This window comes from Flagellimonas rhodophyticola (genome assembly GCF_049332665.1).
GTDB lineage: Bacteria > Bacteroidota > Bacteroidia > Flavobacteriales > Flavobacteriaceae > Flagellimonas.
Map to the genome: position 1 here is coordinate 1,789,536 of NZ_CP186326.1, position 57,671 is coordinate 1,847,206.

The following is a 57,671-nucleotide window of genomic DNA, read 5'->3' on the forward strand; positions in this document are numbered from 1 at the left end:
TTTGGAGTTGCAAAGCCATATCTCATCCACGATTTTATCCAAATATCAAGAGCTGTTTCAGCATTTCAATCCCTCATTCATCAATTGTGAAAAGGACTTTAAGCACTTACCTTCCTTTTTGGTCAACAACTTTCTTGAGCGACTCTATGTAGAACGATTAGAGCAAAAATCCATATTCATTTTTAATCTACTTAAGGATTTCAACAATGATTGGGAGCGAGTGCTTTTTGTAATGTTGATGAAAAACTTCGGTTCCAAGGTAAACGGTGACTTTTTTGCAGAAAGAGCTATGCTCATGGACTTTTCCAAATTCAGGAAAACAACTGTGGAGATACTGCAAATAGAAGGTCTTCTTTTCGGTTACCTAGGATTACTTGCACATGAGGATTGCACGGACAATTATTATAAAAAGCTTCAAGCGGAATATAAGTACTTGGCAAAGAAGTTTAATCTGGATGCTCCATTAAGAAAACCAGACTTTTTTGGTTTGCGTCCCTCAAATTTCCCCACCATTCGAATATCACAATTCACTCAGTTGTACCACCGACATCGGAATTTGTTCTCAAAAATGATTAAAGTAAATCAGCTTGACGAGATATACGACATCTTTAAAACTGAGGCAAGTCCATATTGGGAAAACCATTTTACCTTTGGCAAAGTTTCGAAAGCGAGCAAAAAGAAACTGTCCAAAAACTTTATTGACCTTTTGATAATAAACACCATAATTCCTATTCGGTTTTGTTATTCCAAAAAGGTGAATGTGAACTGGACCGATGATTTGTTATCGTTGATTTCACAATTAAAACCAGAAAAAAATACCATTCTAACAGGATTCAAAAATTTAGGGTCAACCTCCGAAAATGCTTTACAGAGCCAAGCCAAAATACAATTATACAGTAGCTATTGCACAAAAAATAAATGCCTTCATTGCAATTTAGGAGCCCATTTATTGAATAGAATTACATAATTTTAAATTATGAGTTTATTTTACAATACCCTCTATTACTTTCAAAAGAGGGGCTTTGAAGTCTGTAGGCGTATAGCTGAAAGACTTGGTATTAGGGCGCGGGTGGTACGAACCACCTTTATCTATTTGACCTTCGCCACCTTGGGTTTTGGCTTCGCCCTCTATCTTTTTATAGCATTTTGGCTGCGCATTAAAGATTTGGTCTATACCAAAAGAACCTCAGTTTTTGACCTTTGATATGATAAGATTATTGCGTTCTAAAATAGTTTGGGCCCTAAGTTTAATGTTACTCGTCTTAACAATTGGGGTAGTTGGGTACAAACTTCTCTCTGATTTTACTTGGGTAGAGGCCATATATATGACCATTATCACGGTGACCACGGTGGGTTTCTCAGAGGTCAAGCCGTTAGACCCCAGCGCAAAGATTTTTACCGTATTTTTAATTGTTACCAGTGTTTTTATTTTTGGTTTTGCCATTTCGGTAATCACAGAATATTTACTGGGACGCAATTCACTCCAGATTTTAAAAAAGAAGAAAGTGAAGAAAAAAATTGACAGTTTGTCCAACCATGTAGTAGTATGCGGATATGGTAGAAATGGAATGCAGGCAGCAGAAAAATTAAAGGCGTATAAAAAACCCTTCGTGGTCATTGAAAAAGATAGGGAGATTATCGAACGCTATGAAAATGAGGTGCTCTTTGTCGAAGGCGATGCCAATGAAGATGATATATTGATGTCAGCAGGAATTGAAAGAGCGCAATACCTTATTACTGCAGTCCCAGATGATGCCGCTAATCTGTTTATTGTGCTATCTGCACGTCAGTTGAATAAAAAGCTTTTCATTATTACAAGAGCGTCACAAGTAACTTCCCAGTCCAAATTACAATTGGCCGGAGCAGATAAGGTAATTATGCCGGATAAAATAGGAGGAGACTACATGGCTTCCTTGGTAGTAATGCCGGATTTGGTAACGTTTATCAATAAATTGTCTGTTGAAGGAGAAAACACCACCAACCTCGAAGAAGTGGAGATTGAAGATTTTACAGACCAAATAGAATGTAACTCGCTTCGTGATTTAGATCTTCGCAAAAGAACCGGTTGCACCATAATAGGTTACATAGAACCCGGCGGAAATTATATTATAAATCCAGAAGCAGATTTAGTCTTGGAGCCAAAAGGAAAAGTGATTGTTTTGGGTAGGCCAGAACAGATAAAAAAGCTCAACCAAATGTTTCAGATAGGATAGTTTTATAACTTTTAAATTTGATTCCGTTGAATTTTTTTAGGATATTGCTCGCTATACATCAAATTAACATAACCAAATAATACATTATGAAGTATCGACTTCTTGCGTTAATTACATTTTTAGTTCCGTTCATATCAAGTGCTCAAGAAAAAGGCTTGGATGAAAGAGTGAACGATGCCTTTATGCCCTTTGCAACGTGGTGGGAAGGTTTCGTTTTAACCCCTATTTCAATCGGCGGGTATAACCTACCCGTAGTTTTAATTCTTTTAATAATCGGAGCTACTTTTTTTACCATACGATTCAAGTTTCCGAATATCACCAAATTCGGCCTGGCCATTAATACGGTACGAGGAAAATACGATGAACTTGATCACCATAGCGTTGAAAAAACGGAATTGAGCGCACCCGATGGAGATCTCCCAGGAACAATCAAGGATGAAAGTAAAGAAGGAGAAGTTAGCCATTTCCAGGCTCTTGCAACTGCCGTTTCTGGTACCGTTGGACTTGGAAACATTGCCGGTGTAGCCGTTGCAATTGCATTAGGTGGTCCTGGAGCAACCTTTTGGATGATTGTTTGTGGATTGATTGGAATGTCCACCAAATTTGTCGAATGTACTTTAGGTGTTAAATATAGAGATGTTGGTCCAGATGGAACAGTTTACGGTGGACCGATGTACTACTTATCAAAAGGATTGAAAGAAAGAGGACTGAAAGGCCTCGGAAAAGTATTGGCCGTCATTTTTGCAATCCTATGTGTTGGAGCTTCCTTTGGAGGTGGAAATGCATTTCAATCCAATCAGGCTGCTGTTCAACTTACAACTATGTTGAGCCTTGAAGGTGGCGCTACTGGAGTTATTATTGGAGTGATTTTAGCCGCTTTGGTTGGAATTGTGATTATCGGAGGAATCAAGAAGATTGCCAGCGTAACTGAAAAAATAGTTCCTTTTATGGCTGGAGTTTATGTTTTGGCCTCTTTGGTAATCATCTTCGCAAATATCGAATACATTGGTGATGCTTTCGGAATGATTATCGGTGGTGCTTTTACGCCAGCAGCAGGTCTTGGTGGAATTGTTGGGGTAATCATTGTAGGTTTTCAAAGAGCAGCTTTCTCCAATGAAGCAGGAGCAGGTTCTGCTGCCATTGCCCACTCCGCTGTAAAGACTAAATATCCTGCCAGTGAAGGTGTTGTTGCACTTTTGGAGCCATTTATCGATACCGTGGTAATTTGTACCATGACTGCCCTGGTAATCATCTTTTTTAATATGGATGTAGGCGCCTTTGATTATGGTAATGCCGTTGGTAGCACCGTATTACTTAACGAATCCGGAACTTATGTTGGAGGAGTCGATTTAACTTCAATGGCCTACGATTCGGTAATACCTGGATTTAGATATGTATTGACCATTGCGATAATTCTGTTCGCCTTTTCAACTATGATTTCGTGGTCCTATTATGGATTACAATCGTGGAAGTATCTTTTTGGAAGAGGAAAGACTGCAGACATTGTTTACAAAGTAATGTTCCTCTTGTTCGTGGTAATCGGAGCTGGCGCCACTTTGGATGCTGTAATCAAATTCTCGGATGCTATGATTTTGGCATTGGTATTCCCTAATATGATTGGACTTTTGTTCCTATTCCCAAGAGTGAGGGAAGAAATGGACAAATATTTGACGGACATAAAGAATTTTGTGAAAAGCAAATAATACTGAGCATTGAATAATTTCAAATCCCACTTTAAGTTCAATAAGCAAGAACGAAGTGGGATTTTCTTTTTATTGGTGCTCATAATTATTCTTCAAGGAGTATTTTTTTACATCAAAACCAAACCCTTTCAAAAGGAAACTTTGTTTATTGCGAATGTTGTGGAGCAGTCCCAGTTGGACAGTCTGCGATTATTGGCACTGCAAAAAGATTCGATAAAGATTTTTCCCTTTAACCCAAATTATATTTCAGATTATAAAGGTTATTCATTGGGAATGTCAGTTGATGAACTTGATAGGTTGTTTGCCTTCCGTAAAACGGGTAGCTATATTAATTCGGTAGAGGAGTTTCAAAAAGTAACGCAGATTTCAGATTCTTTGTTAGCGATGATCTCCACGTCTTTTAAATTTCCGGAATGGACTAAAAGGAAGAAAGTAAAGACCTACCCTACTGTTAAATCTAAAAATGCTATTGAAGCAAAGGACCTAAATCTTGCTACTGCTGAAGAATTAAAGTCCATCTATGGAATAGGTGAAACCCTCTCTAACCGAATCATAAAATTTAGAGATAGACTCGGAGGATTTTTAATCAATGAACAATTGAACGATGTTTATGGGCTTGAGCCTGAAGTGGTTCAGCGCACCTTAGAAAAATTTGTAGTGCTGAGTCCTCCCTCGATAGAGAAAATCAACATAAATTTGGCAACAGCGGAAGAAATTTCTCGTTTAATCTATATAAATCGTAAAGTTGCTAATGAAATCGTGACTTTACGAAATGAAAAGGGAAACATTGAGTCATTTGAAAAATTGTTTAACATTAATGGATTTCCGATAAACAAAATAGATAGAATTAAACTATATTTGACCTTATAAAATTGAGCTAATGGTTACGGATACATTGTCCACAATGAATTTTGATTATTCAGAAACCCAAAAAATGGTTGCTGAGTCAGCCAAAGAATTTGCACAGCAATATATTGCCCCTCATGTATTGGAATGGGATGAAGCCCAACACTTTCCTGTCGAGGTCTTTAAAAAGGCAGGTGAAATGGGGTTTATGGGAATTTTGGTCCCAGAGGAGCTTGGAGGTTCAGGACTTGGGTATCATGAGTACATTGCAATTTTAGAAGAAATTTCCAAAGTTGATCCGGCTATAGGACTTTCCGTCGCTGCACATAACTCCCTATGCACAAACCATATTTTATCTTTTGGTAACGAAGAACAAAAGCAGCGTTGGATTCCCAAATTAGCTACAGCGGAATGGCTGGGAGCTTGGGGACTTACCGAACATAACACAGGTTCTGATGCTGGTGGAATGAATACCACCGCTGTCAAAGATGGAGATTCATGGGTTTTAAACGGAGCGAAAAATTTCATAACCCATGGCAAGAGCGGAGATATTGCTGTTGTTATTGCAAGAACAGGCGAGAAAGGTGATAGCCATGGAATGACCGCCTTTGCAATTGAAAAAGGCACACCAGGTTTTTCTAGTGGTAAAAAAGAAGATAAGTTGGGTATGCGGGCTAGTGAAACCGCTGAACTTATTTTCTCGGATTGTAGAATTCCAGATGAGAACCGTTTAGGTGAAGTGGGAGATGGATTTATTCAATCGATGAAAGTTTTGGATGGTGGGCGTATTTCAATCGGGGCCTTATCACTAGGTGTATCAAAAGGCGCTTATGAAGCTGCCCTTAAATATTCAAAAGAACGTGTCCAATTTGGAAAACCTATAAGTCAGTTCCAGGGCATCTCATTTAAATTAGCTGATATGGCAACTGAAATTGAGGCGTCTGAACTCTTGTTGCACAAAGCAGCCTTTCTTAAAAATGCAGGCAAGCCGATGACAACGCATGGCGCAATGTCTAAAATGTATGCATCGGAAGTTTGCGTTCGTGTAGCCAATGAAGCCGTGCAGATTCATGGCGGTTACGGATATACCAAAGACTTTCCGGTAGAAAAGTTTTACAGGGATGCTAAGCTGTGTACCATAGGAGAAGGAACCACAGAAATTCAAAAAGTGGTGATTTCAAGAAATATTCTTAAATAACCCTTGTACGATTAGAATTATTACCAGTATATTTGCACGCCCAATAGCGATTGGGAAATTCTAAAAGAGAGGAGGTTGTAGCCTATGTTAATAATACCAGTAAAAGAAGGAGAGAACATCGATAGAGCTTTAAAGCGTTTCAAGCGTAAGTTTGATAAGACAGGCACCATGCGTCAGTTGAGAAAAAGACAGCAGTTCACAAAGCCTTCTGTAAAACGCAGAGCAGAAGTTCAAAAAGCTCAATATATACAAGGACTTAGAGATCAAGAAGAAATTTAGGTCTTTGCCACGTAAAAATAAGAATCCCGTTCCATTAGGTTCGGGATTTTTTTATTGGAATACTCTTAGTTAATTGGGTAACTTTGAATACATGGCCTTGGATGCGTTCATATCATATTTAAAGTTTGAGAAAAATTACTCACTGCATACCATCAAAGCCTATGAAAAGGATATAAGTGCATTTTCAATATATGCTTTTGAGGTTTTTGAACTTCCTACTATAGATGATATTGAGTATACCGTAATACGAAGTTGGATCATTTCTTTGGTAGAGGAAGGTATATCCAATAGAACCGTCAACAGAAAAGTTTCTTCACTTAGGGCTTACTATCGTTTTTTACAAAAAATTCAACAGATAACTGTTTCGCCCCTCGCAAAGCATAAGGCTTTAAAAACAGAGCACAAGTTAGAGGTGCCATTTTCTGAACAAGAGATGCAAACCATACTTTCTGAAATCCCTTTTGAAGATAACTTTGAAGGAACTCGTGACAAACTTATTATTGAAATGCTGTATACTACGGGGATGCGAAGGGCAGAATTGGTCAACCTTAAGTTATCGGACTATAATGATGCTAACAAAACACTCAAGGTATTGGGTAAAAGAAACAAGGAAAGAATAATTCCTCTGTTGATAACTACAGCTGAAGCCCTTGAACAATATTTCAAACAAAGAACCGCGCTCGAAAAAATCGTCGACGAATCTTATCTATTTTTAACAAAAGGAGGACTTAAAATTTATGAAACACTTGTTTATCGAACTATAAATAAGTATTTTAGTTTGGTGTCCCCTAAGGTAAAAAAGAGTCCTCATATACTTAGACACACCTTTGCAACACATCTGCTTAATAGGGGAGCTGATTTAAACGCTGTGAAAGAGCTATTGGGTCATTCAAGTTTGGCATCCACGCAAGTGTATACCCATAATAGCATTGCCGAACTGAAAAAGGTTCACTCTAAGGCCCATCCAAGAAGTAAGGAATAGCCAGTTCCTTAAATGTATAACTCGTCTGCCGCTAGGTAGCCCTAAAAACTGAAATCTTATGAAGGTAAATGCACAATCGGTAAATTTTGTAGCTGATGGTAAGCTAATGGATTTTATCCAAAGGAGAATGGATAAATTGGAGGTGTTCTATGACAAGGTCATTGGTTCTGATGTATATTTAAAGGTCGATAATACAAGTGCAAAAGAAAATAAGATAGTAGAAATCAAAGTTCTTGTTCCACGAGATAAGTTCATCGTAAAAAAACAATGTAAAACTTTTGAGGAAGCAGTGGATTCCGCATGCAGTTCTTTGGAAAGACAATTGGTAAAAAAGAAGGAAAAATTAAGGGCAAAAGCTTGATGAAAATTTTTGAAATTTTATTTTGATTAAAAAAATAAATATATACATTTGCAGTCCGTTAGAAATAGCGGACTTTTTTTATGGAATAAAGGCCATAAAATGCCGATGTAGCTCAGCTGGCTAGAGCAGCTGATTTGTAATCAGCAGGTCGTGGGTTCGAGTCCCTCCATCGGCTCGTAACATACTGAAAATAAGGCGGGGAGATACTCAAGCGGCCAACGAGGGCAGACTGTAAATCTGCTGACTATGTCTTCGCAGGTTCGAATCCTGCTCTCCCCACAAGCAGTTGTTCTTGCGAGAACAAAGTGGAGAAGTTTTTTTGAAATATTGAAATTGTTTGGGCAATGCCCAAAAAAATGCGGGAGTAGCTCAGTTGGTAGAGCGTCAGCCTTCCAAGCTGAATGTCGCCGGTTCGAACCCGGTCTCCCGCTCTAAAGTCATCCTTGCGAAAGCAAGAATCTCTTCCAAATATATGGGAGAACTATTTTGAAATAGTTGATTCAGCACTTTACGCCGGTGTAGCTCAGGGGTAGAGCGTTTCCTTGGTAAGGAAGAGGTCACGAGTTCAAATCTCGTCATTGGCTCAAAACGATTTGTACACTAATATAAACTAAGATTAAAATTATTTAAAATGGCAAAGGAAACTTTTGATCGTTCCAAACCGCACTTAAATATTGGTACTATTGGACACGTGGATCATGGTAAAACCACATTGACTGCTGCTATTACTACCGTATTGGCAAATGCAGGGTTGTCAGAGCTTAGAAGCTTTGATTCTATCGATAATGCTCCTGAAGAAAAAGAAAGGGGTATTACCATTAACACATCTCACGTAGAGTATCAGACTGAGAACCGTCACTACGCACACGTTGACTGTCCTGGTCACGCGGATTACGTAAAGAACATGGTAACTGGTGCTGCTCAGATGGATGGAGCCATCTTGGTTGTTGCTGCAACTGATGGACCTATGCCACAAACTCGTGAGCATATCCTACTTGGACGTCAGGTTGGTATTCCAAGAATCGTTGTTTTCTTGAACAAAGTTGACATGGTTGATGACGAGGAGCTTTTAGAGCTTGTTGAAATGGAAGTAAGAGAATTGCTTTCTTTCTACGAGTACGATGGTGATAACGGACCTGTTATTTCTGGTTCTGCACTTGGAGCACTTAACGGTGAGCAAAAGTGGGTTGATACTGTAATGGAATTGATGGCTGCTGTTGATGAGTGGATCGAGCTTCCAAAAAGAGATGTTGATAAAGATTTCTTGATGCCTGTTGAAGACGTATTCACCATTACTGGTCGTGGTACTGTTGCAACTGGTCGTATCGAAACTGGTGTTGCCAACACAGGTGACGCTGTTGATATCATTGGTATGGGTGCTGAGAAATTAGCTTCTACAATTACTGGTGTTGAGATGTTCCGTAAGATTTTGGATAGAGGTGAAGCTGGAGATAACGTTGGTATCCTTTTGAGAGGTATTGAAAAAACCGATATCAAAAGAGGTATGGTAATCTGTAAGCCAGGTTCCGTTAAGCCACACGCTAAATTCAAAGCTGAGGTCTATATCCTTAAAAAAGAAGAAGGTGGTCGTCACACACCATTCCACAACAACTACCGTCCACAGTTCTACGTAAGAACTACTGACGTAACAGGAAACATTGGTCTTCCTGATGGAGTTGAAATGGTTATGCCTGGTGATAACTTGACTATCAACGTTGATTTGATTCAGCCAATCGCATTGAGCGTAGGTCTACGTTTCGCTATCCGTGAAGGTGGTAGAACAGTAGGTGCAGGTCAGGTTACCGAGATTTTAGATTAATCATTTATAATAAAGTATTGCACTAAAGGGTGTTCCGTTTTATGCGGAATACCTTTCAGTGTAAATATAAACGGGTGTAGCTCAGTTGGTAGAGCACTGGTCTCCAAAACCAGGTGTCGGGAGTTCGAGTCTCTCCTCCCGTGCTAGAAAAATACAATAACACTATGTTCACATATGTAAAGGAATCCTTTGAAGAATTAAAGAACAATGTTACCTGGTTGAACAGGGAAAACGCTTCTAATCTTATGGTTGTGGTTGCCGTTTTTTCTATTCTTTTCGCTTTAGCGACCTGGGGTGTTGACTCACTTTTCAGCAAATTGATTCGATTGTATTTTGATAACGTAATAGGGTAGTAGGATATGTCTGAGGTTCTGGAGAAAAAATGGTATGTAGTTAGGGCTGTTAGCGGTCAAGAGAACAAAATCAAAGGCTACATTGAAAGTGAAGTGGAGCGCAATGGTTTTGGCGATTACCTTGAAGAAGTTCTTGTCCCTACCGAAAAAGTAGTACAAATACGTAATGGAAAGAAAATCAATAAAGAAAGGGTTTACTTTCCAGGATATATAATGATCAAGGCCAATTTAGGCGGAGAGATGGTTCATATCATTCGTTCCATAACCAATGTTATTGGCTTTTTAGGTGAGGTTAAAGGAGGTGATCCTGTTCCATTGAGGAAATCAGAGGTGAACCGTATGCTAGGTAAGGTAGATGAGTTGGCTGTGAATACAGACAACGTTGCAATTCCTTTTGTGTTGGGTGAAACCGTAAAAGTTATTGATGGTCCTTTCAATGGGTTCAATGGAACCGTCGAGAAAATCAATGAAGAAAAGCGTAAGCTAGAAGTAATGGTGAAAATTTTCGGTAGAAAAACACCATTAGAACTTAGCTATATGCAAGTAGAAAAAGTTTAAAAAGAGCTGTTACATATATAAAGTTGTGTTGCTTCCAATTGACACACTTTCATTTTAATTAAAAACAATGGCAAAAGAAGTAGATAAGGTAGTTAAATTACAAGTTAGGGGAGGTGCTGCGAATCCATCGCCACCGGTTGGACCCGCCTTAGGTGCTGCAGGTGTTAACATCATGGAGTTCTGTAAGCAGTTTAATGCTCGTACACAGGACAAACCGGGTAAAGTTTTACCTGTTGTTATCACCGTTTACAAAGACAAATCTTTCGAGTTTGTTGTAAAGACACCACCAGCGGCAGTTCAATTGATGGAAGCAGCTAAGATTAAAAAAGGATCTGGCGAACCTAACAGAGTTAAAAATGGTTCTGTATCCTGGGATCAAGTAAAGCAAATCGCTGAAGACAAAATGGTCGATTTGAATGCTTTTACAGTAGAGTCTGCAATGAGTATGGTTGCGGGTACGGCTAGATCCATGGGTTTAAAAGTAGCAGGCAAAAGACCTTTTTAAAATCTTAAAGCAATTTATAATGGCAAGATTGACAAAAAAGCAAAAAGACGCTTACTCCAAAATAGACAAGAATAAATTGTACTCTTTGGAAGAAGCATCTGCTTTGGTAAAAGAAATAACTAATGTAAAATTTGATGCTTCCATTGACCTTGCAATTCGTTTGGGTGTAGATCCAAGAAAAGCAAATCAAATGGTACGTGGCGTAGTTACACTTCCACACGGAACAGGTAAAGACGTAAAAGTTTTAGCATTGGTGACCCCAGATAAAGAGGCAGAAGCTAAAGAGGCTGGTGCTGATTTTGTTGGGTTAGACGAATATTTGGAAAAAATAAAAGGCGGTTGGACCGATGTTGATGTTATCATCACTATGCCAAGCGTTATGGGTAAACTTGGTCCACTCGGTAGAGTTTTAGGACCTAGAGGTTTAATGCCCAATCCAAAGACTGGTACAGTAACTATGGATGTTGCAAAAGCAGTTTCTGAAGTGAAAGCTGGTAAGATTGATTTTAAAGTGGACAAAACTGGAATTGTACACGCGGCAATAGGAAAAGCTTCTTTTTCTGCAGATAAAATTGCAGGTAATGCCAAAGAGTTGTTAGATACTTTGGTTAGAATGAAGCCAGCTGCGGCAAAAGGTGTTTATATGAAGAGTATCTATTTGTCAAGTACCATGAGTCCTAGTGTTCAACTAGATCCAAAAGCAGTTTCGTAACTGGTAGTTCAATATTTTAATTATGACAAGAGAAGAAAAAGCAATCGTAATAGAAGATTTGACTGCACAGTTGGCTGATAACGCTAACATTTATTTGGCGGATATATCAGGATTGGATGCTACAACCACTTCTAACCTTAGAAGAGCTTGTTTCAAAGCCAATATTAAACTTGCAGTTGTTAAGAACACCTTGCTTGCAAAAGCAATGGAAGCTTCTGATAAGGAATTCGGTGAACTACCTGATGTTTTAAAAGGAAATACATCTTTGATGTTTTCTGAAACAGGAAATGCACCAGCGAAACTTATCAAAAACTTTAGAAAGAAATCAGATAAACCAGTACTAAAAGGAGCTTTTATCGCAGAAGCTATCTATTTAGGAGATGAAAACCTTGACGCACTTGTAAATATCAAGTCCAAAGAGGAAGTTATTGGGGATATCATCGGATTGTTACAATCACCAGCCAAGAATGTTATTTCTGGACTTAAATCTGGTGGCGGTAAACTGGCCGGAATCCTTAAGACATTATCTGAGAAAGAATAATTCGCGCACAATAAACTAAGTATATTTTAAAAATTTGATTAAACGATAGAAAAATGGCAGATTTAAAAGATTTTGCAGAACAGTTGGTAAACCTTACAGTAAAAGAGGTAAATGAGTTGGCCGACATATTAAAAGAAGAATACGGTATTGAGCCTGCTGCTGCTGCAGTAGCTGTTGCTGGCGGTGCTGCTGGTGGTGGTGAAGCTGAAGCTGCTGAGGAAAAATCAGAATTTGATGTAATCCTTACAGCTGCTGGTGGTTCTAAATTGGCAGTAGTAAAACTAGTTAAAGAACTGACTGGTCTTGGATTGAAAGATGCTAAGGACATCGTTGACAGCGCACCAAAAGCTGTTAAAGAAGGAGTTGCCAAAGATGAGGCAGAAGGTATCAAAAAATCATTGGAAGAAGCAGGAGCAGAAGTTGAGCTTAAATAATAGCTTTTACCATACAAATTTGGTTAAGGTCTTTCCATAATAATGGTTAGGCCTTAGCCTATTTAATAGGAGTGTATAAAGTCATACACAACGCATTGTAATATTTCACGATCAAAACTTGTCCATTGATGTTCACAAACACTACTGAAAGAGTAAATTTCGCATCCGCTAAGAACATACCGGAATACCCGGATTTCTTGGACATTCAGATTAAGTCGTTTCAAGACTTTTTTCAGCTTGAAACTAAATCTGACGAAAGAGGAAATGAAGGTCTCTACAATACCTTCATGGAAAATTTTCCCATTACAGACACTAGAAACCAGTTTGTACTTGAATTTCTAGACTATTTTATAGATCCACCGCGTTATTCCATCCAGGAATGTATTGAGCGTGGACTTACCTATAGCGTTCCGTTAAAGGCACGTTTAAAATTATATTGTACCGATCCCGAGCACGAAGATTTTGAGACCATAGTACAAGATGTGTACCTAGGTACCATTCCGTACATGACTCCAAGTGGAACCTTCGTTATCAACGGTGCAGAAAGGGTTGTTGTTTCTCAGTTGCATAGATCGCCAGGGGTTTTCTTTGGTCAGTCTTTCCACGCAAACGGAACCAAATTGTATTCCGCCAGGGTTATTCCTTTCAAAGGATCTTGGATTGAATTTGCAACCGATATCAATGGCGTTATGTACGCTTATATTGATAGAAAGAAAAAATTACCGGTAACCACACTTTTCCGAGCTATCGGATTTGAAAGAGATAAGGATATTTTGGAAATCTTTGACCTTTCAGAAGAAGTAAAGGTTTCTAAAGCCGGATTGAAAAAAGTATTGGGACGCAAGCTTGCGGCAAGGGTGTTGAACACTTGGCATGAGGATTTTGTGGATGAAGATACAGGTGAGGTGGTTTCCATCGAGCGTAACGAGATTATCCTAGATCGTGATACCGTTCTTGAAAAAGAGCACGTGGATGAAATCATTGATGCCGATGTGAAGACAATTCTACTTCACAAAGAGAATAACGCACAGTCTGATTACGCAATTATCCATAATACATTGCAAAAAGACCCTACCAACTCTGAAAAAGAAGCGGTGGAGCATATTTATAGACAATTGCGTAATGCCGAGCCGCCAGATGAAGAAACGGCGCGTGGTATCATCGATAAATTGTTCTTCTCTGATCAACGATACAACTTAGGTGAAGTAGGTCGTTACAGAATGAACAAGAAGTTGCAATTGGATATTGGAATGGACAAACAGGTTTTGACCAAAGAAGATATCATTACAATTATAAAATACCTAATTGAGCTGATCAACTCCAAAGCGGAGATTGATGATATCGATCACTTGTCCAACCGTCGTGTAAGAACCGTTGGTGAGCAGTTGTCCTCTCAGTTTGGTGTTGGTTTGGCCCGTATGGCGCGTACCATTCGTGAGCGTATGAACGTTCGTGACAATGAGGTATTTACGCCAATTGATTTGATTAACGCTAAGACGTTGTCTTCCGTGATCAACTCATTCTTTGGTACTAACCAGCTATCTCAGTTTATGGATCAAACCAATCCGTTGGCAGAGATTACACACAAAAGAAGATTGTCCGCACTAGGACCTGGTGGTCTTTCCCGTGAAAGAGCAGGTTTCGAGGTACGTGACGTTCACTATACGCACTACGGAAGACTTTGTCCTATTGAAACTCCTGAAGGACCAAACATTGGTTTGATTTCTTCACTTTCAGTATTTGCCAAGGTTAACCCAATGGGCTTCTTGGAAACTCCTTACCGCAAGGTTGATAATGGTGTTGTAAATACCAAAGAGTTCACTTATTTGAGTGCTGAGGAGGAAGAAGGAATGAAAATTTCCCAGGCGAATATCCCAATGGATGCCAAGGGGAAAATTGAAGATGATAAGGTAATTGCCCGTGAAGAAGGTGATTTCCCGGTTGTGGATCCTTCCGAGGTAAATTATACCGATGTTGCTCCTAACCAGATTGCTTCCATTTCTGCTTCGTTGATTCCTTTCTTGGAGCATGACGATGCGAACCGTGCCTTGATGGGATCAAACATGATGCGTCAGGCCGTTCCATTACTTCGACCAGAATCTCCAATTGTAGGTACTGGTTTGGAAAGACAAGTAGCTACCGATTCTAGGGTGTTGATCAATGCTGAAGGAGATGGTGTAGTTGAATATGTTGATGCACAAAAGATTACCATCAAGTATTCTAGATCAGAAGAAGAACGTTTGGTAAGCTTCGAAGAAGATTCCAAAACGTACGAGTTGGTTAAATTTAGAAAGACCAACCAAGGAACCAGTATCAACCTAAAACCTATTGTCCAAAAAGGAGATAAGGTTAAAAGAGGTCAGGTACTTTGTGAAGGCTATGCTACTCAAAAAGGGGAGTTGGCTTTAGGTAGAAACATGAAAGTGGCATTTATGCCATGGAAAGGATACAACTTTGAAGATGCGATCGTGATTTCTGAAAAAGTTGTTCGTGAAGATATCTTTACCTCTATCCATATCGATGAGTACGCCTTAGAAGTTAGGGATACCAAATTGGGTGCTGAAGAGTTGACCAACGATATTCCTAACGTTTCTGAAGAAGCTACTAAAGATTTGGATGAATACGGTATGATTCGTATTGGGGCCGAGGTAAAACCTGGTGATATTTTGATTGGTAAGATTACACCAAAAGGTGAGTCTGACCCAACTCCAGAAGAAAAATTACTTCGTGCCATCTTTGGTGATAAAGCTGGAGATGTAAAAGATGCATCACTTAAAGCTTCACCTTCATTAAGAGGTGTTGTTATTGATAAAAAATTGTTCTCTCGATCTATAAAAGATAAGCGTAAGCGCTCTGAGGACAAAGAAGCCATCACCAGATTGGAGATGGATTATGAAGTGAAATTCCAACAATTGAAAGATGTTCTCGTTGAGAAACTCTTTGGATTGATAAACGGAAAAACATCACAAGGTGTAATCAACGATTTGGGTGAAGAAGTACTTCCAAAAGGAAAGAAATACACCATTAAAATGTTGAATTCCGTTGATGATTTTGCTCACTTGATTGGCGGAAGCTGGACAACAGACGAAGACACCAATACTTTGGTTGCCGATTTGTTGCACAACTACAAAATCAAGTTGAACGACATTCAAGGAAACCTAAGAAGAGACAAGTTTACCATCTCTGTTGGTGATGAACTTCCTGCTGGAATCATGAAATTGGCCAAGGTATATATCGCCAAAAAGCGAAAGCTTAAAGTGGGTGATAAAATGGCTGGACGTCACGGTAACAAGGGTATTGTTGCAAGAATCGTTCGTCAAGAAGATATGCCATTCTTGGAAGATGGAACACCAGTGGACATCGTATTGAATCCACTTGGGGTACCTTCTCGTATGAACATTGGTCAGATTTACGAAACTGTTCTTGGTTGGGCAGGTTTGAAACTGGGCAAAAAATACGGAACTCCAATTTTCGATGGAGCAACCTTGGATCAAATCAACGAGTATACCGACGAAGCTGGTGTTCCAAGATTTGGACACACACACTTGTATGATGGTGGAACAGGTAAACGTTTTGATCAGGCAGCAACCGTAGGTGTAATCTACATGTTGAAATTAGGTCATATGGTTGACGACAAGATGCACGCTAGATCTATTGGACCTTACTCATTGATCACACAACAACCATTGGGTGGTAAAGCCCAGTTTGGTGGTCAGCGTTTTGGTGAGATGGAGGTATGGGCATTGGAAGCTTACGGAGCTTCATCTACCCTGCGCGAAATCTTGACCGTTAAATCCGATGATGTTATCGGAAGGGCCAAGACGTATGAGTCCATTGTAAAAGGTGAGACCATGCCAGAACCTGGATTGCCAGAATCTTTCAATGTATTGATGCACGAACTTAAGGGATTAGGTTTGGATATCAGATTGGAAGAATAGAACAAAATTTAAGCATTTTTAATCATATCATCTCCATAGTATTATGGCTAGAATAAAAGATAATAACGCACCAAAAAGGTTTGATAAAATTTCCATCGGATTGGCTTCTCCAGAGTCTATCTTGGCAGAATCCAGAGGGGAAGTTTTAAAACCGGAGACCATTAACTACAGAACCCACAAGCCTGAGCGAGATGGGTTGTTCTGTGAGCGTATATTCGGTCCTGTAAAGGATTATGAGTGTGCCTGTGGAAAATACAAGCGTATCCGTTACCGCGGAATTGTTTGTGACCGTTGTGGTGTAGAGGTGACTGAGAAAAAAGTACGTAGAGACCGTGTAGGACACATCAACCTTGTTGTTCCTGTTGCGCACATCTGGTATTTCCGTTCACTTCCAAATAAAATAGGATACCTTTTGGGATTACCTTCCAAGAAATTGGATATGATCATCTATTATGAAAGATATGTGGTCATTCAAGCTGGTGAGGCCAAAGGTCCTGAAGGAGAGGAAATCAACAAAATGGATTTCTTAACGGAAGAAGAGTATTTGAACATCTTGGAAACGCTTCCGCAAGAAAACCAGTATTTGGAAGATTCAGACCCAAACAAGTTCATCGCTAAGATGGGTGCTGAGTGTTTGATTGACCTGTTGGCTCGAATCGACTTGGAAGAACTTTCCTATAGTCTTAGACACAAAGCAAATACCGAAACCTCTAAGCAACGTAAGACCGAAGCACTAAAAAGACTTCAAGTTGTTGAGGCACTTCGTGAATCTCAAGACAATAGGGAGAACAGACCGGAATGGATGATCATGAAGGTGGTTCCTGTAATTCCACCAGAATTGCGTCCGTTGGTACCATTGGATGGTGGTCGTTTCGCTACTTCAGATTTGAACGATTTGTATCGTAGGGTAATTATCCGAAACAATCGTTTAAAGCGATTGATGGAAATCAAAGCTCCTGAGGTAATCTTGAGAAACGAGAAGCGTATGCTTCAAGAAGCAGTGGATTCACTTTTCGATAACACGAGAAAAGCTTCTGCTGTAAAAACAGAATCGAACAGACCATTAAAATCCCTTTCTGATTCCTTGAAAGGTAAGCAAGGTCGTTTCCGTCAGAACCTACTGGGTAAACGTGTGGATTATTCTGCTCGTTCCGTAATTGTGGTTGGACCAGAAATGAAGTTGTATGAATGTGGTCTGCCAAAAGATATGGCTGCTGAACTGTACAAGCCTTTCGTAATCAGAAAATTGATTGAAAGAGGTATTGTAAAGACGGTGAAATCGGCCAAGAAGATTATAGACAAGAAAGAGCCTGTAGTTTGGGATATCTTGGAGAATGTCCTTAAAGGACATCCGGTACTATTGAACCGTGCCCCTACACTTCACAGGTTGGGTATCCAAGCTTTCCAGCCAAAACTGATTGAAGGTAAGGCAATTCGTCTGCACCCATTGGCATGTACCGCATTTAACGCGGATTTCGATGGTGACCAGATGGCTGTTCACTTACCACTAGGTCCAGAGGCTATTTTGGAAGCGCAACTTTTGATGTTGGCTTCTCAAAACATCTTGAACCCAGCAAATGGTTCTCCTATTACCGTTCCTTCTCAGGATATGGTTTTGGGTCTGTACTACATGACCAAGGAGAAGAAATCTACGAAAGAAGAACCCGTATTGGGTGAAGGATTGACGTTCTATTCTGCGGAAGAAGTGGAGATTGCTTTCAACGAAGGTAAAGTTGAGCTTAACGCTGGTATCAAGGTTAGAGCTAAAGACTTTAATGAAGAAGGTGAGCTAGTAAACCAAATTATTGAGACAACCACAGGACGTGTTTTGTTCAATACCGTTGTACCAGAGCAAGCTGGATATATTAATACAGTTTTGAACAAGAAGTCCCTAAGAAATATTATTGGGGATATTCTAGCCGTTACCGATGTACCTACAACAGCTGAATTCTTGGACAAGATAAAATCCATGGGTTATGATTTTGCCTTTAAAGGAGGTTTGTCCTTCAGTTTAGGTGATATTATTATTCCACCAGAGAAGCATGATATGATCAACGATGCCAATGAGCAAGTTGATGGTATTATGATGAACTACAACATGGGATTGATCACCAATAACGAAAGATACAATCAGGTTATTGATGTTTGGACTTCTACCAACGCAATGTTGACCGAATTGGCCATGAAGCGAATTCGCGAAGACAAGCAAGGATTCAACTCGGTATATATGATGTTGGATTCTGGTGCAAGGGGATCTAAAGAACAGATTCGTCAGTTGACAGGTATGCGTGGTCTGATGGCCAAGCCGAAAAAGTCGACTGCCGGTGGTGGTGAAATTATTGAAAACCCGATTCTTTCCAACTTTAAGGAAGGACTATCGATTTTGGAATACTTTATTTCCACTCACGGTGCTCGTAAGGGTCTAGCAGATACGGCTTTGAAAACTGCGGATGCTGGTTACTTGACAAGACGTTTGGTGGATGTTTCACAAGATGTGATCATCAACATTGATGACTGTGGTACGTTAAGAGGTATCGAAGTATCAGCGTTGAAGAAAAACGAAGAAATAGTTGAAACACTAGGAGAAAGAATTCTTGGTAGAGTTTCACTACATGATGTATACAATCCGTTGAATGAGGAGTTATTGTTGTCCGCAGGTCAGCAAATCTCTGAAGCTGATGTTAAGAAAGTCAACGCTGCGCCAATTGAAAAGATTGAAGTACGTTCAGCATTGACATGTGAGGCTCCAAAAGGAATCTGTGCAAAATGTTATGGTAGAAACTTGGCGACCAATAAAATGGTTCAACGAGGTGAAGCTGTAGGTGTTGTTGCTGCACAATCCATTGGTGAACCTGGAACCCAATTGACCTTGCGTACTTTCCACGTGGGTGGTATTGCAGGTAACATTTCAGAGGATAACAAGCTTGAGGCTAAGTTTGAAGGTGTTGCTGAAATCGAAGATCTTAGAACAGTTGTTGGTGAAAACAGTGAAGGCGAAAAGGCCAATATTGTAATCTCTAGAACTTCTGAGATCAAGGTTGTAGATGCGAATACTGGTATTACACTTAGTACCAACAACATTCCTTACGGTTCGCAATTGTTTGTGAAAAACGGAGCTAAGATTAAAGCTGGTACTGTAATTTGTCAATGGGATCCATATAACGGTGTTATTGTCTCTGAATTTACTGGGCAGATTGCCTATGAGAATATTGAGCAAGGTGTCACCTATCAAGTGGAAATTGATGAACAAACAGGTTTCCAAGAGAAAGTAATTTCTGAATCTAGAAACAAGAAACTTATCCCGACCTTATTGATTAAGGATGGTAAAGGAGAAACCTTACGTTCCTATAACTTACCTGTTGGTTCACACATTATGGTGGACGATGGCGATAAGATTAAAGAAGGTAAGATTTTGGTTAAAATCCCACGTAAATCCGCGAAAGCAGGGGATATTACAGGTGGTCTTCCAAGGGTAACCGAGCTTTTCGAAGCACGTAACCCTTCCAATCCAGCTGTTGTTTCTGAGATTGATGGTGTAGTTTCCTTCGGAAAAATCAAGCGTGGTAACCGTGAGATTATCATCGAATCAAAAACAAATGAAATCAAGAAGTACCTGGTGAAATTGTCCAACCAGATTTTGGTACAGGAGAACGATTACGTTCGAGCAGGTATGCCATTGTCCGATGGGTCAATTACTCCAGAAGATATCTTGGCCATTAAAGGACCCTCTGCTGTACAGCAATATTTAGTGAACGAAGTTCAAGAAGTATACCGACTGCAGGGTGTGAAAATTAATGACAAGCACTTTGAGGTTGTTGTGCGCCAGATGATGCGTAAAGTACGTATCGAAGATTCTGGAGACACTACTTTCTTGGAGAACCAATTGGTACACAAAGATGACTTCATCCGTGAGAATGATGAGATTTTCGGACAAAAGGTTGTTGAAGAAGCAGGAGATTCCGAAAACCTTAAACCTGGACAGATTATTTCTGCCAGAGCACTTAGAGATGAAAATTCTATTTTGCGTAGAGAAGATAAAACTTTGGTTACAGCAAGAGATGCGGTTGCTGCAACAGCAACACCAATCTTGCAAGGTATTACTAGAGCTTCGCTTCAGACAAAATCATTCATCTCTGCAGCATCGTTCCAGGAAACTACTAAAGTATTGAACGAAGCCGCGGTTAGTGGTAAAGTGGATACTTTGGAAGGATTGAAGGAGAATGTTATTGTTGGACATAAGATTCCTGCCGGTACCGGTATGAGGGATTATGATAGTATCATCGTAGGTTCAAAAGAAGAATACGATGAAATCATGGCTCGAAAAGAGGAATTCAAATTCTAATAAACAAACCCTGGCAATTGTCAGGGTTTTCTTTTTTATTTAAATCAAAACAGATAATGGCTGAAAACGATAAAAATCAGAAGCAGATAAATATAGAGCTGGATGAAAAAACCGCGGAAGGGATTTATTCCAATTTGGCAATTATAAATCACTCTGTATCGGAATTCGTTGTTGATTTCATTAGCATGATGCCGGGTGCACCAAAAGCCAAGGTTAAGAGCAGGATTGTTCTTACTCCGCAGCATGCCAAGAAATTTTTAAAAGCTTTAAATGATAATGTCTCAAAGTTTGAGCAAGCGCATGGGACAATCAAAGATTACGAACAACCTCCAATTCCACTGAATTTTGGGCCTACTGGAGAAGCATAAAACAAAAAAACCTGACTCTACAGTCAGGTTTTTTTTATTTCAAATATTTTCAAGGGCTAGGTCAACCATCCTTTTTCAATACCCTTTTTTGCCAATAAAACGAGTAAAACACCCACTACGATAATAATTATTGGGAAAATAATCGCTTGATTGCCATAAACTTCTATAGTATTACTTAGGAACAGGCCATAAACAAACTGTCCAAGTATCCCCAATAAGGAAACTATTAAAACTGGTTTTGCCCATTTTTTTCGCAGTAAAAGAGCAATACAACCCAAAGTACCTCCGAAAACGGCTATGGCAAATGCCCCGGTAACCCATGCGGGTTGAGCTTCAAAAAGTTCACGTTGGGCCTGGGTCATGCTTTCAAGGTCTTCGACACTTGTATAAGCTTGGGCCAGATAAGACATTACACCAATGATGTTCCATATAAGGGCAAGTACACTCACCACCCAGAACCATACGGGTGGTTTATTCGTAGAATCTGCAGTCATAATATTGGTTATTTAGTGATTACATGGTATAAAGTACAAAAAATGTATGAATACCTCTTTGTATCAGCCGTTTAGGACCGAGATTCTATATTGGAATGAACACTAAGTGGTGACCTCCGAGGTAAAACGAAGCTTTACGGAGGGGTATTTCTGCTGGGTCATTTGGAGTGAGAATGCTGAATCCGCCAAGAATACCATTTGATCTCGTTTATCAATCGCCAAAAACTTTTGTTTTACGCGTTTAAACTCCTTGAATTCTTCCCCATTGGGTTCTTCTGCATCTACCCAACAGGCCTTGTGTACCGGAAAGTTTTCATAGGTGCATTTGGCACCATACTCGTGCTCCAATCGGTATTGAATAACCTCGTATTGTAATGCGCCTACTGTACCGATAACCTTTCTACCATTGAGTTCTAATGTGAACAATTGCGCTACACCTTCATCCATAAGTTGGTCTATACCCTTATAAAGCTGCTTGGCTTTCATAGGGTCAGCGTTGTTTATATATCTAAAATGCTCCGGAGAAAAACTTGGAATACCACGATAATTTAGTTTTTCACCACTGGTCAAGGTATCTCCAATTTTAAAGTTCCCCGTGTCATGTAACCCAACGATGTCGCCGGGATAGGAAATGTCCACAATTTCCTTTTTCTCTGCAAAAAACGCGTTGGGACTTGAAAATTTTAGTTTTTTGTCGTGCCTGACGTGTAAATATGGCTTGTTACGTTCAAACGTTCCAGATACTATTTTGATAAAAGCCAAACGATCTCGGTGTTTGGGATCCATATTCGCATGGATTTTGAAAACAAAGCCGGAAAAATCCTTCTCATCTGCTTCAACCAATCTTTCTTCCGCCATTTTTGCCCTGGGCGAAGGAGCAATGTCCACAAAACAATCCAACAATTCACGTACACCAAAATTATTCAATGCAGACCCAAAGAAAACCGGTTGTTGAGTGCCGGCTAGGTAGGATTCTTTGTCAAACTCCGGATATACTCCATTAACCAATTCCAAATTGTCTCTCAGGTCTAGTGCATGACTTTCCCCAATTATGTTTTCCAACTCCGGATTTTCTATATCGCTAAAGGATATAGTTTCCTCAATATTCTGCTTACTGTTACCACTGAATAGATTGATGTTCTTTTCGTAAATATTGTAGATTCCCTTAAAGTCGTACCCCATTCCAATGGGAAAGCTAAGTGGGGTTACCGAGAGGCCTAACTTTTGCTCTACTTCATCCAATAAGTCAAAGGCATCCTTTCCTTCACGATCCAGTTTATTAATAAAAACAATCATCGGAATGTTACGCATACGGCACACTTCGACCAGCTTCTCCGTTTGTTCCTCAACACCTTTGGCAACGTCGATGACTACGATTACACTGTCAACAGCTGTAAGAGTTCTAAAGGTATCCTCGGCAAAATCTTTGTGACCCGGAGTATCTAGAATATTTATTTTTTTATCGTTGTAGATAAAGGCAAGAACAGAAGTTGCAACCGAAATACCACGCTGTCGTTCAATTTCCATAAAATCACTGGTGGCAGATTTCTTGATCTTGTTGTTTTTTACCGCCCCAGCTTCTTGGATAGCACCACCAAACAGAAGGAGTTTTTCTGTTAGGGTAGTTTTCCCGGCATCTGGGTGTGAGATAATGCCAAAAGTTCTTCTTCTTGCTATTTCCTTATCAAAATCCATCAACAAAATTTCGGCAAAAATAGCGTAATTATCTCTTTTTAAATGAATAATGAATACACAATGCAATTGTTGATATTATGATGACAAAAAATCAGAAAATACTTGCCCTAAAAACAAAAAAGTGGAGTAATTTTCGCACAGTGGAATTTTTGTTTTTTGATTGACTGTAATCCATTTTATCATATCGTCCGTATAAATAATAGTGGCACGTAATGACCAAGAATGCGCTTTTTGTCGATTAAAATAGGTCTTGCACCTGAAAAGCACTAATTATGCCTACAGAAGGTGGATTAGATGGTAACAGAAAAAACCACTAAACGTTAAGAAAAGCCCCATTTTCTTACTAGTTCGAGAACACTCATGCCATGGTGATTAGTTGACCAAAACTGTCATTATGGAAAAAATTACTTTCTTATATCCTAAGAAAAAGGCTCTATTTAGTCTTTTTTCATTGGTATTCTTTGCATTTTGTCTAAGCTTTTCAACCTCTGTTTTTGCATCTGAGTTGGGAGCTAATGCGCTTTACTTTACCGATACGGATGGAGATGGAGTTCCCGATAATAAGGATATTGACTCAGATAATGACGGTATAATCGATACCGTCGAAGATGAAAACCTGGATGGTGATGATTGCTATTGGACCAATCCTACAGATACTGATGGAGATGGTGTTCCGGATTATTTAGATATTGATTCGGATGACGATGGAATCATAGACAATATCGAAGCACAACCTACCTACGGATATATTCCTCCTTCTGGAAAAGATAAAGATGGTAATGGACTTGATGATGCATATGAAGAAACCCCCGGTAGTTGTGGTGGTTTAATTCCTGTGGATACGGATTACGACCATGTTCCCGACTACAAAGACATAGATTCAGATAATGATGGAATCCTGGATAATGTTGAAGCGCAGACTAATTCTGGATATATCCCTCCTTCCGGATACGATACGGATGGAAATGGACTTGATGATGCATATGAAGAAACTCCAGGGAGCTGCGGAGGCTTAACTCCTATTGATACCGATAGTGATTACATCAAAGATTTTAGAGACATCGATTCGGACAACGATGGTATCTTGGATAACATTGAAGCACAAGACCCTGACCACATTCAAACTCCTTGTGGTATAGACAAAGACAAAAATGGATTAGATGATCATTATGAGTCGTATCCGGGGGCTGGTGAAGGTCTTACTCCAATCAACAGTGATAACGACCCATTACCAAATTTCAGGGATATTGATTCTGATGATGACGGTATTCCAGATAATGTAGAAGGTCAAACAACTTCAGGATATGTGCCTCCAATAGGGCTGGACGATGATAAAGATGGATTGGACAATGCTTACGAGGGAAGTGGTGATGAGGGAATCAATCCCGAGAACACAGATGGTGAGGATTTGCCTGATTATCTGGACGATGACAGTGACAATGACCTAGTAGCGGACAACAACGAGGGGAACGACTTCAATTTCGATGGCGTACCTGACCAGACCTACACTGGAAACGATACCGACAATGACGGTCTTGATGATGGATACGAAGGCAGTGATGTGGATGACGGCTATGACGTTAACGATGAGATCGACGACCCTGCTAACGACCTACCCGACACCGATGGGACGGAGGATGTGAACTATCGCGACTTCGATGATGACGGAGACGGTATCGATACCCCAGATGAGGATGTTGATGAGGATGGCGACCCGACCAACGATGATACGGATGATGACGGCACACCAGATTACCTGGATCCCGATAGCCCCGGAGAAGACACCGATGATGATGGTGTACCGGACAGTGTTGACCTTGATGATGACAACGATGGAATCCTTGATACTGTCGAGGACCCGAATATAGACGGTGATGACGATCCATTGACGGACCCACTGGACAGTGATGGTGACGGACGCCCGAACCATTTGGACATCGACAGTGATGACGATGGCATTCCGGACAATGTTGAGGCGCAGCCGACGGCGACCTATATCGCCCCTAATGATGACGATGAGGCCACCTATGAGGCCAACCAAGGTGTGAACAGCGCCTATATCGGCGGATTGACCCCCGAGAACACAGATGGTGAGGATTTGCCTGATTATCTGGACGATGACAGTGACAATGACCTTGTAGCGGACAACAACGAGGGGAACGACTTCAACTTCGATGGCGTACCAGACCAATCCTACACTGGAAATGACACGGACAACGACGGTCTTGATGATGGATACGAAGGCAGTGATGTGGATGACGGTTATGACGTTAACGATGAGATCGACGACCCTGCAAACGACCTACCCGACACCGATGGGACCGAGGATGTGAACTACCGCGACTTCGATGATGACGGAGACGGGATCGATACCCCAGATGAGGATGTTGATGAAGATGGCGACCCGACCAACGATGATACGGATGATGACGGCACACCGGATTACCTGGATCCCGATAGCCCCGGGGAAGACACCGATGATGATGGTGTACCGGACAGTGTTGACCTTGATGATGACAACGATGGAATCCTTGATACTGTCGAGGACCCGAATATAGACGGTGATGACGATCCATTGACGGACCCACTGGACAGTGATGGTGACGGACGCCCGAACCATTTGGACATCGACAGTGATGACGATGGCATTCCGGACAATGTTGAGGCGCAGCCGACGGCGACCTATATCGCCCCTAATGATGACGATGAGGCCACCTATGAGGCCAACCAAGGTGTGAACAGCGCCTATATCGGCGGATTGACCCCCGAGAACACTGATGGTGAGGATTTACCTGATTACCTTGACGATGACAGTGATAATGACCTTGTGGCGGACAACAACGAGGGGAACGACTTCAACTTTGATGGCGTACCTGACCAATCCTACACTGGAAATGACACGGACAACGATGGTCTTGATGATGGATACGAGGGCAGTGATGTGGATGACGGCTATGACGTTAACGATGAGATCGACGACCCTGCGAACGACCTACCCGACACCGATGGGACTGAGGATGTGAACTATCGCGACTTCGATGATGACGGAGACGGGATCGATACCCCAGATGAGGATGTTGATGAGGATGGTGACCCGACCAACGACGATACGGATGATGACGGCACACCAGATTACCTGGACCCTAAAGAGGTCAATGTAATTGATGCCATTGACGATATTCTCACCACGGATACATCTGGTGACATACCGGGTAGCAATGTCCTTTCCAACGACACTTTAGATGGCCAGCCGGTTACTTTGTCGGATGTGATATTGACCTCCACCAGTACAGACGAGTTGACCATCAATGAAGATGGAAGTGTAACCGTTGCCCCTGGAACACCCGATGGAACGTATACCATTGACTATACGATTTGTGAGATCGCAGACCCGAACAATTGTGACACAGGGACGGTAACCGTTACGGTAGATTCGAGTATGGTGAATACAATAGATGCTGTTGACGATGCTATCACTACTGATATTTCAGGTGATGTGATACCAAACAGCAATGTCCTTTCCAATGATACTTTAAATGGTGAGCCAGTAACACTGTCGGATGTTATATTGACTTCCACTAGTACAGATGAACTAACAATTAACGATGATGGTAGTGTGAGTGTAGCTCCTGGAACACCTGATGGTACCTATACCATTGAGTACACCATTTGTGAGATTGCCAATCCAGACAATTGTGACACGGGTACCGTAACTGTAACGGTAGATTCGAGTATGGTGAATACCATAGATGCTGTTGATGACGCCTATACTTCTGACGGTTCTATGGAAATTATTCCTGAAAGCAATGTACTTGCCAACGATACTCTTAATGGCGACCCTGTTACCTTATCTGATGTTATACTAACTTCTGCGAGTACAGATGAGTTGACAATTAACGACAATGGAACAGTAAGTGTAGCTCCTGGAACACCAGAAGGTACTTACACCATTGATTATACAATTTGCGAAATTGCCAATCCAGATAATTGTGATACAGGTACGGTGACTGTTACCGTAGGTCCCGGTATGGGAAATACAATAGACGCCGTGGATGACGCCTATACTTCGGACGGTTCTGAAGAAATTATTCCCGAAAGCAATGTGCTTGCTAATGATACTTTAAATGGAGAACCGGTTACCCTGTTAGATGTAATTTTGACATCCACTCCAACGGATGAATTATCTGTCAATGAAGATAGAAGTGTAAGCGTAACCCCAGGAACACCTGAAGGTACTTACACCATCGAATATACAATTTGCGAAATAGCAGATGTCGACAATTGTGACACTGGCACTGTAACCGTTGTTGTAGGTCCTAGCATGGGGAATACCATTGTGGCTGTGGATGATTCCTATACCTCCGATGGTTCTGAAGAAATTATTCCGGAAAGCAATGTGCTTGCCAACGATACTTTAAATGGAGAATCTGTTACCTTGTCAGATGTTATTCTAACATCCACACCAACGGATGAGCTATCCATCAATGAAGATGGAAGTGTGAGCGTAATTCCAGGAACACCTGCAGGTACTTACACGATTGAATACACAATTTGCGAGATAGCGGATGTCGACAATTGTGATACAGGTACTGTAACTGTTATTGTTGACCCTGGTATGGCCAACATAATTGATGCTGTTGATGATGCATATAGCTCAAACGGAACAAGTGGTGTGATTCCAGATAGCGATATACTTTTGAATGATACATTGAATGGAGAATCCATTGCTTTGATAGATGTTATTCTAACATCAACGCCGACAAATGAGTTGACCATTAATGAGAATGGTACGGTAAGTCTAGCTCCGGGGACACCAGAAGGCACCTATACAATTGATTATACTATCTGTGAGGCTGCAAATCCCGATAACTGTGACTCAGCAACGGTCACTGTTTCCGTTTCTATCGAAGATATTGCTGTGAATCAAATGTTGACTCCGAATGGAGACCTCAAAAATGATTTCTTATTCATTAGAGGAGTTAATAGAATAAGGTCAAGTACGCTAAGAATTTTTAATCGTTGGGGAGTCGCGGTATATGAAGGGGAAAACTACAATAATGTAAACAATGTTTTTGATGGACGTTCACGTGGCAGATCGACCTTGAGTGTCGATGATTATCTTCCCGCGGGAGTATATTTTTATATATTTGACTACGAAACGGATGAAGGAAGTTTTACCGACTCCGAATACATTTACATAAGTAGGTAACAATTTAAAAAAATGGTTAAAAGAAACTTTTTAGTTCCGTTTTTATTTCTAATTCTTACAGTTCAAGGTCTTGTCGCACAGCAAGATGCGCAGTATACGCAATACATGTATAACACTCTTAGTGTTAATCCGGCCTATGCTGGGTCTAGAGGTCAATTGACATTTGCAGGGCTGTATCGCTCACAATGGATAGGTCTTGACGGAGCTCCAGAAACTTTTACAATCAACCTTCACTCTCCAATTCGCAATAGTAGATTAGGTTATGGAGTTTCCATAGTGAATGACAATATTGGAGATGGCGTTGTTCAAGAAACTTATCTTGATGCGGTTCTTTCCTACACACTCGAATTTGCTCGTGGAAATAAATTATCCTTTGGTCTAAAGGCTGGTGGAAATATGTTGAGTCTTGACTTCAATGGTCTGAGGAACTTTGATCAAGAAGTTGTTCAACAAGATAATATTGACAATCAATTCAATCCAAATTTTGGGTTAGGACTGTATTTTCATAACGATAGGTTTTACGCAGGTTTATCCGCTCCGAATATCTTAGAATCGGAATATTTTGACAATGGTGATGCTGATTCTGTTAACTTTTTGGCCGCAGAACGCATCAATTTTTATTTTATAACAGGTTATGTTTTCGATCTGAATGCCGATTTAAAATTTAAGCCTGCTCTTTTGACCAAAGCGGTTGGTGGAGCGCCGTTACAAGTCGATCTTTCGGCATCTTTTCTATATGCTGAAAAATTTAGTTTTGGCGCTGCCTATAGGTTGGATGCGGCGGTTAGCGCATTGGCCGGATTCCAGATTACCGATCAGATTATGTTAGGTCTAGCGTATGACCGCGAAACCACAGAGCTTGGAGGAACCCAGTTCAATGACGGTTCTTTTGAGATATTTTTAAGATGGGAACTTTTAAGAGCCTTTCAAAAAACAGTTTCACCTAGATTCTTTTAATTCAGGGTTATGCTAAAAAGAATACTTATACTTCTTATTGCTTTCTTAGGATGGCCTTTTCAAGGCGCTGCCCAGGAGAAGGATAAGGTGAATGAGAAACAACAGGCCAAGGTCAAAGCAAAGGCTGATGAACAATACAATGAATATTCGTTTAGCCCTGCCATTGATATTTATAAAAAGGTGCTTGATAAGGGATACGTCTCTTCCGATCTTTTAAAAAGGCTGGCAAATTCGTACTACTTCAATGCGAAATATGAAGAAGCTGCCAAAGTGTATCAGAGATTGGTCGAAGTCTATCCAGAAGAAATAGAACCTGACTATTATTTTAGATATGCCCAAAGTTTAAAGACACTTGGTGACTATGGCGAATCTGCCAGTATCATGGCAAAATTCAAAGAAATTACCGCATCAACAGATGAAGGAACGTATGATGAAGATTATTTGGAAAAGATAGAGAAAAACTCCGGCCGATATGATGTTAAGCCGTTTCCCTATAATACCAAATATGCCGACTTTGCTGCAGCGTACTATGAAAAAGGCCTAATCTTTTCTTCAGACAGAGATACAGGAAACCTAGCAAGGTATAGACATACCTGGAACTCAAAAGACTTCTTAGATCTTTATAAAGTTAATGTTGACAGTATTTCTAACGACAATGTGGTCAAGTTGGAGGGAGATGTCAACACCCGTCTGCATGAATCTACATCTACTATCACCAAAGATGGAACAACCATGTATTTCACCAGAAATAACTTTTTGGGTGGTAGAAAACAAAAAGATGAAAAGGGAGTCATCAGATTAAAAATTTATAGCGCAGAATTAATCGATGGAGAGTGGACCAACGTAATTGAGCTTCCATTTAATAATGATTCATATTCTGTGGCCCATCCGGTGTTGAGTCCAGATGGCAAAAAACTCTATTTTGTTTCCGATATGCCCGGTACACATGGAGAATCGGACATTTTTGTTACTAAGATTATTGGGGATGGAACATATGGTCCCATACTAAATCTGGGTAAAAACATTAACACCATGGCGAGAGAAACCTTCCCTTACATTACCAAAGAGGGAGTGTTGTATTTCTCATCAGATGGTCATCAAGGGTTGGGTGGTTTAGACGTGTTTGCAACAAAAATTGCTTTTGAAAACTACAATGAACCGGTAGTAAACGTGGGCAAACCAATCAATGGTAACTATGACGATTTTGCCTTCATTATGAATGACGAATCCAAAACCGGATATTTTTCCTCCAATAGAACAGGTGGATTAGGTGAGGACGATATCTATGAATTTTTTGAAAGTGAGCCTCTGGTGCTTGATTGTATCCAAGATGTTACCGGAACGGTGCGGGATAGGATATCCAACGAAGTTTTGGTTGGGGCAACGGTCAAGATTATAGACGAAGAAAATAACGAAGTTTCATCAACATTGACAGATTCCAAAGGAAATTATGTTTTGGATCTTGATTGTGCAAAAGGAAACTTTGTAAGGGCATCCAGGGATGGTTATGTTCCGGCTGAAGAATATCTGAATAAATCCTATGGCAAACCTCGGATTGTGGACTTTTATCTGGAACGGGATGTGGTTACTGGAGGATTTGGAGACGATTTGGCCAAATTACTACAACTGAGCACTATTTATTTCGATTTGAACAAGTTCGATATTCGTCGTGATGCGGAGATTGAAATTCAAAAGGTCATCGTGGCCATGGAAAAGTATCCTAGCCTTAAAATTAAGGTGAATTCGCATACTGATAGTCGTGGAAATGATGCCTATAACTTATGGCTATCCCAAAAGAGGGCGCAATCTACAGTGGACTACATGATCTCAAAAGGTATTTCTGCGGATAGATTACAAGGAGAAGGGTATGGAGAAACACGTTTGGTGAATGATTGTCTCAATGGCGTGCCATGTTCTAGAGACAAACATCAACTGAACAGAAGGTCTGAGTTCATCATTTTTGAATGATTTATACCACAATTCTTGTAAATCTATGATATTCAATAGTTTGGATTAGATAGATTTAATTAGGCATACATTAAAAATGCCTATGTGCAAGAAATCCTTTATTACACAACATTTTTTGGGCAGGTAGCAGAAGGAATCCTAGTTTTGATCAATTGTATAGGTGTAAACCAAGAATTGATGATCAGATCGAATCATGTAAGTTTTCTTTTCTTAACAGTTGCCGTATTTTTTTTCTTTGAATCTAGAGCACAGGTAAGCGAAGATTTTGAAAGTGGTACCGCAACTGGCTGGACAACTTCTGGGACCTCTTCTACCGGAACTTTCGTTGTTGCCAATCCGACAACTGAAAGCAGTGGAGGGGTTACCACACAATTAGAAGATGATCATACAGCTGCACCTGGAGTAAATGCCTATTTTACGGCAACAAATTCTTCTGCCGGGAATGCAGATGTAGACGGAGGAACATCGATCACAACTTCACCGGTGTATAACATAGCTTTAAACTCACAACTTTCTATTTGGTACTTTTTTGGACAACGTGATAATGGAGACGATGCAAACGATTTTTTCCTATTGGAATATTCCATAAACGGTGGAGTTAGCTACACAAACTTGGTTTCAATAGGTGATGTGACTACGAATGCGGTTTGGACTGAAGCGACTACTGCTATTCCTGCTGGTTCTAATGTAGTAATCAGGGTGACGGTTTCAGATGGATCAGGAGCTGGTGATATCATTGAAGGAGGAATAGACGATTTAACCATAACAACCATAGCACCTGAAGTAATAATAGATGATGTCGTTGTTGATGAGGATGCAGGGACCGTAAACCTCACTGTAACCCATACTGGACCTGACACCGCTGGACCTTTCACGGTCAATTATCAAACCAATGATGGAGGAGCCATCGCTGGATCCGACTATACGACAGACTCCGGAACTCTTAGTTTTAATGGAACATCAGGAGACACAGACCAGATTACAATATCTATTTTGGATGACCTTGTCTTTGAGTCTTCCGAAGACTTCACAATATCATTTACCAGTACTTCAGATGGATCTGTTGACATTTCCGATACGGCAACTATAACCATCAATGATGATGACAATGACCCAAATACGACCCGTGCCTATGAGGAACGAGTTGCCATAAACTTAATGGGAAACTTTAAAATGTTTGGGAACACAAACTTACAATGTACTTCGGGCTGTCCAGTTACACCAGTCTCAAATAATCCTTCTGTTGTAATGGGTTATGCCGATGTGGACCTTGATGGTACAACCGTAAATTCAAGTAGCCATAGCCTAAGTTTGCCAGTTGGATCTACTGTGCAATGGGCAGGTCTATATTGGGGGGGAGTCTACAATAGCTCAAATGGTGGTATCACCAATCCGGCAGGAACCTTGAGTATTGATCAAGTTAAACTTATGGATCCGACTACCGGGACCTATAGCACAATAAATTCAGACGTCCGAAATATTGAGACAACCACGTTTGGTGGTTGGAATACATTTATGTCCTATGCTGATGTAACTTCTATTGTACAGTCCGGCGGAAACGGAAATTATTTTGTGGCTGACATAGCCTTGGTTACTGGAAGCTCGTTTACAGGTCCTCATGGTGGATGGACTATGGTAGTGATTTATAACGACCCTGCGGATACTGCCAGAAATGTTAGTGTTTGGGATGGATTTGATTTCTTTGGATTTGGGGCTAATGATTCTTTTACTGTTACTGGCCTACTTACACCCTCAATAGGAACATTTGAGACTCATGTAGGTTACTATGGTATGGATGGTGAAGCAAGCAGTACCGGTGATTTTGTAAGCATTGAAGGTACTTCTTTGTTCAATGGCTTAAATCCTGCCAGTAATACCTTGAACGGAACAATTTCGGAATACGGGGTTGATTTAGGAACAAGAAATCCAAATTTCACCTACAGTTGGGGTGTAGATATTGATGTATTTGATGCTTCAGGCCTTGTACCTAATAATGCTACGGATATGGATGTTATTTTAGGAAGTAGTAGCGAAGGGATATGGGGCGGTGTATTTGTTACTTCCAACGAAATTGCTTTTCCAACTGTGGCAACTTCATCCTTTAATCCAACAACAATAACTCAGGGAGATGAATCAACGGTGACAATAACCATTGAAAACCCATCAAACGGAGTTTCGTTGACCAATTTAGCGCTAACTAACAATTTACCCGCTGGAATGACCATTGCTGCAACTCCAGATGCTTCTTCTTCATGTGGGGGAACAATCTCTGCGGTATCAGGTGCCACAAGTTTTATGATTACTGGAGTTAGTCTGCCAGCCGGTACAACCTGTTCATTTACTTTTGACGTTACTACAGCCACTTCAGGGGTTTTTACCAATACAATATCCCCTTCAGATATTACGAACGATCAAAACATTCCATTATCTGGAACAACAACATCAGATTTGACAGTGCTTGCACGTCCAACAACGGTAATTACCAACCGGAAAATTACATACCGAGTAGATAAGGATTAGCCACAGGATCAAGGTCCAACAAGTAATTCTTTAAGCTCGAATCAGCGCATAAATTTTCCTCCAACAACCCTAATTTTACTGCATTCATCGACCAAATACCTCAGAATGCAAAAGCTATACATTAGAAACTTAACGATACACAACAATTATTTAGAGACACTTTGGAGTACAGTTACATTTGGTAGAAGCATATTGGGATTCATGTATGCCTGCTAAAGTATAGAGTATGAAAAAAGGACTGGCACTATTGACAATAGGGTTATTGCTATCATGGTCATCTATGATGGGGCAAGATACCTATCGTGATACTTTTAGTTCAACGTCCTATTCCAATAACAATGGAAATCAAAACTTCTCTGGTAATTGGACCGAAGTAAGTGATGACGGCAGTGCGAGTGGTGGAAGGATAGAGATTGTTAGTAATGAGCTGGAATTCAATAACCTTGATGGTAGGACAATTAGTAGGGCACTCGATATATCAGGAGCCTCCAATGCCGTTCTAACACTGAATTACGATGCAACCTCTAGGGGTAATGAGTCACTTTTGGTACAACTATGGAATGATAATACCTCTTCCTATGAAACGGTTTTTACCATTAACAGTGCTATCACCGGAGCTATCACCTATGACCTGACAGCGGATCAAATTTCTGCCAACTCTTCAATAAGGTTTGTAGGAGGTGATTCAGGTTGGAATACAAGTGAGACCATAACAGTAGATAACATATTAATTGCAGCAGCTTCATCAGGTTGCGAAATAATAAGCTCCTCACCAGGTTCGGCGATAAACGATTTTACTACTCTAAACTCGACTTTAAGTGGCTTTGCAACAGGAGTAATAACCGATGTTAATATTACTTTGAATATAGAACATACATGGGATGATGACTTAGAGATAAGCCTGACCAGTCCGGGGGGAACAACGGTTGTTTTAACCACCGATAATGGAGGTAGTGGAGATAATTATTCAGGAACGATCCTTGACGATGCAGCTGGAACGGCAGTTACTGCGGGTTCAGCTCCTTTTACTGGAGCTTTTTCTCCGGAAGGAAATCTTTCAGATTTTAATGGGGAGGATCCTAGTGGCACATGGACTCTCACTATATATGATGATGCTAGTGGAGATACAGGAACATTAAGTGGTTTTGCCATTCATATTTGTAGCAATGCAGCGACACCAACGGATTTGGCTGTGACCAAAACAGTGGATGATGCAACACCAAAGGAAAACAGCAATATCACCTATACACTTTCAATTGCAAACAATGGCCCTATAAATGCCACCAACGTTAGCGTTACTGATATTCTTCCTCCAGGCGTTACTTATATTAGTGATGATGGTACATATAACTCCTTAACGGGAGTTTGGACAGTTGGGAGCCTTAATAATGGAGCTTCAGCAACTTTGAATATTGTAGCTAGTGTTAATGGAGGTACAAATGGTGCAACAATTACAAATACGATAACATCCGTAGTGGCCGATCAATTGGATAGCAATGCAACCGCGGATGATTTAAGTGAGTCTATCGTACCCACTGCAGATCAACCACAGGTTTTGACAGTTACTGGTGATCAACAATATTGTCCGGGTACATCACAACCCATTGTAGAAACTGTTAGCCTTACAGACCCGGATGACACCACGACAGATGCGATATACATACAAATTTCTTCGGGATATATCAACGGTGAAGATTTATTGACGCTTACCGGAACACACCCGAACATTACAGCAACTTGGGATGCAGTGGAAGGAGAGCTTACCTTGCAAGGTCCAACGACCTTTGCTGAGTTTGAGACTGCAATCCTTGCGGTTGAATATTCCAGTAGTGCCGGTAGTCCCTCAGGTACAAGACAATTTTCTATTACACCAGGTACAGCAAATTATTTACCGCCAACAGGACATTATTACGAATTTATAGCCAACCCGGGAATTTCTTGGACTGCAGCACGTGATGCCGCAGCTTTACGAACATATTTTGGACTACAAGGATATTTAGCAACCTTGACCTCACAAGCCGAAGCAGATTTTTCTGGTTCTCAAGCACAAGGAGTTGGTTGGATAGGAGGAAGTGATGCAACTACAGAAGGTGTTTGGAACTGGGTGACAGGTCCTGAAGCGGGAACTAATTTTTGGAATGGTGGTGTTGGTGGAACTACGCCCAATTTTGCTTTTTGGAATTCAGGAGAACCAAATAACGCAGGGAATGAAGATTATGCACATATTACAGACCCATCAGTTACAACGACCCCAGGCTCCTGGAATGATTTACCTGAAGCTGGAGGCGGGGGAGCATATGCTCCTCAAGGTTATATTGTTGAATACGGAGGAACAACAGGCGATCCGGTGTTAAGCATTACTGGCGTTACCACGCTTACAATTGATAATGTCGCACCTACAGCAAGTAATCCTACCCCTGTAACAGTTTTTTGTTCAGCGGATGTACCCGCCTCAGACATTACCGTTGTTACAGATGAAGCAGATAATTGCACAACTAATCCAACAGTAACATTTATTGGTGATTCCAGCGATGGTGGAAGCAACCCAGAAATTATAACGAGGACGTATAGAATAACTGATGACTCAGGAAATAGCGTTGACGTAACCCAAACAATTACGGTGAGCCCAATCACAATTGACACCCAACCAAGTGACCAAATTGTTGCCTTGGGTAACAATGGGACATTTACGGTAGGTTCAACCAACACCGATACCTTTCAATGGCAGGTCAGCACCAATGGTGGTGGAAGCTTTGCTGATGTTTCAAACGGAGCTGAGTATTCAGGAGTTACAACCGCTACCCTCTCAGTTTTATCTCCTGGCTTGACCAAAGATGGATACGTCTACAGGGTAATTGTTTCAAATTCAACTGGAACTTGTCCTTCAATTACCTCTTCGGGAGCTACATTGACCATTGCAATTGACAGTGACTCTGATGGAATTTCCGATATCACAGATTTGGATGATGATAACGACGGAATATTGGACTCGGTTGAATCTCCAAAAACAGTATTATGGGTTACAAACGGAACCCCCGGGACTGAAGAACAAAATACAATTGATAAACTAACAGCTCTGGGATACACGGTTACAGTAGTTGATGATAATGTTGGCGGAGATGCGAATAATTTTGCTGTGACATTTGTTTATGAAGATGTTTTTAGCGGAGATGCCTTTGCAAACGTTGCAAACATGACTACTACGGTAAATGGTGTTATTACAAGTGAACCAGCATTACACGATGAAATTTTAGGAGCTGCCTCAGGTTCAAACGGCTCATCAACCGCGATTAATATAGTGGATAATACACACCCAATAACCTCGGGTTTAGCTTTAGGAAATTATACCATCGGTGACGCCCGGTATTATGGGAATGGTTTAACCACTGGAACAGTTTTAGGCCAGGATCCAACTGCAGGTGAAGGCTCTTTAGTAATTTGGGAGCAAGGCGATGCGATGGAGGTTGGAACCGCTCCAGGTAAAAGAGGAATTGTACCTCACTCAAATGAAGGAGGAGGTTTCGATGCGGCAGGTGAAGATTTGTTGGTAAATGTTATCATATGGGCCGGAGCAATTGACACAGATAATGATGGTGTCTATGACGATTTAGACTTAGATAGTGATAACGATGGCATTTATGACGTTGTAGAAGCTGGTCACGATCAGACGCATTCTGGAGGTAGACTTACTGGTGCTGTTGGTACAGATGGTGTACCGGATAGCGTGCAGGCTAGCGGTCAAGAAAACAGCGGAACGGTAAACTATACGATTTCAGATTCAGATTCAGATGGAAATGATGATTATACAGAAACTGATAGTGATGCAGATGGATGTAATGATGCAGATGAAGCCTATGCCAATGTCAATGCTGATGCTGACGATAACGGTACATATGGTACTGGAACACCTTCAATAAATGCTGATGGATCCGTTCAGGGTGCTGCCTATACTGCTCCTGCGGATGGAGATACAAATACAGTTTTTGATTTTCGTGAAGCTTCAATTGCCCCTGCGATATCAGTCCAGCCTGTTGACGCTGCAACCTGCCCAGGTTGTGGTACTACCTTTACCGTAACCGCTACAAATGCAGATACGTTCCAATGGCAACGATTTAATGGCGCTACATGGGACGACATTTCCGATACCGGAATTTATAGCGACTCAGGAACCAATACACTCACCATAACGAACCCGACAACAGCAAATAATGGAGAGCAATATCGGGTTCTGGTTTCCAATTCAGCTTACATCTGTAGTTCAGAAATCTCAAACACCGCCGAATTGACCATTAGGGTCTCCAGCGTGATTACCAACCGAAGGATTACCTACAGGGTAAATAGAGATTAATTTTAACAAAAAAATGGCGCTTTTATGGGAGGTTTTGTAGCCTCTAAATAGTGCATTTTCCCTTTTTCAACAATCACCTGAGCTACTGAAATTACTGGTTTTATCGACCAATTACTCTCGAAAAACCCGAAATTTATTAGGCGATGACCTCACAATTTAACCACTATACATTAGTAATTCAGACATACACAACAAATATTTTATTCCCCTATAGGTAAAGGTAATTTTGTAAAGTGTAGTAGTGTTCAAATTTCTGAACATGGAGACGCTACGCGTAGAATAAGCATAAAAGATTACATAAAACACATGCCGACAATGTCATTTAACGTTAACCTCATGAAAAAGAGCATTATAGTCGTTACGCTTCTATTTTTCTCTGGATTTGCGTATTCACAAACCACGGTAACATTGCAAGATCAATGCAATTGCGAAGTATTGAGTGGTACAGCTGTATCGAGTCCAGGAGCTGTTGCCCCAGGTGGCGCAGATGCTGGAGATTTATATGTGAACACCAGCACTGGAACAATCTTTTTTTGGGATGGAGATTCTTGGGAATTAACTTCCACAGATGACCAACAACTTACCGGATTCACCTTCAACGGAGCAACCAACGATTTGACATTGACGTTGGAAAATGGAGGAAGTGTGAATGTTGATTTAAGTAGTCTAAGTGATACGTTAACGGATACAAATACAACAATTACCTCTTTTGGAATAGATGCGACCAATACAAATTTGGTTATTACCGATTCTGACACCAATACCTTTGCGGTAGCCTTGGCTGATATTGCTGCATTGATAGATACCGATGATCAAGATATTAGTACCGATGGTACGGCAGGAAATATAAGTATAGATGATGGCAGTACTATAGTACTTAATGTAAACGATGCCGATGCGGATCCTACAAACGAACTCAACACAGCGGTGGGCCTAACGGGCACCTCGATAACGGTGACCGATGCAGGCGGTACCTTGAGCCAGGACCTTGATGGTACCTTTGCCACGGATGCGGAACTTGCAGCACTGAACACGGACGATGCGGATGCGGACCCTACGAACGAACTGAATACGGCAGTTGGCCTAACGGGCACCTCGATAACGGTTACGGATGCAGGCGGAACCCTGAGCCAGGACCTTGACGGTACCTTTGCCACCGATGCGGAACTTGCGGCCCTCAATACTGACGATGCGGATGCGGACCCCACGAACGAACTCAACACAGCGGTTGGCCTAACGGGCACCTCGATAACGGTGACCGATGCAGGCGGAACCCTGAGCCAGGACCTTGACGGTACCTTTGCCACGGATGCGGAACTTGCGGCCCTCAATACTGATGATGCCGATGCGGACCCCACGAACGAACTGAACACAGCAGTTGGCCTTACGGGCACCTCGATAACCGTTACGGATGCAGGCGGAACCCTGAGCCAGGACCTTGACGGTACCTTTGCCACGGATGCGGAGCTTGCGGCACTGAACACGGACGATGCCGATGCCGATCCCACGAACGAACTCAACACAGCGGTTGGCCTTACGGGCACCTCGATAACCGTTACGGATGCAGGCGGAACCCTGAGCCAGGACCTTGACGGTACCTTTGCCACGGATGCGGAACTTGCGGCACTGAACACGGACGATGCCGATGCCGATCCCACGAACGAACTGAACACAGCGGTCGGCCTAACGGGCACCTCGATAACGGTTACGGATGCAGGCGGAACCCTGAGCCAGGACCTTGACGGTACCTTTGCCACGGATGCGGAGCTTGCGGCCCTCAACACGGACGATGCCGATGCCGATCCCACGAACGAACTGAACACGGCAGTTGGCCTTACGGGCACCTCGATAACCGTTACGGATGCAGGCGGAACCCTGAGCCAGGACCTTGACGGTACCTTTGCCACGGATGCGGAGCTTGCGGCACTGAACACGGACGATGCCGATGCCGATCCTACGAACGAACTCAACACAGCGGTGGGCCTTACGGGCACCTCGATAACGGTGACCGATGCAGGCGGAACCCTGAGCCAGGACCTTGACGGTACCTTTGCCACGGATGCGGAGCTTGCGGCACTCAACACGGACGATGCCGATGCGGACCCCACGAACGAACTCAACACAGCGGTGGGCCTAACGGGCACCTCGATAACGGTTACGGATGCAGGCGGAACCCTGAGCCAGGACCTTGACGGTACCTTTGCCACCGATGCGGAACTTGCGGCCCTCAATACTGACGATGCGGATGCGGACCCCACGAACGAACTGAACACAGCGGTTGGCCTAACGGGCACCTCGATAACGGTGACCGATGCAGGCGGAACCCTGAGCCAGGACCTTGATGGTACCTTTGCCACGGATGCGGAACTTGCGGCACTGAACACGGACGATGCCGATGCCGATCCTACAAACGAACTCAACACAGCGGTTGGCCTAACGGGCACCTCGATAACGGTGACCGATGCAGGCGGAACCCTGAGCCAGGACCTTGACGGTACCTTTGCCACGGATGCGGAGCTTGCGGCACTGAACACGGACGATGCCGATGCCGACCCTACGAACGAATTATCACAGATAGGAGCTGGTACTCCTGCAGTTACAGGAGCTACAGCCAGTAATATAGGTGAGACCTACGTGGATTCCACAACAGGACAATTATATGTATGGGACGGAGCAGCTTGGACACAAGTAGGAGGTAATGCCTCTCCAGATGCAGATCCCGACCCCACGAACGAACTCAACACAGCGGTGGGCCTTACGGGCACCTCGATAACGGTGACCGATGCAGGCGGAACCCTGAGCCAGGACCTTGACGGTACCTTTGCCACGGATGCGGAACTTGCGGCCCTCAATACTGATGATGCCGATGCGGATCCTACGAACGAACTCAACACAGCGGTGGGCCTAACGGGCACCTCGATAACGGTGACCGATGCAGGCGGAACCCTGAGCCAGGACCTTGACGGTACCTTTGCCACGGATGCGGAACTTGCGGCCCTCAATACTGATGATGCCGATGCGGACCCCACGAACGAACTGAACACAGCGGTCGGCCTTACGGGCACCTCGATAACGGTGACCGATGCAGGCGGAACCCTGAGCCAGGACCTTGACGGAACCTTTGCCACGGATGCGGAGCTTGCGGCACTGAACACGGACGATGCGGATGCGGACCCTACGAACGAACTGAATACGGCAGTTGGCCTAACGGGCACCTCGATAACGGTTACGGATGCAGGCGGAACCCTGAGCCAGGACCTTGACGGTACCTTTGCCACTGATGCGGAACTTGCGGCACTGAACACGGACGATGCGGATGCGGACCCGACGAACGAACTCAACACAGCGGTGGGCCTAACGGGCACCTCGATAACGGTGACCGATGCAGGCGGTACCTTGAGCCAGGACCTTGATGGTACCTTTGCCACGGATGCGGAACTTGCAGCACTGAACACGGACGATGCGGATGCGGACCCTACGAACGAACTGAATACGGCAGTTGGCCTAACGGGCACCTCGATAACGGTTACGGATGCAGGCGGAACCCTGAGCCAGGACCTTGACGGTACCTTTGCCACCGATGCGGAACTTGCGGCCCTCAATACTGACGATGCGGATGCGGACCCCACGAACGAACTCAACACAGCGGTTGGCCTAACGGGCACCTCGATAACGGTGACCGATGCAGGCGGAACCCTGAGCCAGGACCTTGACGGTACCTTTGCCACGGATGCGGAGCTTGCGGCACTCAACACTGACGATGCAGATGCCGACCCCACGAACGAACTGAATACCGCCGTTGGTATGAATGCAGGTAGTGTAGAAGTAACGGATGCAGGAGGCACCCTTTCAACATCGCTTATCAGTACAGATGCCAACAATGACCTTGCTTCTGGTACAGATGGAGCTTTGTACCTGAATGTAGCCTCTGTGACCATTTCGGAGACCATCACCAATATTGCGGACAATAGTGATGGTACCTTCACCTATACAAATGAATCAGGAGCTCCACAGACAATCAACAAATCTGCACTTACAGATAATCTTGATGGTACGTATACCTTTGATAATGGAGATGGCGGACCTATTACATTCACTGGAACGGATAATGTAAACGATGCCGATGCGGATCCTACAAACGAACTCAACACAGCGGTGGGCCTAACGGGCACCTCGATAACGGTTACGGATGCAGGCGGAACCCTGAGCCAGGACCTTGACGGTACCTTTGCCACGGATGCGGAGCTTGCGGCACTGAACACGGACGATGCCGATGCCGATCCTACGAACGAACTCAACACAGCGGTGGGCCTAACGGGCACCTCGATAACGGTGACCGATGCAGGCGGAACCCTGAGCCAGGACCTTGATGGTACCTTTGCCACGGATGCGGAGCTTGCGGCACTGAACACGGACGATGCCGATGCCGATCCCACGAACGAACTGAACACAGCGGTTGGCCTTACGGGCACCTCGATAACCGTTACGGATGCAGGCGGAACCCTGAGCCAGGACCTTGACGGTACCTTTGCCACCGATGCGGAACTTGCGGCCCTCAATACTGACGATGCGGATGCGGACCCCACGAACGAACTGAACACAGCGGTTGGCCTTACGGGCACCTCGATAACGGTGACCGATGCAGGCGGAACCCTGAGCCAGGACCTTGATGGTACCTTTGCCACGGATGCGGAACTTGCGGCCCTCAATACTGACGATGCGGATGCGGACCCCACGAACGAACTGAACACAGCGGTTGGCCTAACGGGCACCTCGATAACGGTGACCGATGCAGGCGGAACCCTGAGCCAGGACCTTGATGGTACCTTTGCCACGGATGCGGAGCTTGCGGCACTGAACACGGACGATGCCGATGCCGATCCTACGAACGAACTCAACACAGCGGTGGGCCTAACGGGCACCTCGATAACGGTGACCGATGCAGGCGGAACCCTGAGCCAGGACCTTGACGGTACCTTTGCCACGGATGCGGAGCTTGCGGCACTCAACACGGACGATGCCGATGCGGACCCCACGAACGAACTCAACACAGCGGTGGGCCTAACGGGCACCTCGATAACGGTGACCGATGCAGGCGGAACTCTGAGCCAGGACCTTGACGGTACCTTTGCCACCGATGCGGAACTTGCGGCCCTCAATACTGACGATGCGGATGCGGACCCCACGAACGAACTGAACACAGCGGTTGGCCTTACGGGCACCTCGATAACGGTGACCGATGCAGGCGGAACCCTGAGCCAGGACCTTGATGGTACCTTTGCCACGGATGCGGAACTTGCGGCCCTCAATACTGACGATGCGGATGCGGACCCCACGAACGAACTGAACACAGCGGTTGGCCTTACGGGCACCTCGATAACGGTTACGGATGCAGGCGGAACCCTGAGCCAGGACCTTGACGGTACCTTTGCCACGGATGCGGAGCTTGCGGCACTGAACACGGACGATGCCGATGCCGATCCTACGAACGAACTGAACACAGCGGTTGGCCTTACGGGCACCTCGATAACCGTTACGGATGCAGGCGGAACCCTGAGCCAGGACCTTGATGGTACCTTTGCCACGGATGCGGAGCTTGCGGCACTGAACACGGACGATGCCGATGCCGATCCCACGAACGAACTGAACACAGCGGTTGGCCTTACGGGCACCTCGATAACCGTTACGGATGCAGGCGGAACCCTGAGCCAGGACCTTGACGGTACCTTTGCCACGGATGCGGAGCTTGCGGCACTGAACACGGACGATGCCGATGCGGACCCCACGAACGAACTGAACACAGCGGTTGGCCTTACGGGCACCTCGATAACGGTTACGGATGCAGGCGGAACCCTGAGCCAGGACCTTGACGGTACCTTTGCCACGGATGCGGAGCTTGCGGCACTGAACACGGACGATGCCGATGCCGATCCTACGAACGAACTGAACACAGCGGTTGGCCTTACGGGCACCTCGATAACCGTTACGGATGCAGGCGGAACCCTGAGCCAGGACCTTGACGGTACCTTTGCCACGGATGCGGAACTTGCGGCACTGAACACGGACGATGCCGATGCCGATCCCACGAACGAACTGAACACAGCGGTCGGCCTAACGGGCACCTCGATAACGGTTACGGATGCAGGCGGAACCCTGAGCCAGGACCTTGACGGTACCTTTGCCACGGATGCGGAACTTGCGGCACTGAACACGGACGATGCCGATGCCGATCCTACGAACGAACTGAACACAGCGGTTGGCCTTACGGGCACCTCGATAACGGTTACGGATGCAGGCGGAACCCTGAGCCAGGACCTTGACGGTACCTTTGCCACTGATGCGGAGCTTGCGGCACTCAACACGGACGATGCAGATGCCGACCCCACGAACGAACTGAATACCGCCGTTGGTATGAATGCAGGTAGTGTAGAAGTAACGGATGCAGGAGGCACCCTTTCAACATCGCTTATCAGTACAGATGCCAACAATGACCTTGCTTCTGGTACAGATGGAGCTTTGTACCTGAATGTAGCCTCTGTGACCATTTCGGAGACCATCACCAATATTGCGGACAATAGTGATGGTACCTTCACCTATACAAATGAATCAGGAGCTCCACAGACAATCAACAAATCTGCACTTACAGATAATCTTGATGGTACGTATACCTTTGATAATGGAGATGGCGGACCTATTACATTCACTGGAACGGATAATGTAAACGATGCCGATGCGGATCCTACAAACGAACTCAACACAGCGGTTGGCCTAACGGGCACCTCGATAACGGTGACCGATGCAGGCGGAACCCTGAGCCAGGACCTTGACGGTACCTTTGCCACGGATGCGGAACTTGCGGCCCTCAATACTGATGATGCCGATGCGGACCCCACGAACGAACTGAACACAGCAGTTGGCCTTACGGGCACCTCGATAACCGTTACGGATGCAGGCGGAACCCTGAGCCAGGACCTTGACGGTACCTTTGCCACGGATGCGGAGCTTGCGGCACTCAACACGGACGATGCCGATGCGGACCCCACGAACGAACTCAACACAGCGGTTGGCCTTACGGGCACCTCGATAACGGTGACCGATGCAGGCGGAACCCTGAGCCAGGACCTTGACGGTACCTTTGCCACGGATGCGGAACTTGCGGCCCTCAACACGGACGATGCCGATGCCGATCCCACGAACGAACTGAACACGGCAGTTGGCCTTACGGGCACCTCGATAACGGTTACGGATGCAGGCGGAACCCTGAGCCAGGACCTTGACGGTACCTTTGCCACGGATGCGGAGCTTGCGGCACTGAACACGGACGATGCCGATGCCGATCCTACGAACGAACTCAACACAGCGGTGGGCCTAACGGGCACCTCGATAACGGTTACGGATGCAGGCGGAACCCTGAGCCAGGACCTTGACGGTACCTTTGCCACGGATGCGGAGCTTGCGGCACTGAACACGGACGATGCCGATGCCGATCCTACGAACGAACTCAACACAGCGGTGGGCCTAACGGGCACCTCGATAACGGTGACCGATGCAGGCGGAACCCTGAGCCAGGACCTTGACGGTACCTTTGCCACGGATGCGGAGCTTGCGGCACTCAACACGGACGATGCCGATGCGGACCCCACGAACGAACTCAACACAGCGGTGGGCCTAACGGGCACCTCGATAACGGTGACCGATGCAGGCGGAACCCTGAGCCAGGACCTTGACGGTACCTTTGCCACCGATGCGGAACTTGCGGCCCTCAATACTGACGATGCGGATGCGGACCCCACGAACGAACTGAACACAGCGGTTGGCCTTACGGGCACCTCGATAACGGTGACCGATGCAGGCGGAACCCTGAGCCAGGACCTTGATGGTACCTTTGCCACGGATGCGGAACTTGCGGCCCTCAATACTGACGATGCGGATGCGGACCCCACGAACGAACTGAACACAGCGGTTGGCCTAACGGGCACCTCGATAACGGTGACCGATGCAGGCGGAACCCTGAGCCAGGACCTTGATGGTACCTTTGCCACGGATGCGGAGCTTGCGGCACTGAACACGGACGATGCCGATGCCGATCCTACGAACGAACTCAACACAGCGGTGGGCCTAACGGGCACCTCGATAACGGTGACCGATGCAGGCGGAACCCTGAGCCAGGACCTTGACGGTACCTTTGCCACGGATGCGGAGCTTGCGGCACTCAACACGGACGATGCCGATGCGGACCCCACGAACGAACTCAACACAGCGGTGGGCCTTACGGGCACCTCGATAACGGTGACCGATGCAGGCGGAACTCTGAGCCAGGACCTTGATGGTACCTTTGCCACGGATGCGGAACTTGCGGCCCTCAATACTGACGATGCGGATGCGGACCCCACGAACGAACTGAACACAGCGGTTGGCCTTACGGGCACCTCGATAACGGTGACCGATGCAGGCGGAACCCTGAGCCAGGACCTTGATGGTACCTTTGCCACGGATGCGGAACTTGCGGCCCTCAATACTGACGATGCGGATGCGGACCCCACGAACGAACTGAACACAGCGGTTGGCCTTACGGGCACCTCGATAACCGTTACGGATGCAGGCGGAACCCTGAGCCAGGACCTTGACGGTACCTTTGCCACGGATGCGGAGCTTGCGGCACTGAACACGGACGATGCCGATGCCGATCCTACGAACGAACTGAACACAGCGGTTGGCCTTACGGGCACCTCGATAACCGTTACGGATGCAGGCGGAACCCTGAGCCAGGACCTTGATGGTACCTTTGCCACGGATGCGGAGCTTGCGGCACTGAACACGGACGATGCCGATGCCGATCCCACGAACGAACTGAACACAGCGGTCGGCCTTACGGGCACCTCGATAACGGTTACGGATGCAGGCGGAACCCTGAGCCAGGACCTTGACGGTACCTTTGCCACTGATGCGGAGCTTGCGGCACTGAACACGGACGATGCGGATGCCGACCCTACGAACGAACTCAACACTGCGGTCGGCCTAACGGGCACCTCGATAACGGTTACGGATGCAGGCGGAACCCTGAGCCAGGACCTTGACGGTACCTTTGCCACGGATGCGGAGCTTGTGGCCCTCAATACGGACGATGCGGATGCGGACCCGACGAACGAACTGAACACAGCGGTTGGCCTGACTGGCACTTCCATAACTGTGACGGATGCAGGTGGAACCCTGAGCCAGGACCTTGACGGGACCTTCGCCACGGATGCGGAATTGGCTGCAGTAGCAGATGATGACGTAAGTGTTACAAATACAGTAGCCGGGAACCGTATTGCAACAATTTCAGAAGCTGGTATAACAGCAGTTGATATTAATGAGACTGTAACATCTTTATCTCAAAGTACTACAACAGGTGTAATTAGCTATACTGACGAAGATGGTGGAACACCGGAAACGGCAAATGTTGTAAGTACAGATACAAATAATGAACTTACTGTTGGAGCAGACGGAGGTGCGTCTTTTGAAATGGCAGATTTGGATGTAGATGGTGATGGCGTTTCAGAGGAGACGGTAGATGATGCGATGGCAGATATCACAAAGATAACGGCCACAGCAGGAAGAATCTTTTATCCTCCATCAATAGCTATAGATGTATCAGCTTATACTGGAACACCAATTTTAAATGAGACCATCGATTTATATGCCCAATATACAGCACAATTTGGAAGCCCAATGGTAAGAAGTGATGTTGGAGGGGCGGATGAAGCTCCAGCAGCGTTACCAACTTATGCATCGGGTCAACTCTATTATTACGTTACATTTTTTGATAATACGGTATTTGCTAATGTAGAGATCGATGCAGCTGGTATGATGGAGTATGATATTATTGGTGCTCCGGCAGATTATAACTCCTTGATCAATGTAGTATTTGTAGTTAAGTAATAAATAATAAAGACTAGATAAGAAAATTGAAATCAAACATTTTACATAAGTCTTTATTTATAGGGTTGCTCACGCTCCTTTTTGGAATTAAAGCTGTGAACGCCCAGTTTTTACTTCAAGCTCCCAGTGGTGGAGATGAGAGCAATTACCAATGGTTTGAAGCTTCCGATTTGGGAACGGTGCTAGGAACTAATTCCTTTTATGAGGCAACACAACCAGGAGTGTATTTTGCAACCTATGATGGAACACTATGTGGTTCCAACGCAACGGGTTATTTCATTTTAACAGATTGTAGAGCTCCAGATAATGAGGTGACTTTGGATATTTCAGCAAGTATTCCCTCAGGAGCTACGGTTAGTTGGAGCCCTACCTTAACAGGAGATCAAACCCGGCCTACTGTGACTAGCACATCAACAGTTGCCAGATATACGGCAACCATTACCAAAGCAGGAAACGCAAGTCAACTTCCCCGTTTCACGGTGGTTTGTATGATTGAAGCTGCTACGTTGGTTGATGACTTAATCGCCGCTGATGAAGATAATTCGGTCGTTGTTCCAATTTATGATAATGATTCTGACTTACCCTCCACGGGTACACTTACTACTACAAATCCAGCAAATGGAACGATATCTATTACTGATAATGGGACTCCCAACGACCCTTCAGATGATATAGTTACCTATACTCCAAATGCCGATTTCAACGGAACCGATACTTTTGATTACACCGTATGCACATCGACTGGAGCTTGCAGTACTGCTACAGTAACAGTAGATGTATTGCCTATTGTGGATGCATTTGATGATTCCGTAGCCACAGACCAAGATGTGTCTATTGACATCGACATATTGGCCAATGATAATGATTTACCAACTTCTGGGACATTAACAAATACAGCTCCAACGAATGGGGCAGTGGTTATCAACGATAATGGAACTCCAACTGATCCATCCGATGATTTTGTGACTTATACACCAAATCCAGGGTATCTAGGTCCAGATTCGTTCGATTATACCATTTGTGATACCAGCGGAAATTGTAGTACGGCTACCGTGACTATCCTCGTGAACGTTCCTTCTGTTAACTTGGATGCTGATAATGACGGTATTGTAGACAGTTTTGAGGACTTGAATACGGATAATGATAATGACCCAAGTACAAATCCTACCGATACAGATGTGGATGGCATACCTGATTATTTGGACATTGATAGTGACAATGATGGTATACCTGACAATGTTGAAGCACAACCTACCTTAACATATATACCACCGAGTTTAGTTGATGCCAATGATAATGGATTGGATGATGCTTATGAAAATGGTGGCAATATCGGCTTAATCCCTGTGGACACAGAAGGTGATGGAATTCCTGATTATGTGGATGAAGACAGTGATGACGACAATATTCCAGATAATGTTGAAGGTAATGACCGAAATCAAGATGGAATCGCGGATGTAACCCTTACAGGTTCGGACAAAGATAATGATGGTCTTGATGATGCTTACGAAGGAAGCACAGCAATCGACATTGATGTTAATGACGAGATAAACGACCCAAGCACCAATTTAATGGATACCGATACAGACGGGGAATTGGATTATAGAGACTCTGATGATGATGATGATGGTATTGAAACTATAGATGAAGACATAGATCTAGATGGAAACTATGCAAACGACGATTCTGATGGAGATGGAATACCAAACTATTTAGATCCAGACCTTGGACCAACGCAAGTAGATCCAATCGATGTTATAAACGTAATTACGCCAAACGGTGATGGAGTGCATGATGTACTTACCATCAATAACTTAGAAGATTATCCAAACAACACAGTAAAAATTTACAACAGGTGGGGTGTGCAGGTCTATATGACCAGAGCATACAATACCAATGGAAATGTCTTTGACGGCACTTCCGAAGGAAGAGTAACAGTGAACAAGGACAACAAGTTGCCAGTGGGAACATACTTCTACATCATAGATTATGAAGACCCTAATGGGAACATGAATCAACTTTCTGGTTACCTATATATTAATAGATAAAGATTATCGCACTGTGGAAAGAATGGATATGACAAAGAGAATAAGATTACTGATAACAGTTGTAGCATTTGGTTTTGGCATAACGGTCCAAGCGCAGCAAGATGCACAATATACCCAGTATATGTACAATACTGTGAGTGTCAACCCGGGATATGCCGGTTCAAGAGGTCACTTAAGTATTGCTGGTCTCTATAGAAATCAATGGTTGGGACTTGATGGGGCACCTGAGACCCAAACTTTAAATATACATACACCGCTTGGTTACAGGGGTGTTGGTCTAGGACTTTCCGTTATTAATGACAAGATTGGACCTACTTCAGAAACCTATTTCGACGTGGATTTTTCATATACCATCCGCACATCGGTTGATGGGAAACTTAGTTTTGGTCTAAAAGCAAGTGCCCATATGTTGGATATCCGATATTCAGAACTTGATGAGTTTGCAATTGATGGACAGCTAAATCAAGGTGATTTGAATCAATTTTCACCTAATATAGGAGCTGGGGTATACTATCATACAGAACGCTTTTACACTGGTATATCCGCGCCAAGACTATTGGAAACTACCCATTTTGACGAGTCTTCACTCTCAACGGCCAAAGAGCAGGTGAACTGGTATTTGATTTCTGGGTATGTTTGGGACTTAAACCCATTTCTAAAATTTAAACCGACCGTTTTAGCCAAAATGGTGCAAGGAGCTCCTTTGCAAGCTGATATTTCTGCGAATTTTATGTTCAATGAAAAATTCATTGGTGGAGTTGCCTATCGCTGGGATGCTGCATTCAGTGGTTTGGTCGGATTCCGTATATCCGATGAGATGTTCATTGGATTAGCCTATGATCGAGAGATTACTGATTTGGGTGCTACCACTTTCAATGATGGTTCGATTGAGATTATTATGAGGTATGATTTTCTGAAAAATGTAGGAAATCTAAAATCTCCACGATTTTTTTAGTACCCACGAGTTTAAGAACATTTTAGCCCTTACTTCTGCATAATTCCTGACAAACGTCATATTTTTGCCTTATGAAAGAGGAAAATGTGATTTTGGTCAATGAAGCCGATGAACCCATTGGCTTAATGCCCAAACTCGAAGCGCATGAAAAAGCTATTCTGCATAGAGCTTTTTCAGTGTTCGTTATGAATAACAAAGGGCAGACAATGTTGCAGCAAAGAGCAAAGGATAAGTATCATTCCCCATTGCTATGGACGAATACTTGCTGCAGTCATCAAAGAGAAGGAGAGAATAATATTGAAGCTGGAAAAAGAAGATTGCAAGAAGAAATGGGCTTTCAAACGGAGCTTAAAGAACTATTTTCATTCATTTATAAAGCGCCCTTCGATAATGGTCTGACCGAACATGAGCTGGACCATGTGATGATGGGAAGTTATGAGGACGCTCCAAGTATAAATCCAGAAGAGGTGGAAGCATGGAAGTGGATGTACCCTTCCGATATCAAAAATGACATTGCCGCAAACCCAGATCAATACACGGCATGGTTCAAAATTATTTTTGAACGCTTTTATGACCATTTAACCAAGGCTAATTCACAACTATGAGCATAAAGGTTAGCAGAAAAGCCAGTTTTAATGCTGCACATAGACTTTTCCGTAAAGATTGGAATCAAGAAAAGAACCACCAGGTTTTTGGCAAGTGCAGCTATCCCAACTATCACGGTCATAATTATGACCTTATTGTAAGTGTTGAAGGAGAGATAGACCCAGAAACTGGTTTTGTAATGGATCTTAAAGTGCTAAAAGACCTGATTAAAGAACATGTGGAGGAAGCCTTGGATCATAAAAACTTAAATACTGATGTTCCAGAGTTTAAGGATTTGAACCCAACTGCCGAGAATATTGCAGTGGTTATCTGGAACAAACTTAGACCACATATTAACCAAACCAATAAATTGGAGGTGGTGCTTTATGAAACACCTCGTAACTTTGTAACCTATTCTGGCTAAAAAATGACCTTGTATCCCTTAAAATTTACACCTATCCTAAAGGAACGCCTTTGGGGAGGAACCAAACTGAAAGATGTTCTTGAAAAACCAATAGAAAGCGATATTACTGGAGAAAGTTGGGAGCTTTCTGGTGTAGAAGGTGATATTTCCGAAGTATCCGAAGGTGAGCTTAAAGGCACTTCGTTAAAAACTTTGATATCCAATAATGCAGAAAATTTACTTGGAAAAAGTGTGGTTGAGCGTTTTGGAAGTGATTTTCCCATACTTATCAAGTTTATAGATGCAAAACAAGATTTGTCCATCCAACTCCATCCTAACGATAAATTGGCGAAGGAGCGACATAATTCTTTTGGGAAAACCGAAATGTGGTATGTGATGGATGCGGATCCGGGTGCAAAACTTATTGTAGGCTTCAACAAAGATGTTGATAAAAAGGAATATGTAGAGAGTTTAGAAAATGACGCTTTGCTTGACTTATTGAATTATGAGGAAGTCTCCGAAGGAGATACCTTCTTCATTAATACGGGAAAAATTCATGCCATTGGCGCTGGGGTCTTGCTAGCCGAAATTCAGCAAACCTCGGATATCACCTATAGGGTATTCGATTTCAATCGTAGGGATAAGGATGGTAATTTAAGAGAATTGCATACCCAACTGGCGATTGACGCCATAGATTATTCTAAAAAGGACGATTTTAAGGTAAATTATTCCACGGAGCTTGATAAAGTAAATACAATGGTGGATTGTCCATATTTTAAAACCAACATTTTGGACCTTACCAGCACGGTACGTCAAGATGTATCTCAACGAGATTCATTTACAATTTTTATGTGTGTAGGAGGGGAGGCTGACATTAAAAATGATTGGGGTAATACCAATATAAAAACAGGCCAGACCGTTTTAGTGGCGGCTTCCAGTAACTTTATTGAAATAAGTACTGGAGGGGCAAAACTTTTAGAAGTTACCATTTAATAGTACCTTTGATAAAAAATATAGCATGGCAAGTATTCGTGATTTAAAGAAAGACGTCAATTTTGTTTTAGGAGATATTATCGAAGCGGTTTACCTATGGGAAGCGGGTTCTAACAATGCCGATTCAAAAGAGGGTTCTGCTATTATTGACGATGCTATTTCAGTATTTGATGACCTAATGGGTAAAATTCACCAGAAAGATGTGGATAATAATAAAGCCCACTTTAAAGATATTCGTGTTCAACTTGAAGATAAGGCCACTAAGCTGATTGAAAAGCTGAACAAGCTCTCCAACTAGAACGATTTCTTTATTTTTCTAAATAGGTTTTAAGAGCTATTCCATACTTGGAAGCAGCCACTTCTTCGGACAATGTACCGTAAATAGAATCTAAGTACTTAGGGTTTGCATCATTTGCCTGCGTCAACAAGACATATGGTGTTACGTGTGAATTTGCATTGGTTAGTCCAAAGTTGAGCATGTACCGATACCGCGCAATGATGTTGCGATCAATCAATTTTTGAACAGAATCCAATGAAATAGGCTCCACTCCGTTCTCGTCAGACTGGGTTAGCTGCATTAGCTCCAGTTCCTTAATGTTGAAATTGGAAATCATTGTATTGAATTCTTCAAACTTTTCCTGACTCTCCGAACCAAATATTTCAGGATCAATATCAAAAGTGTTCCATGAAGTGTTTATGGTGATTTCCCCTGGTTCCCCAAAGAATATGATACGATCATTCAGATCGTTTTCGTCCTGCTTTTTTAGGTATAGATAAAATATTTCAGGACTTTGGACTTCTTGATTAAAAACAAAGTTACCATCTCCCTCAATTTCCAATGAATCCAGAGCAGCTAGAGTTGAGTCTTTAAAGTGCTGCAAGTACAATGTTCCTTTCTTAAGCCCCTTAATATTACCCGAAACGGTCATAGTGCTATCTGTCTTCGAATCACATGATGCAATACACACTGTTAGACCTAATAGAAATAAAATCCTCTTCATTTTGAAATTTTTGCGTGGCAAATATCAAAATATTTATCGAATTAGTTCAAATCTATTCGAATTGAATGTAATAATGTTCTTTTTAAAGTGGATAAAGAATGAAGAAATTCATTGATAAGCTAGAGCAGTATTCGAGGAATATTCCAAGGAGGACAATTTTTGCTGTATCAATTGAAGCTCGGAATTAAATTGTAATCCAGGTTTCAAGGCTTTTATTGCGTTTTGTTTCTGTCCAAGTTTATGGTAAGCCAACCCTAACATTAACCGTGCGTTGGAAAAATTCTTTTTCATTTGAAGAGCCAGACGCGCATGGTGCAAAGATTCAGCAAACCGTTTAGTGTTGTAGAGTTCTTTGCTAAGCATCAAATGGTTTTGAGGTGTGGAGTTGTTCCTTAGATTTTCTTCCAAAATGTTGATTACAGTTTCTTTTTTTTTGGCAATCTTCAAGTACCTTTTTGCAACAAGCATGTTGGTTTTGGTTCTTGAAACCTCGAGTGCCAATTTTTGAAGCTGATTCCAATTCTCTGAATGATGATATATTTTCATCAGTAAGATTTCAGACTTACCAAAGGTGGGTGAAATTGCTATCGCTTTTATCAAATGTTCCTCTGCTTCGGTATACTTTCCTTGCTCAATTAAAAACTTAGCGTGATTGATTAGGTGAGTTGCGTTGTCAGGTTGTTGTTGACAGGAAACACTTAACTGATAGTCCAAAGTTTTAGTAGCGACTTCTAATTTTTGTACTGCTTCCAAAGTGGAGCGTAACTGTATATTGTTTGGATTGTGTTCCATCGCCGATTTCAACAAATCTTTTGTATTTACATATACAAGAGGATGGTCTACAGCTATGGCATGGATATCTGCCCAAGAATCGTTTGTTTGATGATTATTTGTAGAGGATTGCCAATAAACAAAGCAAGCCACGGCATATATAAGGAAATACAATACACTTGTCGCCTTACTTTTATTTGATATGAATTTGGTGCCGTCCATGGTACAATAGTGAAAACTGAGATACAACAGTCGTGTCCTATTGACCAAGGTAGGTCATGAATTACCTTATAAGGAAAGGTGTTTTACGGATGCAGGTTTTGGATTGATGAATCGACCAAAAGACTATTTTTGCAAAAGATTACATTGTTGAAGCTACTTCCATCAACAAAGCGCATAAATAAGCGCCTGCTGTACCTACAACATAACCAAAGACGGCCAATAAAATTCCAACAGAAGTCAAGGAGGGATGAAATTCTGCGGCCACTACCGGTGCTGAGGCTGCACCTCCAACATTGGCTTGGCTTCCAACCGCAAGGAAGAAATAAGGTGCTTTTATCAGTTTGGCAACCAAAATCAAGAGACCCGCATGAATAGTAATCCAAATAAGTCCTACCAAAATTAAACCCGGATTTTCCATTACTCGACCCAAATCCATTTTCATTCCAATGGTTGCCACCAAAATATAAATGAACATACCACCAATTTTACTGGCACCAGCTCCTTCATAATTTTTAGCCTTGGTAAAAGAAAGGCCAATGCCGATTGCAGTGGCGAAGACAACCATCCAAAGAAATTTGGAACCTAGGGATGACAGTATTTTTTCTTTGTTCCGGATGACTTCAAAATTGTTTTCCAAAAAGTCAGCAAAGTGATGTCCTAAAAAATGGGCGATTCCAACTCCAGCAAAAGCATAAAGTAGCATCATCATAAAATCATGAAGAGAAGTTACCCTTGCAATTTTAGCTGTATGTGTAGACACTTTTTCCTTTAGTTCTTCAATGGATGAGGTATCAGCTTTTAGCCATTTATCAATTTTTTTGGTCTTTCCTATTCCTAAAAGAAGTATGGCCATCCATAGATTTGCCATTACAATATCCACCAATACCATTTTTGAGAATTCCTTTGGGTTATATTGAAAAACCTCCAACATAGCTGCTTGATTAGCTCCACCGCCAATCCAACTGCCAGCAATAGTAGAAAGACCACGCCACACCGCATCAAAACCATTTCCACCTACCGTTTCCGGAGAAAAAATGGAAACGATAAGAATAGCCACAGGACCACCAATGATTATCCCAGCTGTACCTGTTAGGAACATTATCAAAGCTTTTGAACCAAGATTTGCAATCGCCTTTAGATCTATACTAAGCGTCATTAGAATAAGGGCAGCAGGTAATAAATAGCGACTGGCAATATAGTATGTCTGAGATTTGGTTTCATCAATAACTCCCGTACTTGCGAGAATGGCAGGTAATAAATAGCACATAAGTACTGTAGGAACTACAGCGTAGAATTTTTTCCAAAACCCCTTTTTTATGGAAGAGGTATAAAAAACAAAACCCAGACAGAGGCAAAGAAGAGCGAAGATTATGGTGTCTTCGGAAAATGGCAGTTGGTCCATAGTATTAAAATAGTGGTGGTTTCAAATATAGGAAAATCAAAAATGGTCTTGAATAAATTGAGCCACTCCATGTTGCGTATTGGCCAGGGTTATCTTATTTGCTGCTTCCTTGGCTTCTTTTCGCCCATTGGCAACTGCGACTCCGTAACCGACACTTTGTAACATTTCCACATCGTTGTAATTATCACCAAAAGCGATTACATCGTTTAAAGATTCATTAGATCTTAAAATTGTCTTTATACCGGCAAGTTTTGAAGATGATTTAGGTGCAATCTCAATTAGGGTGTCGTTGGATCGGTAACAATTCATTTCGGATGCGTAATCCTTATCTAAAATGACCTCTAGCTCATCCATATTTGATTTGTTGCCCATGAGCATTAATTTATGGGCCCCAGAGTCTTCTTTTTTCCATCTTTCCAAAGTGGTCATTGTTGGTTCAAAAATGGGAGTTGCCTTTGTATTGAAAATTTCCTTTTCTACCCTTTCCGACGTTTCAGAAACAAACCAATCATCGTGCCTGTAAAGTCCGAAACGAATATTTTGATTTTCACATAGCGCATGAAGAGCCAAGATTTTGGAAATAGCGATATTAGAATTACTTAGTACCTTATCTTGATCTAAAATCAATGCCCCATTGTAGGCTATTATTGGATTTTCTTCAATACCCATTCGTTTTTGAAGATAGGTGATTGACTTGGGCATACGTGCTGAAACCAAAACAATTCGGGTGCTATGTTTAATGCGATTGATCTGGGAAATAGTAAATTCGGAAACATCGTTTTTTGTGGATAGTAGTGTTCCATCCAGATCCGAACAAAGTATTTTAAAATTCATCCTAAATGTTTAGCCAATAGGTAAGCTTCAAATTGATAGACCTATTTCTGGGCATAAAGGTATTCACAAAATAATTGTCATTATAGACTAAAAATAAATCCGAAAGTGGAGCAAAACGCCATTGTAAGCGCGAATTGAAGCCCAAATTGTCACGTTGATTACTATACTGTACCAAGGTTGACCAAAAAACGGA

38 protein-coding genes and 5 tRNA genes (2 of these 43 cut by a window edge) are annotated in these 57,671 nt (G+C 42.9%); 36 read left to right on the plus strand and 7 right to left on the minus strand.

The genetic code is table 11. The features are described 5' to 3' along the window. The 24 genes from ACOKFG_RS08050 to ACOKFG_RS08165 form a co-directional block, all read left to right on the plus strand. Positions 1–967, plus strand: the 3' portion of a protein-coding gene (locus tag ACOKFG_RS08050; RefSeq protein WP_298794622.1) for a DUF2851 family protein. 314 nt of this gene lie to the left of the window's left edge; 967 of the gene's 1,281 nt are visible here — the last part of the coding sequence; its start codon lies off the left edge, out of view; it ends in the stop codon at positions 965–967. A gap of 9 nt (positions 968–976) precedes the next feature. After that, a complete protein-coding gene (locus ACOKFG_RS08055; RefSeq protein ID WP_163416073.1) occupies positions 977–1,204 on the plus strand; it encodes a PspC domain-containing protein in 228 nt (75 codons plus the stop codon). Between the two features lies 1 nt (position 1,205). Next, complete coding sequence (locus tag ACOKFG_RS08060; RefSeq protein WP_298794615.1) at positions 1,206–2,213, plus strand: potassium channel protein; 1,008 nt, start codon at positions 1,206–1,208, stop codon at positions 2,211–2,213. Positions 2,214–2,299: 86 nt separating this feature from the next. Beyond that, positions 2,300–3,916: an alanine/glycine:cation symporter family protein gene (locus ACOKFG_RS08065; RefSeq protein ID WP_298794612.1), complete on the plus strand. Its 1,617-nt coding sequence runs from the start codon at positions 2,300–2,302 to the stop codon at positions 3,914–3,916. Positions 3,917–3,925: 9 nt separating this feature from the next. Further along, a complete protein-coding gene (locus tag ACOKFG_RS08070) occupies positions 3,926–4,786 on the plus strand; it encodes a helix-hairpin-helix domain-containing protein (RefSeq protein ID WP_298794609.1) in 861 nt (286 codons plus the stop codon). Between the two features lie 34 nt (positions 4,787–4,820). Beyond that, the gene (locus tag ACOKFG_RS08075; protein WP_298794752.1) at positions 4,821–5,960 is read left to right on the plus strand and encodes an acyl-CoA dehydrogenase family protein; all 1,140 of its coding nucleotides are present in this window, start codon (positions 4,821–4,823) and stop codon (positions 5,958–5,960) included. Positions 5,961–6,044: 84 nt separating this feature from the next. Continuing rightward, positions 6,045–6,239 carry a 30S ribosomal protein S21 gene (gene rpsU, locus ACOKFG_RS08080; protein WP_147740561.1) on the plus strand — a complete coding sequence of 65 codons (195 nt, stop codon included), beginning with the start codon at positions 6,045–6,047 and terminating at the stop codon, positions 6,237–6,239. A gap of 91 nt (positions 6,240–6,330) precedes the next feature. Then, a complete protein-coding gene (locus tag ACOKFG_RS08085) occupies positions 6,331–7,221 on the plus strand; it encodes a tyrosine-type recombinase/integrase (RefSeq protein WP_299488971.1) in 891 nt (296 codons plus the stop codon). A 58-nt stretch (positions 7,222–7,279) separates the two neighbouring features. Continuing rightward, positions 7,280–7,582, plus strand: coding sequence for a ribosome hibernation-promoting factor, HPF/YfiA family (gene hpf, locus ACOKFG_RS08090; RefSeq protein ID WP_298794601.1), 303 nt, complete (start codon positions 7,280–7,282; stop codon positions 7,580–7,582). A 101-nt stretch (positions 7,583–7,683) separates the two neighbouring features. Then, positions 7,684–7,757: transfer RNA gene (locus ACOKFG_RS08095), tRNA-Thr, on the plus strand. Positions 7,758–7,779: 22 nt separating this feature from the next. Continuing rightward, a tRNA-Tyr gene (locus ACOKFG_RS08100) sits at positions 7,780–7,861 on the plus strand. A gap of 79 nt (positions 7,862–7,940) precedes the next feature. Then, positions 7,941–8,013 (plus strand) — tRNA-Gly (locus tag ACOKFG_RS08105). Between the two features lie 81 nt (positions 8,014–8,094). Further along, positions 8,095–8,166 (plus strand) — tRNA-Thr (locus ACOKFG_RS08110). Between the two features lie 47 nt (positions 8,167–8,213). Next, positions 8,214–9,401 (plus strand): elongation factor Tu, encoded by a 1,188-nt coding sequence (gene tuf / locus ACOKFG_RS08115; RefSeq protein WP_298794599.1) that lies wholly within the window; start codon positions 8,214–8,216, stop codon positions 9,399–9,401. A gap of 70 nt (positions 9,402–9,471) precedes the next feature. Continuing rightward, positions 9,472–9,544: transfer RNA gene (locus ACOKFG_RS08120), tRNA-Trp, on the plus strand. Positions 9,545–9,565: 21 nt separating this feature from the next. Further along, entirely contained in the window at positions 9,566–9,754 is a 189-nt protein-coding gene (gene secE / locus ACOKFG_RS08125) for a preprotein translocase subunit SecE (protein WP_298794597.1), read from the plus strand. Between the two features lie 6 nt (positions 9,755–9,760). Beyond that, positions 9,761–10,312 carry a transcription termination/antitermination protein NusG gene (gene nusG / locus ACOKFG_RS08130; RefSeq protein ID WP_136466277.1) on the plus strand — a complete coding sequence of 184 codons (552 nt, stop codon included), beginning with the start codon at positions 9,761–9,763 and terminating at the stop codon, positions 10,310–10,312. A 67-nt stretch (positions 10,313–10,379) separates the two neighbouring features. Then, on the plus strand, positions 10,380–10,817 hold the full coding sequence (gene rplK, locus ACOKFG_RS08135) for a 50S ribosomal protein L11 (protein ID WP_097047425.1): 438 nt from the start codon (positions 10,380–10,382) through the stop codon (positions 10,815–10,817). 19 nt (positions 10,818–10,836) lie between these two features. After that, entirely contained in the window at positions 10,837–11,529 is a 693-nt protein-coding gene (rplA, locus tag ACOKFG_RS08140) for a 50S ribosomal protein L1 (RefSeq protein WP_190811544.1), read from the plus strand. Between the two features lie 22 nt (positions 11,530–11,551). After that, positions 11,552–12,070: a 50S ribosomal protein L10 gene (gene rplJ, locus ACOKFG_RS08145; RefSeq protein ID WP_422862162.1), complete on the plus strand. Its 519-nt coding sequence runs from the start codon at positions 11,552–11,554 to the stop codon at positions 12,068–12,070. A gap of 53 nt (positions 12,071–12,123) precedes the next feature. Further along, on the plus strand, positions 12,124–12,504 hold the full coding sequence (rplL, locus tag ACOKFG_RS08150; protein ID WP_190811542.1) for a 50S ribosomal protein L7/L12: 381 nt from the start codon (positions 12,124–12,126) through the stop codon (positions 12,502–12,504). Between the two features lie 128 nt (positions 12,505–12,632). Then, positions 12,633–16,442: a DNA-directed RNA polymerase subunit beta gene (rpoB, locus tag ACOKFG_RS08155; protein WP_422862163.1), complete on the plus strand. Its 3,810-nt coding sequence runs from the start codon at positions 12,633–12,635 to the stop codon at positions 16,440–16,442. A gap of 43 nt (positions 16,443–16,485) precedes the next feature. Continuing rightward, positions 16,486–20,784: a DNA-directed RNA polymerase subunit beta' gene (gene rpoC, locus ACOKFG_RS08160; RefSeq protein ID WP_422862164.1), complete on the plus strand. Its 4,299-nt coding sequence runs from the start codon at positions 16,486–16,488 to the stop codon at positions 20,782–20,784. Positions 20,785–20,840: 56 nt separating this feature from the next. After that, positions 20,841–21,152, plus strand: a complete 312-nt coding sequence (locus ACOKFG_RS08165; RefSeq protein WP_298794581.1) for a DUF3467 domain-containing protein — start codon at positions 20,841–20,843, stop codon at positions 21,150–21,152. A gap of 56 nt (positions 21,153–21,208) precedes the next feature. On the opposite strand, the gene ACOKFG_RS08170 is transcribed toward ACOKFG_RS08165, so the two are convergent. Together ACOKFG_RS08170 and ACOKFG_RS08175 are read right to left on the minus strand one after the other, a co-directional pair. After that, entirely contained in the window at positions 21,209–21,646 is a 438-nt protein-coding gene (locus ACOKFG_RS08170) for a hypothetical protein (protein ID WP_298794579.1), read from the minus strand. Between the two features lie 102 nt (positions 21,647–21,748). After that, entirely contained in the window at positions 21,749–23,341 is a 1,593-nt protein-coding gene (locus ACOKFG_RS08175) for a peptide chain release factor 3 (RefSeq protein ID WP_422862165.1), read from the minus strand. 394 nt (positions 23,342–23,735) lie between these two features. On the opposite strand from ACOKFG_RS08175, the gene ACOKFG_RS08180 reads away from it, so the two are divergent. From ACOKFG_RS08180 to ACOKFG_RS08235, 12 genes are all read left to right on the plus strand, one after another. After that, entirely contained in the window at positions 23,736–28,550 is a 4,815-nt protein-coding gene (locus ACOKFG_RS08180) for a gliding motility-associated C-terminal domain-containing protein (protein WP_422862166.1), read from the plus strand. A gap of 12 nt (positions 28,551–28,562) precedes the next feature. Next, complete coding sequence (locus ACOKFG_RS08185; RefSeq protein WP_298794573.1) at positions 28,563–29,507, plus strand: PorP/SprF family type IX secretion system membrane protein; 945 nt, start codon at positions 28,563–28,565, stop codon at positions 29,505–29,507. Between the two features lie 9 nt (positions 29,508–29,516). Next, a complete protein-coding gene (locus tag ACOKFG_RS08190; RefSeq protein WP_422862167.1) occupies positions 29,517–31,475 on the plus strand; it encodes an OmpA family protein in 1,959 nt (652 codons plus the stop codon). An 84-nt stretch (positions 31,476–31,559) separates the two neighbouring features. Then, positions 31,560–33,995, plus strand: coding sequence for a Calx-beta domain-containing protein (locus tag ACOKFG_RS08195; RefSeq protein ID WP_422862168.1), 2,436 nt, complete (start codon positions 31,560–31,562; stop codon positions 33,993–33,995). 226 nt (positions 33,996–34,221) lie between these two features. Next, positions 34,222–38,343, plus strand: a complete 4,122-nt coding sequence (locus ACOKFG_RS08200) for a proprotein convertase P-domain-containing protein (protein ID WP_298794567.1) — start codon at positions 34,222–34,224, stop codon at positions 38,341–38,343. Between the two features lie 336 nt (positions 38,344–38,679). Next, a complete protein-coding gene (locus tag ACOKFG_RS08205) occupies positions 38,680–48,264 on the plus strand; it encodes a beta strand repeat-containing protein (RefSeq protein WP_422862169.1) in 9,585 nt (3,194 codons plus the stop codon). A gap of 26 nt (positions 48,265–48,290) precedes the next feature. Next, the gene (locus ACOKFG_RS08210; protein ID WP_422862170.1) at positions 48,291–50,312 is read left to right on the plus strand and encodes an Ig-like domain-containing protein; all 2,022 of its coding nucleotides are present in this window, start codon (positions 48,291–48,293) and stop codon (positions 50,310–50,312) included. A 28-nt stretch (positions 50,313–50,340) separates the two neighbouring features. After that, entirely contained in the window at positions 50,341–51,267 is a 927-nt protein-coding gene (locus ACOKFG_RS08215) for a PorP/SprF family type IX secretion system membrane protein (protein WP_298794756.1), read from the plus strand. Positions 51,268–51,338: 71 nt separating this feature from the next. Then, positions 51,339–51,872: an isopentenyl-diphosphate Delta-isomerase gene (gene idi / locus ACOKFG_RS08220; RefSeq protein ID WP_298794757.1), complete on the plus strand. Its 534-nt coding sequence runs from the start codon at positions 51,339–51,341 to the stop codon at positions 51,870–51,872. Continuing rightward, positions 51,869–52,276 (plus strand): 6-carboxytetrahydropterin synthase, encoded by a 408-nt coding sequence (locus ACOKFG_RS08225; RefSeq protein ID WP_299488815.1) that lies wholly within the window; start codon positions 51,869–51,871, stop codon positions 52,274–52,276. The genes idi and ACOKFG_RS08225 overlap by 4 nt, the downstream gene beginning before the upstream one ends. A 9-nt stretch (positions 52,277–52,285) precedes the next feature. Next, positions 52,286–53,248: a type I phosphomannose isomerase catalytic subunit gene (locus ACOKFG_RS08230; protein ID WP_299488812.1), complete on the plus strand. Its 963-nt coding sequence runs from the start codon at positions 52,286–52,288 to the stop codon at positions 53,246–53,248. 25 nt (positions 53,249–53,273) lie between these two features. After that, complete coding sequence (locus ACOKFG_RS08235) at positions 53,274–53,546, plus strand: hypothetical protein (protein WP_298794759.1); 273 nt, start codon at positions 53,274–53,276, stop codon at positions 53,544–53,546. Between the two features lie 10 nt (positions 53,547–53,556). Here ACOKFG_RS08235 and ACOKFG_RS08240 read toward each other — a convergent pair whose 3' ends face one another. From ACOKFG_RS08240 to ACOKFG_RS08260, 5 genes are all read right to left on the minus strand, one after another. Then, positions 53,557–54,249, minus strand: a complete 693-nt coding sequence (locus tag ACOKFG_RS08240; RefSeq protein ID WP_298794760.1) for a DUF4369 domain-containing protein — start codon at positions 54,247–54,249, stop codon at positions 53,557–53,559. 108 nt (positions 54,250–54,357) lie between these two features. Further along, positions 54,358–55,242, minus strand: a complete 885-nt coding sequence (locus ACOKFG_RS08245) for a tetratricopeptide repeat protein (RefSeq protein WP_422861052.1) — start codon at positions 55,240–55,242, stop codon at positions 54,358–54,360. A gap of 139 nt (positions 55,243–55,381) precedes the next feature. Continuing rightward, positions 55,382–56,644 (minus strand): DUF819 family protein, encoded by a 1,263-nt coding sequence (locus tag ACOKFG_RS08250; protein ID WP_299488808.1) that lies wholly within the window; start codon positions 56,642–56,644, stop codon positions 55,382–55,384. 36 nt (positions 56,645–56,680) lie between these two features. Then, positions 56,681–57,478 (minus strand): HAD family hydrolase, encoded by a 798-nt coding sequence (locus ACOKFG_RS08255; protein WP_299488805.1) that lies wholly within the window; start codon positions 57,476–57,478, stop codon positions 56,681–56,683. A 1-nt stretch (position 57,479) separates the two neighbouring features. After that, positions 57,480–57,671: the 3' end of a DUF5916 domain-containing protein gene (locus ACOKFG_RS08260; protein WP_299488802.1), read on the minus strand. The gene runs 2,010 nt beyond the window's last position; 192 of the gene's 2,202 nt are visible here — the last part of the coding sequence; the start codon falls outside the window, past its right edge; its stop codon occupies positions 57,480–57,482.

Bases quoted from the DNA above. Each gene is read 5' to 3' on its own strand.
- rplK (WP_097047425.1), top strand. From the start codon at position 10,380: ATGGCAAAAGAAGTAGATAAGGTAGTTAAATTACAAGTTAGGGGAGGT.
- rpoC (WP_422862164.1), top strand. From the start codon at position 16,486: ATGGCTAGAATAAAAGATAATAACGCACCAAAAAGGTTTGATAAAATT.
- ACOKFG_RS08250 (WP_299488808.1), bottom strand. From the start codon at position 56,644: ATGGACCAACTGCCATTTTCCGAAGACACCATAATCTTCGCTCTTCTT.
- tuf (WP_298794599.1), top strand. From the start codon at position 8,214: ATGGCAAAGGAAACTTTTGATCGTTCCAAACCGCACTTAAATATTGGT.
- ACOKFG_RS08175 (WP_422862165.1), bottom strand. From the start codon at position 23,341: ATGGATTTTGATAAGGAAATAGCAAGAAGAAGAACTTTTGGCATTATC.
- ACOKFG_RS08240 (WP_298794760.1), bottom strand. From the start codon at position 54,249: ATGAAGAGGATTTTATTTCTATTAGGTCTAACAGTGTGTATTGCATCA.
- rpoB (WP_422862163.1), top strand. From the start codon at position 12,633: ATGTTCACAAACACTACTGAAAGAGTAAATTTCGCATCCGCTAAGAAC.
- ACOKFG_RS08065 (WP_298794612.1), top strand. From the start codon at position 2,300: ATGAAGTATCGACTTCTTGCGTTAATTACATTTTTAGTTCCGTTCATA.
- ACOKFG_RS08075 (WP_298794752.1), top strand. From the start codon at position 4,821: ATGAATTTTGATTATTCAGAAACCCAAAAAATGGTTGCTGAGTCAGCC.
- ACOKFG_RS08055 (WP_163416073.1), top strand. From the start codon at position 977: ATGAGTTTATTTTACAATACCCTCTATTACTTTCAAAAGAGGGGCTTT.
- ACOKFG_RS08255 (WP_299488805.1), bottom strand. From the start codon at position 57,478: ATGAATTTTAAAATACTTTGTTCGGATCTGGATGGAACACTACTATCC.
- ACOKFG_RS08085 (WP_299488971.1), top strand. From the start codon at position 6,331: ATGGCCTTGGATGCGTTCATATCATATTTAAAGTTTGAGAAAAATTAC.
- ACOKFG_RS08190 (WP_422862167.1), top strand. From the start codon at position 29,517: ATGCTAAAAAGAATACTTATACTTCTTATTGCTTTCTTAGGATGGCCT.
- rplJ (WP_422862162.1), top strand. From the start codon at position 11,552: ATGACAAGAGAAGAAAAAGCAATCGTAATAGAAGATTTGACTGCACAG.
- ACOKFG_RS08060 (WP_298794615.1), top strand. From the start codon at position 1,206: ATGATAAGATTATTGCGTTCTAAAATAGTTTGGGCCCTAAGTTTAATG.
- ACOKFG_RS08225 (WP_299488815.1), top strand. From the start codon at position 51,869: ATGAGCATAAAGGTTAGCAGAAAAGCCAGTTTTAATGCTGCACATAGA.
- hpf (WP_298794601.1), top strand. From the start codon at position 7,280: ATGAAGGTAAATGCACAATCGGTAAATTTTGTAGCTGATGGTAAGCTA.
- ACOKFG_RS08165 (WP_298794581.1), top strand. From the start codon at position 20,841: ATGGCTGAAAACGATAAAAATCAGAAGCAGATAAATATAGAGCTGGAT.
- ACOKFG_RS08170 (WP_298794579.1), bottom strand. From the start codon at position 21,646: ATGACTGCAGATTCTACGAATAAACCACCCGTATGGTTCTGGGTGGTG.
- ACOKFG_RS08200 (WP_298794567.1), top strand. From the start codon at position 34,222: ATGAAAAAAGGACTGGCACTATTGACAATAGGGTTATTGCTATCATGG.
- idi (WP_298794757.1), top strand. From the start codon at position 51,339: ATGAAAGAGGAAAATGTGATTTTGGTCAATGAAGCCGATGAACCCATT.
- rplA (WP_190811544.1), top strand. From the start codon at position 10,837: ATGGCAAGATTGACAAAAAAGCAAAAAGACGCTTACTCCAAAATAGAC.
- ACOKFG_RS08235 (WP_298794759.1), top strand. From the start codon at position 53,274: ATGGCAAGTATTCGTGATTTAAAGAAAGACGTCAATTTTGTTTTAGGA.
- ACOKFG_RS08215 (WP_298794756.1), top strand. From the start codon at position 50,341: ATGACAAAGAGAATAAGATTACTGATAACAGTTGTAGCATTTGGTTTT.
- rplL (WP_190811542.1), top strand. From the start codon at position 12,124: ATGGCAGATTTAAAAGATTTTGCAGAACAGTTGGTAAACCTTACAGTA.
- ACOKFG_RS08185 (WP_298794573.1), top strand. From the start codon at position 28,563: ATGGTTAAAAGAAACTTTTTAGTTCCGTTTTTATTTCTAATTCTTACA.
- secE (WP_298794597.1), top strand. From the start codon at position 9,566: ATGTTCACATATGTAAAGGAATCCTTTGAAGAATTAAAGAACAATGTT.
- ACOKFG_RS08205 (WP_422862169.1), top strand. From the start codon at position 38,680: ATGAAAAAGAGCATTATAGTCGTTACGCTTCTATTTTTCTCTGGATTT.
- rpsU (WP_147740561.1), top strand. From the start codon at position 6,045: ATGTTAATAATACCAGTAAAAGAAGGAGAGAACATCGATAGAGCTTTA.
- ACOKFG_RS08180 (WP_422862166.1), top strand. From the start codon at position 23,736: ATGGAAAAAATTACTTTCTTATATCCTAAGAAAAAGGCTCTATTTAGT.
- nusG (WP_136466277.1), top strand. From the start codon at position 9,761: ATGTCTGAGGTTCTGGAGAAAAAATGGTATGTAGTTAGGGCTGTTAGC.
- ACOKFG_RS08245 (WP_422861052.1), bottom strand. From the start codon at position 55,242: ATGGACGGCACCAAATTCATATCAAATAAAAGTAAGGCGACAAGTGTA.